Below are 57671 nucleotides of genomic sequence, written 5' to 3' on the forward strand. Positions count from 1 at the left end.
GCGGGATTCAGTTGTTTTATTGCAAGCAATATTCTGTGGGTGATCTGGGGGCTTCATACCCACGCGTATGCGTTGATCGTGTTGCAGTTTTGCCTGTGTGCGATGAATTTGCGGGGGTTCAAGAAGAACACTGAATAAGCGCCTGCTCTTGTGTGGCGAGGGAGCTTGCTCCCGCTCGAGTGCGAAGCGCTCGCGACATGGGGGCCGCTTCGCGACCCAGCGGGAGCAAGCTCCCTCGCCACAGGAGGCTGACTATTTCATCGTCTGCCCAATGATCTGCACTAGGTCAATCTGCTTGAACGGCTTGATCAACCGAGGCAATTGGGTGGCGAAACCTTCCAGGCGTTCGGCATAACCGGTGGCCAGGATGATGGGCAGGTTCGGTTGGCGGTCGCGCAACAGCTTCGCCAACTGCGCACCGTCCATCTGCGGCATGGCCATGTCGGTGATGACCAGGTCGATGTCCGGGTTGCGCTGATACAGCTCCAGTGCCTGGGCGCCCGATGGCGCGCAAAGGACCCGGTGCCCGAGGTCTTCGATCAACAGGCGCGTGCTGGTCAGCACCAGGCTGTCATCATCGACCACCAGCACTTTCAACTCATCGACTGGCTGCGTTGTTTCCTGGATCGACGCTTTGCCCGGTGCCGGGTCGTTTGCCACCGGTAACCACAACTGCGCGGTGGTACCGACACCTTTCTCGCTCCTGAGCGTCAGACGTCCCCCCAGCTGTTCCGCCAGGCCATGAACCATGGACAACCCCAGGCCCGTGCCTTTGCCAACCCCCTTGGTGGTGAAAAATGGGTCCACGGCCGAGGCCAGCGTGGCTTCATCCATGCCCTCGCCTTCATCGGTAATCGCCAGGCAAATGTAGCGCCCGGGGGGCATCGGCTTGTCGTGGGCCGCATCACCCCCTTGCCGCTCATCGGCGGTAATCAGGAGCTTGCCACCATGGGGCATGGCGTCCCGGGCGTTGGTCGCCAGATTGAGAATCGCCAGTTCCAGTTGGTTGACATCGGCCAGCACCGGCGACAGCGCCTCGGCGAAGCGGGTCTGGATGTGTATCGATGGGCCCAGGGAGCTTTGCAGCAGGCCGCTGATACCCTGCACCAGGGCCGCCAGCTCGACCGATTCGTAGGTCAGTTTTTGCCGGCGGGCAAACGCCAGCATGCGCTGGGTCAGCGAAACCCCGCGCAGCGCGCCCTGGGTCGCGTTGTCCAGCAATTGAGTGAGTTTCGGCTCGTCGGGCATGCGCTTGCGCACGATCTCCAGGTTGCCAAGGATAACCGTCAACAGGTTGTTGAAGTCATGGGCGATGCCGCCGGTGAGCTGGCCGACGGCTTGCAGTTTCTGGGATTGGAACAGCGCCTCGCGGGCTTGCTCAAGGGCCTGCTGGGCCTGGGTGGCATCGGTAATGTCACGGGTGATCTTGGCAAATCCCAACAGCGTGCCGGTGTCGCTGCGGATCGCATCGATGACCACGTGGGCCATGAAGCGCGTGCCATCCTTGCGCATGCGCCAGCCTTTCTTCTCGAAGCGCCCTTCGCTGGCGGCAATGCTCAACGCCCGTTGTGGTTCGCCGGTATCGCGATCCTCGGGGGTGTAGAACATCGAGAAATGCCGGCCGATAGCCTCGGCCGGAAGATAACCCTTGATCCGCTGCGCCCCCAGGTTCCAGTTGGTGACCTGGCCTTGCGGGTCGAGCATGTAGATGGCGTAATCGGTGACGCTTTGCACCAGCAGGCGGAACTGCTGCTCGCTTTGCTTGAGGGTTTCCTCGGCCATCTTGCGATCGGTCAGGTCGCGGGTGATCTTGGCGAAACCAAGCAAGGTGCCGCTCTGGCTGTCGATGATCGGATCGATCACCACATGGGACCAGAACAGCGTGCCGTCCTTGCGCACCCGCCAACCCTCGCCCTCAAAGCGCCCCTCCTGCACGGCCGTGTCCAGCGCCCGTTGCGGCAGGCCGGCGGCGCGATCCTGATCGGTGTAGAAACGGGAGAAATGCTGGCCCAGGATCTCGGATTCCTCGTAGCCCTTGACGCGCCTGGCGCCGGAGTTCCAACTGGTGATGAGGCCCGATGGGTCGGTCATGTAGATGGCGTAGTCGACCACCGCGTCGATGAGCAGGCGAAAGCGCTGTTCCTCGTTCATGAGTGGGGACTTGGGGGCGTTCTCAAGCATCTGGCCGGGGCATCCGTGTGGATTCTTTTTTTGCGAAGTATGGAGCAAGTCAGGCGCCAGGAAAAATCCTCGAGCCTTCCACTTTGTGGGCCTCTTGGGTAATTGACCACCAGCGCGGCAACAAGTGCTGCACCCTCGCCTCGCCAAACCGGTCATCGATCAGCATCACCACCCCGCGATCCTGCTGGGTGCGGATAACGCGACCGGCCGCCTGCACGACTTTTTGCAGGCCAGGGTACAGGTACGTGTAGTCGTAGCCATCGCCGAAGATTGCGGCCATGCGTTGTTTCATCTGCTCATTGACCGGGTTGAACTGCGCCAGCCCCAAGGTGGCGATGAATGCGCCGATCAGGCGTGAACCCGGCAAATCGATGCCCTCGCCGAACGCGCCGCCCAGCACCGCAAAGCCAATGCCTTGGCTGTGCTCCATGAAGCGTTCGAGAAACGCCTGCCGGGGGGCTTCGCCCATGCCGCGCGATTGGGTCCAGAGCGCAATTTGCGGGTACCGCTCGGCAAACAGCCCAGCCACTTGCTGTAAGTAATCGAAGCTGCTGAAAAAGGCCAGGTAGTTGCCTGGGCGCTCGTTGAACTGGCGGGCCATCAACGCGGCAATGGGCTCCAGGGACGCCTGGCGATGGGCAAAACGGGTGGAAATGCGGCTGACAACCTGTACGTCCAGTTGTTCGGCCTTGAACGGCGATTCCACGTCGATCCATACCGTGTCGCCCGGCGTCCCCAACAAGTCTGCGTAGTAATGCCGGGGGCTCAGGGTCGCGGAAAACAGCACCGTGCTGCGGGCCGCCGTCAGCCTGGGACGCAGGAATGCGGCCGGCACCACGTTGCGCAGGCACAGCGTAGACAGGCTGCGCTGGCGGCCGAGTTCGCGCTTGTGGATGTCAAACAGAAAGTGCTCATCGAAGGTTTCCGCCACCCTGCCAAACTGCAACGCGTCGAAGTAGAACGCCTGCAATCCGCTGTCCAGGCCTTGGGGATGATCGTTTAGATAATCGCCGATAGCCGTAGTGCAGGTGGCCAGGGCCTGGAGCAATTTGTCCGGCAACTTTTCATAGGCCCGATAGGCCGCCACTTGGGGCGCATGCAAGGCGTTCCACTGGCGATTGACCCTATCGAGGGATTTCTTCAGCGGTTCAGGGGCGGTTTTGCGCACGCTGGTCAGCGTGGCCTGGTCGAGGGTCGCGCTGTACATCTGCCGCCCGCGCTCCACCAGGTTATGGGCTTCATCCACCAAGGTCGCGACAGTCCAGCCGTTGGCCTGGGCCAGGCCGAAGAGCAACGCGCTGAAGTCGAAGTAATAGTTGTAGTCGGCCACCACTACGTCGGCCCAGCGGGCCATTTCCTGGCTGAGGTAATACGGGCAGACCTCATGGGCCAGCGCAATCTCGCGCAACGCCGCCTGGTCGAGCAACGTGACCTGGCTCGCCGCTGCCCGGGCGCCCGGCAAGCGGTCGTAGAAACCACGGGCCAGCGGGCAGGATTCGCCATGGCAGGCCTTGTCCGGGTGTTCGCAAGCCTTGTCCCGGGCGATCATTTCCAGCACGCGCAACGGCATCGACGGCGCGCTGCGGGTGATTACTTGAGCGGCGTCCAACGCCAGCTTGCGTCCCGGGGTTTTGGCGGTGAGAAAGAACACTTTATCCAACCGCTGCGGCGCCAGGGCCTTGAGCATCGGGAACAGCGTGCCGACGGTCTTGCCGATGCCGGTGGGCGCCTGGGCCATCAGGCAACGGCCGGTACTGACCGCCTTGAATACCGACTCAGCCAAGTGCCGCTGTCCTGGCCTGAAGCTGGCGTGAGGAAAAGCCAATGTGTGTGCGCCGAGATTGCGGGCCTGGCGGTGGGCCATTTCCTGTTCGGCCCAGGCGAGGAATAGCGCGCACTGTGCTTCAAAAAACGCCTGGAGTTGCGCCGCCTCGAAGCTTTGCGTAAAGCAGGTTTCCTTTTCGCTGACGATGTCGAAATACACCAAGGCGACGTCGATATGCGGCAACTGTAGCTTCTGGCACATCAGCCAGCCGTAGATTTTCGCCTGGGCCCAATGCAGTTGGCGGTGATTGGCCGGTTGCTTGCTCAGGTCGCCCCGGTAAGTCTTCACTTCTTCGAGGCAGTTGCGGGTCGGGTCGTAGCCGTCGGCCCGGCCTTTGACGGTCAGTGCCTGGTAATGACCTTCCAGGGCCACTTCAGCCTGATAACCCTCGCTGCGCCGCGAGGCCACGGTGCGATGGCCAGCGATGCCTTCCAAGGCCGTGGGCGACGGCGTGAAGCGCAGGTCAAGATCACCCACCTTGGCGGTGAACTCACACAACGCCCGCACGGCGATGCTGTAGCGGGATGCCGGAGTCATGCGGCCCCATCGCTCGCGATAGCCGACTCTGCCCATTGCACATAACAAACGGCAACGGGCATCTGGTGCTCATGGCAGAACTCCAGCCAGCGCAACTGGTTGTCTTGCAGCCGATCACCAGGGCCTTTGACTTCGATCATGCGGTAGGTCTTGTGCTGCGGCCAGAACTGGATCAGATCCGGCATGCCGGCGCGGTTGGCCTTGATGTCCAGCAGCAAACGGTCAAACCAGTGCTTGAGATGCGCGGCCGGCAAGCAATCGAGGGCTTGTTCCAGCAAGGGCTCGGACAGCGCGCCCCAGAATACGAAAGGCGACTGCACGCCCCACTTTTCGGCATAGCGACGGCTGATGGTCTGCCGATAGCGGCCATCGTCCAGCTCTACCAGGCAAGCTGCGAACAGCTCGGCGCGACGGGCATGAAAATCTTCGTTGAGCAGGTCCGCCGGCCCCCGCTGGAACGGGTGGAAAAATGCGCCCGGTAACGGCGCGAAGATCGCCGGCCAGCACAGCAGGCCGAACAGCGAATTGATCAGGCTGTTCTCGACGTAATGCACTGGTGCGGTGTCGTCGTGCAGGTGGGCCTGGACGTGGTACTCCACCGACAAGGTCGGATCGACGCGAGGCAGTTGCAGCTCCAGGCGCTCCACTTCCCGGGCCAGGCCCCGTGGCACCGGCGGGCCGCCCAACTTGCGCCGAAGACGGGGCACGATCCGCAGCAAGGCCTGGGTTTCGGCGGCACTTTGCGGTGCCTGCATCGCCACCTCGCCGAGTTCAAGGGCCAGGCCGTATTCGCCGATGCGCTCCAGTACCCGGACCATCCGCAACCGCGCGCCCGGGTAGGTGCAATCGCGATAGATGCCCAAGGCCAAGGCGAAGTCGCCGATGCGCTCGCCATGCTGGCCAATCTGGAACAACAACTTGCCCCGGCGCCGCTCCAGCCACGGATTGTCCAGGGACAGTTCGTTGACCTGGGCGACGATCTCTTCCGGGGGCTCGCCAGCTTCGAAGCGCTGCTGGCAGTCGTGCAAGAACAGGCAGGCATCGACGTCCTCGCGGCTGCGCAAGCCCCGTGACTCGGCGCTGAACTCGACGGTTTCGTAGGTGAAGATGCCCAGGTCCGCCAGGACGAATTCCGACCAGTCCTGGTAAAGGTTGCCGAAAAACATCAACCGCAGCCGGTCACACAGACTCATGATCGTCAGGCTGTACAGCCGGTCATCCAACTGCGGGCACCAGGCATCGAACGGCTGGGGCTGGTTGAGGTGTTCGTCCAAGGCGTGGAGCCATTCGGTCTTTTTCGCCTTGGGGTGTTCGATCAGATGGCCCAGGCACAGGAGGATTTCCGGCTTGAGCAGCACCTCGAACAGCTCGACGAGCCCGATGGGGGCCTGTTCCTCGACCCAACCCAGCGCCAACAGTGGCGCGACGGCGGCGCTGATGTCGCCAATTTCCGGGTAATGCAGCTTGCTATGGCGAAACCGTAGCCCCTTGCGCATCACCATCCGCACCAGCAAGCCCTGGGCGCCACGCGGCAGCGCTGCGAAGTGCTCGATGAAGCGCTGCTCGTCGGTGCTGAGCACATCGGCATAACGCTGCGTCAACCAAGCGAGCACCTGCTGGAAGTTGTTCAGATAGTAAAACGGATCGTCGAGGGAACGGACTGCCACGGAAAGAACGCCAAGGATATTAAGCACTGGTTATGCATACAGATAACAGCTGTAAACCGGCCAGGCAACAGCAAAAGATGAACGGTCTCCTATATTTAAGGTGAAATCCTTCAGTCAGCGATGAACTTTCCTACGGCAAGCGAGACCAATGGCGGTTGACTAACGTGATGGCGCGGTCGAATCAGCTGCTCCGTGTCCTTTTGATTGAGAGGTTATGGTTATGAACATCAGGTTTCTGGGCCTGCCCATGGTCGCCGTGGCATTTCTGGCTCTGGCTGGCTGCGCGTCGCCAACCGTGGTGACCTTGCAGAACGGTACCCAGTATTTGACCAAGGACACCCCCAACACCCGCACCGCCGACGGTTTCTACGAGTTCGAGGATATTTCCGGCAGGAAAGTCCGGGTCCGCGCCGATGACGTGGCAACCATTCGCAAGGAAGACTGATTTCCAGTGACTCGCCTGGAATGCCGCCATCGCGAGCAAGCTCGCTCCCACAAAGGCTCGGTGGTGAATACAACTACTGCATACACCCGAGATCCACTGTGGTAGCGAGCTTGCTCGCGAGGGCGCTATCAGGCGAACACGATCCCTTCGCCCCCCACCTGACCCAGACCAACGCCCACCAGGGTCACGGAACTGTCGCCGACCTTGAACAGCGTGTCATTGCCCACCTGTGACAGGTACTGGCTGTAGTCATGACCAGCCCCGGCGCCCGGCACGCCGAGGAACACCAGCTTGTCCCCCGCGTCGTAGCCGCTGATCCGGTCCTGGCCGAAAGCGCCGTTGAAGAGGAAGGTGTCACTGCCGGCCCCCGCTTGCATCTGGTCATTGCCCGCACCACCGACGAAGGTGTCGTTACCCGCGCCGCCCACCAGCACATCGTTGCCGTCCTGGCCGAACAGCCAGTCGCCCTTCGCTCCCGCCACCAGGGTGTCATTGGCCACACTGCCCTTGATCGACGAGGCATATGCCGTCAGGTTGGCGCCGGCCACCAGGCCATTGGCGGTGACGCTGTGGCTCACCTCATCCTTGAGCAGCCCCCAGAACAATCCGGACTCCTTGCTGATCAGCGTGCCGATGTCGCGGGTGATGCTGATCGCGCCATGGGCGTCGCGGACATACAGGGTTCCGGCCCCGTCATGGGCGACGCTGAAATCCTGGATCGATTGCTGCAGCTGCAAGCTATTACTGCCCTGCCCGCCCAGGATCACGTTATAGCCACCGCCATCACGAAAAGTGTCATTGCCGGCGCGGCCTTCCAGGTAGTCGTTACCCTGGCCGCCCTGGATCAGGTCGTCGCTGTCGCTGCCGATGATGAACGTGCTGCCGGTATGGGGTTCAGCGTTGCGATTGAGGTCCTGCACCCAGGTATTGGCCCGCGCGGGGTCCGACAGGTTGGCGACGATGATGGTGGAGTCTTTTTCGGTGAGGTCGTAGAACGCCGACCCCATGATCCGGCCCATGCCATCGCCGTAGCCGGTAGGCAGGTGGGAAATCCAGGTGGGGATGTTGAGAATGGAAAACGGCAACACGTTCCACGTCGCCGAAGCGTAGTGGTCGTTGAAGCTGACGATATTGTTGGTGGCCGATTCCTGTTGCCCATCGTGCACACCCACCGAGGCGAGGTTGAACGTCGAGCCGTCCAGGGCGCGAAACACCGGATCGTTCTCGTAACCGATGTTCAAGACCTTGTCGGTACTGCTCTGGGTTGGCGAGGCGTAGGCGATGTAGTTGGCACTGGAGTAGAACCCCGACCATTGGCTGGTGCTCAAGTCCGCCAGGCTGTTGACCGCCAGCCCACCCAGGCTGTGGCCGCTGACCAACACGTCGTTGCCCGTCAGGCCATGGGCCTGGGCAAATTTCGCGACGTCCCCCAGCAGGTTGCCAAAGGCTTCGCCGACGTAGTTTTTTGCATAGTCCTTGGGTCCCAGCGCGGCCATCAGGTCGTTGACCGCGTCACCGATGGAATCGCCAATCAGATTTTCCCGAGGGCCGCTGGTACCGCGAAACGACACGCCGATTTCCTGCAGGTGTCCCGCGCTGTCGTATTTGCCGAGGATCTCTACCTGCGCAGTGGTGTAGCCGGCCTTTTCACCGAAAAACGTCCCGCGGCCATCCACCTTGCCGGCGTAACCCAGTTGCGCGGCGCTGATGGGCGTCCAACCGGCCTTCTGTACCGCCTCCAGGGCCAGTTTTTCCGAATCGGGGTTCCACGGCACGCCGGGAATCACCCCTTGGGAATCGGTGCCCCCCAGCAGCGCGGTCACCAGGGTGGCCGGCAGGCCGGCACCGAAGCCGTTGTGCTGATAACCGGTGGCAAAGCCATTGTCGAGGTTATGGTAGGAATACAGCATGATCGCCATCGCGTCGCTGACCAGAGCCTTGGATTCGGCAGTGCCGAGGTTCTTGTAGTCGTAGATACCCATGGTTGTTGCTCTCTTTTGTTGTTGGAATGCTAGAACCGGGAGGTACAGCTTTTTGTGGCGAGGGAGCTTGCTCCCGCTCGGGGGCATAGCAGTCGCCCTGGGGAGCGCTTCGCACTCCAGCGGGAGCAAGCTCCCTCGCCACGGGGGGATATCCAGCTCTTCTTCTTGGTCAGAACTGCCAATCCAGGGTCAGGCCCACGCCGTGGGTTTTATCCCGGGAGCCGATCAGGCCGTTGTAATCGAGGTTGAGCCGCACATCCTTGGCGACCGCAAGCCCGGCACGGGCACCGATCACGGCGGCGTTGCGGTCCATGGACACACTCTGCACCGCGAAGGTGTTGCTGCTGCCGGCGAAGGCCAGGTCCTGTTCGGACGTGGTGCTGCTCAGGTTGTGCTGCCAGCCGAGGGAGCCGGACAGTTGTAGTTGCTGTCGATCCGACAGGGCCAGGGTATGGTTGGCCCGCACGCCCAGGGTCGAGAGCACGGCATCGCGGCGATCGTCGCCACCGTGCAGGGCCGCGTTATCGCCTTTCTCATGGAAGCTGTCGCTGTCCAGGTGCACATAGGCCAGGTTGGCAAACGGCTCCAGGGCTACCGGTTGCAAGTTGAGGCGATACGCCGCTTCGGTGAAGAGCTGGGTGGTCCGGGCATCGCGCTTGGTTTTCTCCCGGCCACTGACGTCGCCCCATTGCAGGTCCCGCTTGACGTCGACGCGATGCCAACTGTGGGCAGCGCCAACGGTCAGGCGCAGCGCGTCGATTTCATGTCCCAGGTAGGCCCCCAGGTGATAGCTGTCGGCCTTGGCCGATGAATGGGTGCCGTCACCCATGCTCAACGAACTGTCGCTGTAGCCGGTGACGAAGCCCAGTCGCGTCTGGTCGCTGATCAGTCCGTCGACACCGGCCAGCAGCCCGCCGATGGAACTGGTCGTACTGGCGTGATCATTTCCACCATCGTTTTTGCCCCAAGCGCCCAGCACCTTGAACCAGGCATTGCTGCTGGCATCGGTCGGCGTACCGGCGTCGTAAAGGGCGTCCTGGCGCAGACGATCACCCACGGCGTCGCGCAACTGACGACTGTCGTTGATCAACAGTGTGCCAATGGCCGGATGGATTTCACCGGACAGTTGCTGGAATGCCTGTTGCGCCACGGCGGTGCTGGGCGAAAGCAGCAAGGCTTCGTAGAGTCCGTTGCCTGCGCCCAGTCGTTCGGCGGCCGAGGCAACGGAGCGCTGGTTAGGCGTCAGGCCGAGGCTGGCGAATGACGCGTCGTTACGCTCGACCGCCAGTTGAATGCCACTGGTGCTGTACGCCAGGTCGCCCCCCAGAAACGCATAGTTGGGCAAGACGCCAGCGAAGCGCCCGTCAATACCATCGGCGGCCTGCAGGATATTGAACTGCCGGCCCAGCAGGCTTTTCACCTCGCCAGCCGTCAGCAGTGTCGGGCTGTTTTCCAGGGACAACGACACCGTCGCCCCGTCAATGGACGCCTTGCCGTCGGCCACGATCAGGTCGCTGGCGGTGGGCGAGACTTCCACCGAGTAGTTCGAACCGGGTTGAAAGGTCACGTCGCCGGCCACCTGCAAGGTGCCGATGGAGTTGCCCGGCGCCACGCTGCCGCCGCGGCTGGCGGTCAGGCTGGCGATGCGCCCGTTGCCACCGAGGATGCCGCCGTCGTTGACCGTAACGGCCGAGGCCAGCGAGCCATTGATCGCCAGTCGCCCTTGATTGACCAGGGTCGGCCCGCTGTAGGTGTTTGCGCCGGTGAGCACCAGGGTGCCGATGCCCTCCTTGGTCAGGCCGCCGTGGCCGGCGATGTCGTTGCGCCAAACGTCCAGGCCACATTGGATGCCGCTGCACACCCGTTCCGTGGGTTTGCCGGCATCGATGATCGCGCCGATGCCCGGCAGGTCCACCACGAACTGGCCGGAACCATAGGCGCCATCGATGCGAAACTCCGCGGGGATGTCCTGCTCGGTCACCAGCATCGATGGACCGTCGATGGCCTTGCCCAGGTTGATCATGCCCCAGCCGTACAACGAATCGACGCCCGGCGCGCCCATGTCGGTGGCGGTGGTGCGTAGCACGCTGGCGACCTGGGCGCCGGTCATGTACGGAAAACGCTCCATCAACACCGCCACGCTGCCGGCAACATGGGGCGCGGCCATGGAGGTGCCGCTCTTGTTGGCGTAGCCGACAGTCAGGTCGTCGGCACGGGTGCCGCCGATCACGGCGCTGTAGACCCGGGTGCCGGGGGCCGACACGCAGAAACTGGCGGTGTAGCCGCAGCGCGACGAGAAGGTGCTGATGGTGTACGGATCGGCGCTGGCGGTGTCCGGATTGACTTGCAGCGCCGCCACGGTGAGCCAGTTCGGCGCGATGTCCGGCACGAAATACGCCAGGCCCGCGATGGCATCGGGGTTATTGAGGTTGTAGTCGTTGCCGGCGGCGAAGATCGTGACGATACCGCTGCGGGCCGCGGCGATGGCGCCCTCGTAGGCGCCGCCAGGCTTGGTGCCCAGCAGCGGCTTGATCTGATCGAATTGCAGTTGCGCGTCCTGCACCGTGAAGTGCGGGAACGCCGGATCGCGGCCGCCCTGGTCGAAGCGATCGGTGATGCCAATGCCCCAGCTGTTGTTGATGATGCGTGCGCCGCTGGCGATCAACGCGTCCCAACCCGCCTTGTACACTGCGCCATCGTTGCCCAGGATGATGCCGTCTTCGGGGCCCGGGTCGCCGTTGTCGGCGCTGATGATCTGCGCATCGTACGCCACGCCGTGCATCGGGCTGCCATCGCGACTGCCGGCAGCGATCCCGCCGACATGGGTGCCGTGGGAACCCAGCTTGCCATCGGAGCCAACGGTGGGCGAGCCGTCGTAACGGAACGGATCACCGGCTTTCACCGGGATGTAGGGATCGGTGTACTCGCGGATACCACTGGTGACCAAGGTCACCACTTTGCCAGTGCCGGAGAACTCCGGGTGCGCCGCGTAGACCGGCTGGTCGAAGATCCCCAGCTTGACGCCCTTGCCGGTATACCCGGCGGCGTAGGCCTGCTGTGCGTTGATTGCCCCCAACCCCCATTCGGCGTTGAATTCGCTGCTGCGCCAACTGTCTGGATTACCCGCCCTGCCGCTCTCGACATAAGGCGCCGCCTGGGCCGCGCCCAAGGTCGCCAGTGCACAGAGCAGGGCGCGGTTGAGGGCCTTGGGCAGGAACAGGCGCCCTGTCTGTCCGGGCTGTTTTTTGTTATCGATTTTCATCACGAACCATCCTTAGTTGTTGCAAGAATCCTGGGGTTGCGCGGCCTGATGGGACCTGTCCTGGCCTAGTGGCTTGCTTTGCCTTTGCCTTTTCCTTTGCCTTTGCCTTTGTCTTTGCTTTTGTCTTTGCTTTTGTCTTTGCTTTTGTCTTTGTGGCGAGGGAGCTTGCTCCCGCTGGGCTGCGTAGCGGCCCCAAAAAAAGCCTGCGAGCGCTTCGCACTCGAGCGGGAGCAAGCTCCCTCGCCACAGGTCATTGAATGGGCGCCCGGGACACAAACGCCTCGTCCACCTTCGCCAGGTCCTGCGGGCCGAGGGTGCCGGCGTAGTAATGCAGCTTGGTCCAGGCCATGAGGTAGTCGTAACGGGCCTGGGCCAGGTCGCGGCGGGTGCTGTAGAGCTGTTGCTCGGCATTGAGTGCATCGAGGTTGACCCGCTCGCCGCCAAGGATGCTTTGCCGGGTCGAGACCACCAGCGCTTCAGCGGAGCTCAGGGCCTTCTGATAAGCGCGCAGCTTGTTCACCCCGGACACGCAGGCGCTGAACTGGCGACGCAATTCGATCAGCGTCTCGCGGGTCTTGGCATCCAACTCGTATTCGGCCTGCTCCATAGTGCGGCTGGCCTGGCGGGTCGACGCCGAGACCCCGCCACCAGCGTACAGCGGCACGCTGACTTCCAGGCCAATGGTGTTGGTGTCGTAGCGTTGGTTGTAGGTATTGCCACTTTCCGATTCGTTCTGGCGCATCGTCGCGTAGGCGCTGACCTTGGGCAGGTGCCCGGCGCGGTTGCGCTCCACCTCGAAACGCGCCACGTCCACGGCTTGGCGCTGGGACGCCAGGCTGGGGTTGTTGCTCACCGCCAGCTCGTGCCATGTGTCGAAACTGGCCGGTTGCAAGGCAAAGGTCTGGAAGGTGTCATGCAGCGGCGCCAGGTCGCCGATATCCAGGGCCGGGACGCCAATCAGCGAGCCCAGCTCGCGCAAGGCGGCATCCTGCTCATCTCGCGCCTCGATCTCTTCGGCGATTGCCAGTTCATAGCGCGCCTGCGCCTCGAGGATGTCGGTGCGCGTACCTTCGCCCTGGCGAAACAGATGCTCGTTCTGGCGGAATTGCTGCTCGAAGGCCTTTTTCTTGGCCTGGGCAATATCGATCTGGTCCTGGGCGAACAGCGCCTGGGTGTAATGACTCAGCACCCGCACCAACAACTCCTGGCTTTTGCCACGAAAATTTTCGTCAGCGAACAACGCCTGGGCCACGCCCTTGCGGTAGGCCGCGTACGCCTCGTAGTCCAGCAGCGGTTGTTGCAACGTCAGGCTGGAACCGTAGCTGCTGTAGTTGCGATCATCATGCTGGCTGGCGCCGCGATCGTTGAGGTACGTGACCTTGGACTGGTTGCGACCCTTGTTGTAGCTGTAGCCCAGGTGCGGCAGCAGCCCGGCGCGGCCAATGGCGCGATTTTCCAGGCCCGCATCGCGCTCCTTGATCGCGCCCAGGTAGACCGGATCATTGCGCAGGGCCCGCTCGTAGAACTCGAAGGGCCCCATGGCCCAGGCGTTATTGCACACGGAAGCGGCCAGCACGGCTACCCAATAGAAACGCTTCATACCGCCGGACATCCTTATTCTTCGGTCAACGCAGAGCCGGCTCGGTCGAGCAGCGGTTTGAACAGGTAGTTGAGCAATGAGCGCTCGCCGGTGCGCACGAACATCTCGGCCGGCATGCCGGGCTTGATCACCAGGCCGTTGAGCTTGTCCATCGCCACGTCGCTGACGCTGCTGCGCAGGACGTAATACGGCGCGCCAGTCTTCTCATCGAGCATTTGATCGGCAGAAATCAAGCTGACTTCCCCTGGCACCCTTGGCGTGCGGTTCTGGTTGAAGGCGGTAAACAGGATGTCCACCGGCAAATGCGCGCCGACCTTGTCGATCAGATGCACCGGCAGATGCCCTTCCACTTCCAACCGCGTGCCCTGGGGGACGATTTCCAGCAAGGTGTCGCCCTGGCGCACCACGGCGCCCTCGGTGTGCACCCCCAGGTTGACGGCGATGCCATCGGCGGTGGCAAGGATCTCGCTGTGTTGCAGCTCGAAGCCGGCGGATTTCAGTTGCTCTTGCAGGGTTTCGCTCTTGAGCTGGGCGTCGGCCAACTGGCTGCGCACCTCTTTCTGGTATTCCTCGTTGTGCTGCTGCAGCTTCAGCCGCGACTCGACGATCCCCTGCTCCACCCGCCCGCTTTCGCCGCTGTTCTGCGCCAGTTCCTGCTGCACTTGCGACAACTGGCGTTGATAGTCCAGCAAGCGGTTGCGCGGGATATAGCCGTTGTCGGCCAAGGGTTGCAGGTTGCCCAGTTGCAGACGCAGGGATTCGGCCTGGGCGGTCAGGTCGCTGCGGGCCCGACGCATACCCGCCAATTGCGCCGCCGCCCCCTCGATGTTGGCGCGCAACGCCGCCTGCTCCCGGGCGAAGGCTTCGCGGCGGCTGCTGAACAGTTGCCGCTGGCCTTCAAGCACCAGGGCCAGGCGTGGATCGGGATCGCGACTCAGCTCAGCCGGGAAACTTACCTGTAACAGGTTGTCCCGCTCGCTTTGCCAGCGCGCCAGGCTCGCCCAGGTCATCCGGTATTGCGCCTGCAGCGATTGCACATCGGCGGCGGCCTGAGTCTGGTCCAGGCGAAACAGCGGCTGGCCCTGCTTCACCGCTTCGCCTTCGCGCACCAGGATCCGGCTGACCACACCGCTGCTCATCGACTGCACCGCCTTGCGCTTGCCTGAAACCACCACGGTGCCCTGCACGGGGATGCCCTGGTCCAGCGGCGCCAGGCTGGCCCAGGTGAAAAAACTGCCCGCGCCAACGAGCGCCAGTGCCCAGCCCACGCGCGTGAAAAAGTGGGCGTCGCGCTCCGGCCGCTCAACGTCCTGCGTATGTTCGAGATTCATGTCGAGCTCCTTGCTCATGCGCCACCGGGTTTGCTGGCGGCCTGGTACTGGCGACTCATGCTCAGTCCGGTGGGGGCCACCTGGGGACTGTTCGGCGGTGAGCTGCGTGGCGCGTTGTCCTGTGAACTCGACTGGCCGGAAAGCGCGCGCAACACTTGCTGGCTTGGGCCGAAGGCTTGTAGCCGGCCTTCGTCGAGCACCAGCAACTTGTCGGCCTGGGCCAGTGCCGAGGAACGATGAGTGACCAGCACGACACTGGTGCCCTGGGCCTTCATCTGGGCGATGGCACTGGCGAGCGCCGCTTCGCCAACCGTGTCGAGGTTGGAGTTGGGTTCATCGAGCACCACCAGGCTCGGCCGGTCGTACATCGCCCGGGCCAGCGCAACCCGTTGTTTCTGTCCGCCGGACAAACCACCGCCGTCCTCCCCCAGCACCGTGTCATAGCCCTGGGGCAGGCGCAGGATCAGCTCATGGACCCCAGCCTGCTGCGCGGCGGCGACGACCTTTTGCGGATCGGCTTGGCGAAACCGGGCGATGTTCTCGGCGATGCTGCCGCAAAACAGCTCGATGTCTTGTGGCAAATAGCCGATGTGCGGGCCGAGTTGCTCGCGATTCCAACGATGAATATCGGCCCCGTCGAGGCGCACCGTACCCGCCAGGGTCGGCCACACGCCCACCAGCACCCGGGCCAGGGTGGACTTGCCGGAACCGGACGCCCCCAGCACACCCAGCACTTCCCCCGCGGCCAGGCTGAAGCTGACCTGCTGCAGCGTCGCGTTGCGTTGCCCTGGCGGCCCGGCGCTGACGTGTTCGAAACTCACCTGGCCCTCAGGCGCAGGCAGCGTCATGCCGTCGTCCTGGGGCGCAAACGCTTGCAACAGCGCGTCGAGACGCCGGTAAGCCAACTTGGCGCCGCTCCACTGCTTCCACACGGCGATCAACTGGTCGATAGGGCTCAATACCCGGCCCATCAGGATCGAGCCGGCAATCATCATTCCGGCGGTCATGTCGCCCTTGATCACTAGCAGTGCGCCCAAACCCAGCACCAGCGACTGCAGGCACAGGCGCAGGGTCTTGCTCAAGGAGCTGATGACCGCGCCGGTGTCGCTGGCCTGGTTCTGCAGGCCGAGAAACCGTGAGTGCACGGCGAACCAGCGGCTGCGTAGCGCGCCGAGCATGCCCATGGCCTGGATCGTCTCGGCGTTGTGCAAATGGCTGGTGGCCAGTTGACTGGATTGTTGCGAGTAGACGCTGGCCTGCCCCAAGGCCTTTTTGGTCATGGCCTCGTTCAGGCAGGCCAAACCGATCAGCAGCAGCGTGCCGACGGAGGCAAACACGCCGAGCCACACGTTGAACAGGTAGATCACCAGCAAATAGATGGGAAACCACGGTGCGTCGAAGAAAGCGAACAGCGCCGGCCCGGTGAGGAATTGGCGAATATGCGTGAGGTCGCCCAGGGATTGCCCGGCGTTGCCTTCGCCCTGGCGCAGATTGCGCTCGAACGCGGCCTTGTACACCTGGAGATTGAAGCGTCTTTCCAACTGGCTGCCGATGCGGATGACCACGAAGCTGCGGACCATTTCCAGCAGCCCGATGAATACGAAGAAGCCGACGACCATCAATGACAACATCGCCAGCGTGGTCTCGTTCTGTGATGACAACCCGCGGTCATACACTTGGAGCATATAAATCGAAGGTGCGAGCATCAGGACATTGATCAGCGCGGTAAAACATCCAACACTGATCAAAATATTTTTATAATCGCCCAGCGCTTTAAACAGCGGCGCCGCAGCAGCGCTCCTTAGCCTATTCATGATCTTCCTTGTTGTTGGCTTCGCCAGCGAACTGGCCGTTATTCAACTTGCCAATCTTTATTTTTCGATTCGGCCGACATCGAAAAGCACGCCTGTTCAAACAAGCGCACTTCGTTCAAGACTCAACTGTACTCATTCGTTAATGAGCACTCTGGGACTTGTTTCGTTCAAGCCTGAGTATCAAACCGGACTTCAACGTCATTTGATAATAGTCTCCCTGACGCAGGCCCAAGTGTGTCCTGGAGTCTTGTTTGCCAATCAGGGAAAGTCCGTCGGGTTCAGTGAACCAACGAACCGGCTCATCCCCCAGCCATTGGCCCAGGCAATCGGTTTGCCCGCCCAGGGTCTGATCCGCCTTGAGTTCGACGAGGCAACTGTTGGACGGTTTGTCCTGCATCGCCTGGGTTTGCGCGTTGTCCTGCGGGCTCGACAAAACAGCCTGCCACTGACCGGCCAACTGCGAGGGTTCTGCTAACAACAGGCTGCGCGCCATGGCGGCTTCTCCACAAAACATCATCAGCGTAGCGAGCAACCCGGCGGTTGCTCGAACGCTACTGGACATGAATTTTCTACGCATTTTTTTCATCCTGGCCGGGGTCCCGCAGGAGCAGCCGCCCCTACGGGACAGGGACATCAGGCCACGATATCCGAGACCGCAGCCTGGCCAACGGTGCTGACCAGGAAGTCAGCCACGCCGTGCCCGGAGAAGTCCACCGACAGCAGGCTGTTGCCACCCGATGTCGACAACACCGCATCGCCCGCCGCACCGGTGAACGCGCTCACGAAGTGCAGGCCCGCGCCCTTGGTGATACCGGTCAGGTCGATCTTGTCCAGGCCGCTGACGAAATCGAGGATCTGGTCCGTCGCTCCAGGCCGCGAATCGGAACTGGCGGCGAACACGAACGTGTCCGACCCCGAGCCCCCCCAGAGTTTGTCTGCGCCGCCGGCCCCCCAAAGGATATCGTTGCCCGCTCCGCCCTTGAGCTCGTTGGCTACCGTGTTGCCGATCAGCAAGTCGCTGCCCGAGCCGCCGATGGCGTTTTCGATGACGGCACCCTTGGCGATGGAGACGTTGCCTACCATGCCGCCAACATCGGAGAACGAGGCGTCATTGAGGTTGATTTTCTGGTTCTGGGTGAAACCGGAGAAATCCAGGGTATCGCGGCCACCTGCGTCCCATACCGAAAACACCACTTTGTCCGACGACGATGACGCACTGAGAAAATCGCGACCGGTATTGGAGTTGAAACCGTAGGTCGAATCGCCGGTACGGGTCGTGGTGTTGGCACCGTAGAGCTTCTGGATGGCCGCGATGTCATCCATCAGCGGACCGGAGGCGTAGGCTTCGACGCCGCCCTTGCTGAAGTTCTGGTCGGTATTGCTTTCGCTCCAGTAGCTCATGACGCTGTAGCCACGGGTGTCCTGGCCATAAGTGGCGTCATCGTAGGTCGGGCTGCCTTCGCCAGCGTTGTAGTCACCCGGGTGGGCCAGGCCGAGGGTGTGACCGATTTCGTGGGTCAGGGTCTGGCGGCCGTAGTTGTTCAGGTCCGGGTTCTTGTTCTGGGTGTAGCTGCTGTTGATCAGGTACCAGGAGGTCCCGTCATAGCCGGCCCCCGTCCCTGGCAGATAAGCAAACGCCGCCGCGCCATCCTGGCCGCTGCTGTAGTTGCCGAAGGTCATGTGAGCGTCGCCGCCGCTGGCTTTTTCGGTGAAGGTGACATTGGCCACGTCCGCCCAGGATTGCATGGCCAGGGCGGCCTGGCCTTTCTGCTGCGCACTGAACTGGCTGAAGCCGCTGATCCCATGCTTGTTCATGGTGCTGGAAGAGGCGGAAGTCAGGAAAGTGTAGGTCAGCTCGATCTTGCCGCTGCCGTCCCGGTCCTGGTAAGCCGCGCCGTCGCGCAGCAACTGAGTGGCCGCTTCGTCGACAGAGTACGACGGTTTGCCGTTGACGGTCAGGTTACCGCCCCGGTCGTATTGGTGGCTGAAACTATTGATCTGGTTGAACGCATTACTGGCAGCCGCCAATGATTGCGGCGCCCAGAGGAGTTGTTCGGCAGAATCAATAGCGCTGCTTTTGACTTTCGACATAAACACACTTCCTTGTTTGCAAATGGAACAGTTTTAGTCAGACAGACAATCTCTGGCGAGATCGTCCTATCACTCGCCCAATGAGGACGTAAGAAACCTGACACAATTGGAAATCAAACGTCTAGCAATTTTTTTTCGTTCAATTTCACGCCCTGCCCGTAACGCCCATAAACAATAGGGTTCTGCCTCGCTAGTACCCCAACTAAACCACCCGAGTTGCGGATTGTCGGACAAAAAACTATTTAAATATTAAATATCGATAACTAGCAATTTGCGTACGGCGTCGCACTTTCGCCAACTAAGTGCCAGCGAAATGCTATTAACGAATATCTACTAAATCTCTACGGTTTACGTGCACACACTTCCCGCAGACAACTTCGAAGCCAACGATGCACAGGATCGGCGTCCATCCGCGGATGCCAGAGCATGGCGATCGTGAACCCAGGTACGGAAAACGGCAGCGTAAAACTGTGCAGGCCGACCCGCAGGCTCGCGGTGTAGCGTTCGGGCACGCTGGCGATCAGGTCACTGGAGCGGGCCAGTCCCAGCGCCGAGGAAAAGCCTGGCACCGTGGTGACGATTTCGCGGGACAGATTCAGAGCCGCAAGGGCCTGGTCGATGAGGCCATGATCCAGGCCGCGCATCGACACACCGACATGCCCGCCTGCGGCATAACCGGCGGCGCTCACCGTTGCCTGGCTCAGCGGGTGTCCCGCGCGCACAACGCCAATCAAGCGGTCGCTGAACAACGCCTGGGTTCGTAGTTCCGGGCTGGTGTCCTTGTCCACGACGGCGGTCTCCAAGTCCACGGTGCCTTCGCGAAGCGTCGTGCTGTCCCGGTCGGTCTTTTCCACAAAGCGCAGGCGCACGCCGGGCGCTTGCTCGTGGATGCGAGTGATCAGGTCGATGGCAAAGTTTTCCACGAACCCTTCTCGGGTGCGCAACGTGAAGGTTCGGCTCAAGCGCCCAAGATCCGGGGTCGTCACTGGCCGCAGCACCGCCTGGGCCTGCTGCACCAAATGGCTGACCTGTTCGCGCAACTCCAGCGCACGAGGTGTCGGCACCAACCCTCGCCCGGCCCGAACCAACAGCGGGTCACCGGTGGTTTCACGCAACCGTGCCAGTGCCCGGCTCATGGCCGACGGGCTGAGCTGCAAGCGCCGGGCGGCCCGGGCCACGCTGCCTTCCGAGAGCAGCACATCAAGGGTGACGAGCAGATTGAGGTCAGGCGAGGACATGGCGGTATCTCGATTTGAACAGATGGCGTTTGCTGCAGCTATAACGTGCAAATGCTGCGTCTTCCGCCATGTTATGCCCAGGCGTAACGTTCTGACAGCTCCGTTTCGAGCGCCACGGATACAGGTGACACGATGAAACCCGTCAACACGCAACAAAACCGGCCGGCAACCGCGCCCGCACACCGGCTCTTTTCACCTCGCTGGGCCCTGGCCAGCCTTGCGCTCTCGACGCTGCTGGCCTCCCTTGGCGCCAGTGTGGCTGCGGTGGCACTGCCGACGCTGGCCGAGGCGCTCGGGGCCTCTTTCCAGCAGGTCCAATGGGTGGTGCTGGCCTATCTGCTGGCAATCACCACGCTGATTGTCAGTGTCGGCCGCTTGGGAGACCTGATGGGCCGGCGCAAGCTGCTATTGGCCGGTATCGCCCTGTTCACCTTGGCATCAGCGGTATGCGGCCTGGCGCCCTCGCTTTGGCTGCTGGTCGCCGGTCGGGCGCTGCAAGGCCTGGGGGCCGCCATCATGATGGCGCTGACCCTGGCGCTGGTGGGCGAAACGGTCGACCAGGAAAAAACCGGCAGCGCCATGGGGCTACTGGCAACGCTGTCGGCAGTGGGCACAGCCCTCGGACCGTCCTTTGGCGGCATGCTGATCAGCGGGTTCGGTTGGCCGGCCTTGTTCCTGGTCAACATCCCTCTGGGCCTGTTGACGCTAGGGCTGGCGTGGTATTCGCTACCGGTGCGTGAAGTGCCGCCGAAGCCCGAAGGAACCCGCTTCGATGTAACCGGTACCTTGCTGTTGGCAGTGACGCTCGCCACCTATGCCTTGTCCATGACTTCCGGACGCGGGAGCTTTGGCGGATTGAATCTTGCGCTGCTGCTGATCGCCCTCGTGGGCGGCGGGCTATTCATTCGGGCCCAGTCCCGGGCCGTATCGCCGTTGATTCCCTTGAAAGTGTTCCGCGACAGATCATTGGTATCAGGCCTGGTGACGAGCGCCCTGGTTGCGACGGTCATGATGGCGACGCTGCTGGTCGGGCCTTTTTACTTGTCCATCACCCTCGCACTGCCGGCGGCCTTCGTGGGACTGGCCCTGGCCGTAGGCCCATCTGTTGCGGCGCTGGCCGGAGTACCTGCCGGGCGCCTGGTGGATCGCTTCGGCGTGCACCCCATGCGAGTCGCCGGCCTGGCGAACATGGTGCTCGGCTGCCTGATGCTATCACTGGTTCCCCCTACCCTTGGCACCGTCGGCTACCTCGCGGCTATCGTGGTGACGACCCTTGGCTATGCGTTCTTCCAGACGGCCAACAACACGGCAGTCATGGCCGATGTAGCAGCCCAGAGGCGAGGCGTCATCGCCGGGCTGCTCAACTTGTCGCGCAACCTGGGTTTTTTCACCGGAGCCTCCGTGCTCGGCGCGGTGTTTGCAGCCGCGGCGGCGACGAATGACATTACCGGTGCCAGCCCCGCGGCTGTGACGAACGGTCTGCACATGACCTTCGCCGTCGCCCTGGCGATGGTGATCCTGGCCCTGTTCATCGCCTGGAAAAGCCGCGTGCCAGAGCCATTGCCCAAGCCTCGGGACAACCCCAGCCAAGCGTGATGGCATTCTGGGCATTGCCGCTTAAGTCGTGATCCAGATCAAAAAAAGTGAACCAATCGCAAAACGGACTGAAAAAATCCACATGAGCTTCATTTTCAGGTGCTATTTTTAGTTCTCACTGGTAGAGCCATGATGGCTCTTCCTTCCTGACATGAGCAAAAGGAAGCGCTCGATTGAAGAAGGCGGGCAACACATGAATAAAGGATCCTTCAGCAAGGTTACGTTCCCTAATGCTTGCCAGTTAATGCGCTGGCACTTCCATCCCATGGGATTCGAAGCAAGCATGGATGCGCCTGGCAGCATGGTTGCCCGGCTGTTTGACCGTGCCAGCGGCGAGACCATGATCGCCATTGCGGGTATCCCCTGCGCGACGGTGATGAATGCCCCGGATGTTGAACGAATAATCGAGGCCGTGGAGGCCGAGCTGGAAGCCTTTGTACCACCGGTGGGGTTGCGGCGGTTTGCCTCTTAAGTCCACTTCATGTGGCAATACCGTTTACCCAGGCTCCAAAAGCGGCACTTCCCTTTTTCCAAGGGTGGTGCCGTTTTTTTTGAGAGGGGTTCGGGATTTACTTGCCTTGGTGTGTATATCCGTTGCCGCAGAAATGGATATCCCCCCAAAAAAATGCACCTAAAAACGGAAAACCAAAAAAAACGGCGCTTTTCATCTCTGAAAAACGCCGTTGTTTCTAGGTGAACAGCATCACGCCAAAGCGGGCTGGTCACCTCATCATCCATGCAATCAGTCGTCGCGACCCATCAGGCCGAACAGCTGCAACAGGCTGACGAACAGGTTGTAGATCGATACATACAGGCTAATGGTGGCCATGATGTAGTTACGCTCGCCGCCGTGAATGATGGCGCTGGTCTGGTACAGGATGCAGACCGAGGAGAACAGCACGAAGCCGGCGCTGATCGCCAGTTGCAGGCCGCTGATCTGGAAGAAGAAGCTGGCCAGCGTCGCCCCCAGCAACACGAAGAAACCTGCGGTGATAAAGCCACCCAGGAAACTCATGTCCTTGCGGGAAATCAGCACGTAGGCCGACAGGCCACCAAATACCAGTGCGGTCATTGCGAAGGCAGAGCTGACCACTTCGGCGCCGCCCTGCATTTGCAGGTAGCGATTGAGGATCGGGCCGAGCAAAAAGCCCATGAAGCCGGTCAGGGCGAAAGTCGACACCAGGCCCCAGGCCGAATCACGGAGTTTGTTGGTGAGGAAGAAAAGGCCGTAGAAACCGATCAGCACGACGAAGATGTTCGGGTAACCCACCCGCATCTGTTGTGCGACATAAGCCATCACACCGCTGAAAGCGAGCGTGAGTGCCAGCAAGCCATAAGTGTTGCGCAGGACGCGGCTAACCTCTAGCTGCTCAGCCTGCACGCTGTTGTTCACTGCGTAATCCTGTTCGCGCATGGCGACACTCCTCCGGTTTTGAAACATTCAGTGGCAAGGATCATAACAGACGCTCTGTAACAAGCTACGTAGAGAGTTTGACAGTGTGTTTCATTCGGGTATTATGGCGCCCGCAACGCAGTACGGAGGTGTGGCCGAGTGGTTTAAGGCAACGGTCTTGAAAACCGTCGACTGTAACAGGTCCATGAGTTCGAATCCCATCGCCTCCGCCATTTTTTAACGTTAAAGCCCTGATTATTCAGGGCTTTTTCGTGTCTGGCATTCAGAACGCCAATTGCAGCTTCGACATTGGACACAGCTATGGCAAACCCTCCCAAGCCAATCAAGGAAAGAAAAGTGACCAGTAAAACCATCGGCTCCATCGTTGCTGCAATCGCGGGCATCGTCCTGTTGTGCGTGTTCTTTGGCAGTTGGTACACGGTCGACGAAACCGAGCGTGGCGTACTGCTGCGCAACGGGGCGCTGGTCGGGGTGATTGAACCGGGACTGTCCTTCAAGACGCCCTTTATCGAGTCGGTACGCCTGATCAGCGTCCAGAGCCAAGTGACGGCTTATGAAGACCTCCAGGCCTACAGCAAGGACCAACAGTCCGCCCAGCTCAAGGTGTCCGTGTCCTGGCACATCGCGCCTTCCGATGTCGCGAAGGTCTATACGCAGTTCAAGGACCTGGAAGGTATCCGCGACCGGATGATCAGCCGCCAGGTGCCAACCCAGGTGGAAAACGTATTCGGCAAGTTCAACGCCGTGGCTGCCGTGCAGAACCGCGTCCAACTGGTCAACGATATTTCCACGGCCATCAAGGCGACCATTACCGGCCCCGTGATCATCGACAGCGTCCAGGTCGAGAACATCGACTTCAGTGACGCCTACGAAAAAGCCATCGAAGCGCGCATGGCTGCGGAAGTCCAGGTCAAGACCCGCGAACAACAGCTCGCCACCGAGCAGGTGCAAGCACAGATTCGCGTGACTCAGGCCCAGGCGGAGGCCGATTCGCAAGTCGCGCAGGCCAAGGCAGACGCACTGGCGACCGAGTTGCGCGGCAAAGCCGAGGCCGAAGCCATCAAGGCACGGGCCCAGGCCCTGGCCAGCAACCAGAACCTGGTGGAACTGACCAAGGCCGAACGCTGGAATGGTGTCTTGCCAACCACCGTGCTGCCAAACGGCGCCCTGCCCTTCATCGACATCAAGTAATGCCACCGGCGCGGCTATCCGGCCGCGCCTGCTTCACTGCGGCGCGCTGCGCAGCAAACATCGCCCCTCTCGTTAGCGCTACACTCAGCCATGAAACCGACGTTCATCGTTAGCAGGGAGCTCAACGTGTACCCAGGCCAAAGCAAACCGGCACGCCACCCCCGCACGACGTTTACCTTTCCCCCTTCCGGCTCCCCCTCGAGCCTCTCTCCGCCCTCGAGCATTCACCGACTCCTTCGATAAGCGCCCTGAACAGGAGAATAGCGTGACCACTATTATCAAAAAATATAAATGGCCCGCCCTATTGGCCATCGCGCTTGTTGTTTTTTCGGCTCTGATATTCTTTTTGATCAAGTCATACACATACGACTCATCGACCTACTTCGAATCCCGCGACTTCATTCGCCAGCTCAAGCAAGCCGACGCAAACTGGAACGTCAAGATCCTCAGGAAAAAGATCGGCATGAACAACAACCTGTCGTTGACACCGCCACTCGAGGCCGGCAGTCGATGGGAGCAGTTGGAGCAGCTCAATAACGCTGGCCCACTGGCCGTTCTTTGGGCATCCAGACGCAACGGCTACGTGGAGGCGGTCAAGAACAAAACGGTGCTGGTCGATCAATTCCAGCAACACAACGCCAATCTACGCACCGCCCTGGATGCGTTGCCGATGGTCGAGGATGGTATTCAAACCTTGCTCGACGGGATGAGCGCCGAAAGCCCGACGGAACATCTGGCAACAGCTTCCAATGTTCGTGAGCTGACGCTGACGACGCTGGAGTACGCACTTTATGTCACCTCGGACAAAGCCGAGGAAGTGCAGCGCCAATTGAGTGATCTGGAAAAATACCTCGATCAACTGCCTGCAACCAGCCAGCCCCTTTTCATTGCCCTGACCCAGCACGTCAAATCCATTATCCAGGAACAACCGATCGTCAATGACCTGCTGGATCGCATCAGCGTGATTCCGGTGGCCCAGGAACTGGACAGCATCACCGAGCTATTGAACGAGACCCAGCGCAGGACCGCCGCTGCGGACCGTCAATACCATATCTACCTGGGCGCGTGTGCCAGCCTCATGGCGCTGTTGATGATCTACCTGGCGGTGCGGTTGGTTCGCAGTTACGCCGTCATCAACCAGATCAACCAGCAACTGCAAACGTCCAATGAGCGGCTCGAAGAGCGCGTGCAGGAGCGCACCCGAGAACTGATGGAGGCAGAACGCGAACTGGTGGATGCGGCCCGAATGGCGGGCATGGCCGAAATCGCCACGAATGTGTTGCACAACGTCGGGAATGTGCTGAACAGCGTGAATATTTCAGCCGAACTCGTCACCCGCAAGTTGAGGAACAGCAAGACGATCGGGCTCACCAAGGCGGTCAAAATGATGAATGAACATGCCGAAGATCTCGGCCAGTTCATCACCCATGATGAAAAAGGTCGGTTGCTGCCGCGTTATTTCAACGAACTGGTCGACTCCATCGCCGCAGAACAAGCCGTGCTTATCGATGAGCTGGCGCAGTTGACCAAGAGCATCGATCACATCAAGGAAATCGTCACCACTCAACAAACCTACGCAGGGGCAGCCAGGCTGATCGAACCGCTCAATGTCAGCGATCTGTTCGAAGATGCGCTACGCATGAACTCGGGCGCGCTCAGTCGGCATCACGTCACCGTCATCAAGGAGTATCAGGACGTTCCTGCGATCATGGGCGACAAGCATAGGTTGCTGCTGATCCTGATCAACCTGATCAGCAACGCCAAATTCGCGATGTCACACACCAGCGAGCACCCACGGGAGATGACCCTGGGGATCCGCATCCTCGACGAAACGACACTATGCCTCAGCGTCAAGGACCGAGGCGAAGGCATTTCCCCGGAGAACCTGGCCCGCATCTTCAATCACGGTTTCACGACCCGCAAGGACGGCCATGGGTTTGGCTTGCACAGCTGCGCCCTGGCGGCGGTTGAAATGAATGGCCGCCTTTATGTCCATAGCGACGGACCGGGGCAAGGTGCTCTGTTTACCCTGGAAGTCCCGTTGGAATTGGCCCGCGCCTGATCATCGTGACGGGCGCGGGCTGGCCCGCCGGCATCGCGAGCAAGCTGCTCCCACAGGGGATTTTTGGTGAACAGCCGGAAAAACTGTGGGAGCTTGCTCGCGATAGCGGTGTACCTGTCACCGAGAGAGTGGATGTACCGGCCCCCTCTATTTCGTGTTTACAGGCCGGCCACTACGGGCTCTTCGGGTCGGCAACGCGGCGGCGTAGGCCAGCGCTTCCTCACGGGAAGCAAAGGAACCCAACCGGTCAGCCTGGGTGCAGACCCTCCACGGGCCGCTGTTTACGCTAAGCACGTCATAACCGTTGATGTGCATTTTCGTCAGCATTGCAGTACTCATTGGTCACCTCCGACTTTAACCAAGGGTGCACGGCCTACCATACACGCGGATTGCGCTGGGCGGCCAACCGAACGTCGCGACACCCGCCGCATTCGTGGCGCTCTCAGTGGGAATCCGAATCCCACAACCAGTCCCACAGCCCCGGCAAATGCACGGGCCCAGCGCTGTGATCGACCGTCCGAGCCAAGGCCGCTCGCTCCAGCGCCTGGTGGTCATCATAGAACGGCTTGGCGTCGGTCCTCACGCCGGTAGCCTTGGCACTCTCGAGCAGGATTTGCAGGTATTCGCGAGCATGCCGGGCGGTATAACGATTGATGTCGTGAAACGTCACCACCACTGGAATAACCCCATCCACCGCTGGCAGTTGCCCGGCGGCGATGCGCTCGCGCACTTCGGAAAGTTGCCGGGTCAGGTTGATCCGCCGCCGCGGGCTCATCGTGATGCCCCAGACTTTGCCGTCATTAGCACTCAGGTCGGTCAACAGGATGTGCAGGCCATGCTGTCGGTAGGCGGCCGCAGTGCGCTTGTCGAAGCTCCAGAATGGCGGCCTCACCAAAATCGGTGCCGCACCGCTAATGGCAGCGATGTCGCTCCCACCATTGTTGAGCGATTGCTCCAGCTCATCAGGGCTCAGCGACCGGTGATTGGTGTGCCAGTGGGTCGCCGTATGAAAGGCCAGCACATGGCCTTCCTGCTGTTCACGGCGCATGACCGAGCGGCCAATATCACTGCCACCAGCACGTGGTGCGCGAGTCTGCAGGAAAAATACCGCCTTGATGCCGGGCTGTACCGGATTGTCTGCGAGTGCGTCGAGCACCTCCAGGCTAGGGTTCCAGAAAGACGAGGCACTGGGACCATCATCGAATGTCAGCAGGAAACGGATCGGGGGGTGTTCGCGCAAACGTTGCTCGGTTTGCGGCGTCAGTTCGATGGGGGCGCCAATGCAACCCGACAAACCGATGGTGAGGGCTGCGACGAACAGCACCCTGGCGATGTTTTTCATGTCTTGCCTTTTGTTGATGCCGCGCTGCGTCGCCTTTGATCCCTGGCCTACGGTGTTGAAGCTCACCTTGGAGAAGGGTAACCGGGTTTGGTTCCTTGCCGCGAATTCCGACCGCTTTGGTATTGCTCCGTGCTCGAGCCTGGGCGGTATTAATTTGACCGTCTGGAAATTCGATGGAATTTTCCGCATGCCTTTGTATCCATCCGTATAGGACTAATTAGGGAGGATTTATGGGCGGGCCATCGCTTTACATCATCGACTACATGCTCCATGGCGAACCCAAGTCATTCATTATTCGCGCAGAAGCGATGAATAACTCCGAGGCTTGGCATTGGGCCAGTTGCGACGCGGGGGTCGGGCGCATACCGAAATTCGGGAGAGAGAAGGTCAAGCGGGTCTCCAAGCCCCTGGCTGAAAAATACGGTATTACCGACGTGCGCTGGCGGGCGAGCGTCACGCCGTCCTGGGTCAAGGAGTCCAGCTGACATCATTGGCATTGTTTGCGACGCACCGGCTGTCTAGCCGGACGCCGGATTCTTCGACAGACCTGAAATAACTCAACTACGCTTAAACCACGGCACAGCCCGCCCCTGGCGGGTTTTGTGCTGCCTCATCAACCCCTGAATGGAGGTGTGACATGTCCGAAAAAGAGTCCATCACCACCCTGCTCACCTTGCTCGAATCGCGTCAGGCCCGGCTCACGGCAGCCTGCAAGGAAATCGCCGACTGGGTCGACCACCAGGGCGGGCATCCCACCGCAGTGCGCATCCGGGACCGGCTCAACGACATCGACAAAGATGCCCCGTCGATCCAAAGCGCGCTAATGTCGCTCAAGCCTGCTGAACCCCCTCTGCCCAAGTTTCGCTGACGCGCTGCGCCAGACCTGTTTCTCCCTGAGTTCTACCGGTTGGAAAATCGATGGAACGCGGGCTTTTTCTGCACCTCGAAATTGATAGGCACCGGTGCAGAAACCGCAAAGGGAGAAACTCATGAATGCCAGAATCCTGCTATTGATCGTTTGTGCGAGCCCCGCCGCCGTCTTGGCCCAAGGTTGCGATGTCATCACTCGATCCCAGAGCCAGGCCGTTCCAGTGATCGAAAGCCACAGCTGCTATGAATATAAAGGCATGCCCGCGGAAACCCTCGATTGGTCTTGCAGCAATGAAAGCAAAGGAACGCTCACGACCCAAAAGCGTAAAGTCGAGCGTTGTGCCGAAGGATACGTGGCGACATGCCAGGCGAAGCCGACCCAGGAAGCGTTGGCCAACCCGCACTCAACCAGCAAGGACAAGCGCGGTGGGTCGGCCACTCTTCCCGATAATGCAAAATTGACGTGGTACTACTACGGTATCGAGCAGTTGCAGCAGGCCCCGGAAGACTGCGAAACCACCGGCGGCAATTGGATAAACCATTGAGGTGGCTCCCACAGCCCCTTCCTGGCTAGCCCTTGCTGTGCTCCGGCGATGAAGGACCTTCCTTGACCCCGCGAGGCCCGGCTACGCCCCAAATGACCAGGCCTAGCACTGGCAAGATGATCAGCAGCAGGGCCCAGCCAGCCTTGGTGCCGGCCGACTTGTCGCTTCGAAAGACACTGACGATCGCCCACAAATCGACGAGCAGCAAAAGCACCGCAACAGCGATCCAGAAATAACTGGCTAATTCAGACATGGCCTAATCCTCTTGTCGGTTCAAGGATTAGGCAGAGCCGTTGAGGCGCCGTTCAAAGAATTTGCACCCTCAAGATGCGCATTGGCGGCTATCCCCGCTCGTTCAGATAAGCGACCCACTGCTCATAGGCCTCATGTTGACGCTGGACCGCCTCATCCCAAGTCGATCCACTCATTTGATGAACACATATGAGCTTCATCATTTCCGATGTCGCCGTGTCGAGCTCCACCAGGAGCTCATGGGATTTGATCTTGAAGTCTTCAACGGTGGTCATTTCTCGCTTCCTTCCCCTATCGGGGCCGGCCAATGCACCCAACATGGATTCATTTTTTTGAAGCTGATTCATTTGAGGCGATAACCGGTCGAAAACCTAGTGCTAGTGGTCGGAGAGATGGATTGGAGCGATGGCAGGCACGAATAAGCTCAGTCTTCTCCGCTCCGTCGCGGTCGTATTGGATAAGACCTTGAAAAACTCGATATTTGAACGAAGCAGCTAATGCCAGGCGCAAATATTGCAGATATATTTCACTTTAATGACAGTCACAGATCGAGCACGGCCATGAAAATTCGAGCGACCGTCATCTGCGAGGAAAATCGCCATATCCTCCTGGTTCGCAAAGCCAATAGCCGCTGGGCACTACCGGGCGGGACCGTCGAGCGTGGAGAAACCCATGCCGGCGCAGCTATCAGGGAGCTTGAAGAAGAAACCGGGCTCGGGGCCGAGAATCTGCTTTACCTGATGCGTATCAACGATGGCGACACAGAACATCATGTCTTCGAGGCTTCAGTCAGCAACATCGGTGCGGCCAGACCGCAAAATGAAATCAGCGATTGTTTCTGGTGCCCGCTGGATTCCCTTGCACAGGTGCAGATGAAGAAAGGCACACGTGAGATTCTGGAAGCGTTTCGGCGGCGGTTGTAAGGTTCTCCACCAGCAAATCGGCAAACTAAAAGGGTTGCATGAAAAACCTCATGCAACTCCTTGTTTTATATGGTGATCGAGTTCGGAGTCGAACCGACACACCGTTACGAGAAGATAGTCGAATACATCGAGCAAAGTGTCAGACTCAGGAAAGGTTCTGGCGCCAGGCCCGTGACTCTCGGGCGAACTCGTTGGGCGTCTTTCCAGTGTGCTGGTGGAAAGCCCGGCTAAAGGTTGCCTGGGAAGAGAAGCTCAGGATCATCGCCACCTCGGCGATGGAATGAGTGCTGTGGGTGAGCAGGTACTTGGCACGCTCCATACGCCGCTCGTTGACGTAGCGTTGAGGGGTCTTTCCGGTTGCGGACTTGAAAGAACGGGCGAAGTGAAAGCGGCTGAGATACGCCACGGCAGCAAGGTCATCGAGACTGATGTTCGACTCGATATTGTCCTCGATGTAATCCATCACCTGGCGAATGCGCTTGACTCCCGCGTTGGGCACACGCTCCAGTGACGCCAGGCGAGACGGCATGGCACTGGTAAACCGCTGAATGAGCCGAGCAGCGGCGCTGCACGCCAGCGACTCGACTAGCAATTTTCCCGACGGCGTCGAGTTCTTTAACTCCAGGAGAATGGCATTGCTGATGCTGGCGATCAGATCGTCTTCAAAACCGCGCTCAAAGCGCATCGTCAAATACTCGCTACCATCGAAGCACTCACCCAGTGCCTCGGCAGAAAAATGCTCCGCCCCCAGGTGCACGTGCAACAGGTCGGGCATGCACGCAGAAAGCAAGACAAGGTCTTCCTGGATGCCTTTGGGGCAGATCCACGCCATCCCGCGCCGGGTCGGTGTCTGCTCGATGACATCGTAGGCCTTGCGTGTCACCACCGAGCCGCTGTCTCCGCGGGCATCGAATACCAGTTCGGTGGTGGGCTGGCGGGTATTTTTCGCGATCACGCCATCGCTATGGCTGCGCACTTCGGCGACCAGACCATTCCAGTTACGGTCTGCCGACGAGAGCAACAAGCCGGATGAACTGTATTTTTCGAGTTTGTAACGAAGGAGCGGCATCGAGGTTTCTCTGGGCCCGGTCGTTAAAGGGTCTGGCGAAGTCTCACATTCCGAGCGCCTTCCTGACAACTGGCAGGCGAATGGCCGATGCAAAAAAAGGCCAGGCGGTTCGATACGCTTGGCGTTTTCAGTCCTGGGTCTTTGCTATGGCCGGCTGATGATTCCCACCGTAGAGATTCCTGCCCTTTCGGAGGTTCCCAGCAAGCCTTTGGTGATTTGCCAGATCACCGCAAACGCGCCGACCAGGAACACGATGTCGCCGAAGGTGCGGATCCAGCGCAGGGTTTGCAACAGATCCTGTTGCATGAATGCCTCGCTGCGGGCGTACCACAAACCCTGGCTGGCGCTGCCGTAGAATTGCAGGATGCCGACCGGCAACAGGCTGGTAAAAATCATCAACGCAAGGCCGCCGTTGAGCCACCAGAAACCGGTTTTCATTAACCGCTCGCTAAACTGCAGGTTCGGACGCAGGTAACGCAGGATCAACAGGCTGAAACCCAGTGCCAGCGAGCCGTAGACACCGAACAAAGCGGCGTGGGCGTGCAGGGGCGTGGTGTTAAGGCCCTGAATGTAATACAGCGAGATCGGCGGGTTGATCAGGAAACCGAATACGCCGGCGCCGAGCATGTTCCAGAACGCAGTGGCGATGAAGAACTGCAGCGGCCAGCGAATGTTCGTCATCCATGCCGCGCGTTCCTTGAGGTGCCAGTTCTCCCAGGCCTCGTACCCCAGAAGAATCAACGGCACCACTTCCAGGGCACTGAACGTCGCACCCACTGCCATCACTGGCGTGCTGGTGCCAGCGAAGTAGATGTGGTGGAAGGTGCCAGGCACACCGCCGAGCATGAACAGCGAAGCCGAGCCCAGCGTCGCGGTAGTCGCCAGACGCTTGGACACCAGCCCCATGCTAGTGAAGATGAAGGCTAGCGCAGTGGTAGCGAACACTTCGAAGAAGCCTTCGACCCATAGATGCACTACCCACCAGCGCCAGTATTCCATGACCGACAGGTTGGTCCGTTCGCCGTAGAACAAACCCGCGCCGTAGAACAGGCCGATGGCAATCACCGAACAGGCCAACAACACCAGCAGGTTTTTGTCGCCGGGCTGACGCAGTGCCGGCACCATCGCACGCAGCATCAACACCAGCCAGAACACGATGCCGGAAAACTTGGCGATCTGCCACAGGCGACCGAGATCGACGTACTCGTAACCTTGGTGACCCAGCCAGAAACTCCACTCGGCGGGCATCAGTTGGGCGATCGCGAGGAAGTTGCCGGTGTAGGAGCCCGCGACCACCAACACCAGGGCCCAGAACAGCAGGTCAACACCCAACTTCTGGTACTTGGGGTCCTTGCCGCCATTGATGAACGGCGCCAGGAACAACCCGGCAGCGAGAAAGCCGGTGGCGATCCAGAACATAGCGCTCTGCAGATGCCAGGTGCGGGTCAAGGAGTACGGGAACCACTTCGACAGGGGCAAGCCATAGAAATCCTGCCCCTCTACGGTGTAGTGCGCCGTCACCCCGCCCATCATGACCTGAAAGCCGAACAGTGCACCCACCAGCAACAAATACTTGCCCAGGGCCTTTTGCGACGGCGTCAGGGTGATCAGGCTCAACGGATCCTGCGTCGAAGCTGTGGGCGCGCCCTCCTCGTGGCTGCGCAGGAACGCCCAGCCCCAGACCAAAAAGCCGATACCCGCCAGCAACACGACAATGCTGATGACCGACCAGACCATGTTCTCGACCGTGGCATTGTTGTCGATCAGTGGTTCATGCGGCCAGTTGTTGGTATAGGTCGTGTTCAGCCCGTCACGCTCAGTGGCGGCGGCCCAGGCGGTCCAGAAGAAAAAATGAGTGAGTTGCTGACGCCGGGCCGGATCAGGCATCGTCACCTCCTTCATCGCGAAACTCTGGCGGCTGCCACTGAGTGATGGGTCACCCCCGAACAGAGCATCGTAATAATCGCCCGTCTGCCGGATCGCCTGGATGCGGCGTTCACTGAGCACCAGGGTGCCATCGACCAGTCGATTGCCGCGGTATTCACGTTTGAGTTGATAGCGCAGCAAGGCTTGCTGATCGCCATCGATGTCGCCATATGCTTTGCCATAGCCCTGCTGTGCGGCCAGTTCCAGCCAGGCGAGCAGCTCACGGTGCAGCCAGTCGGCGGTCCAATCAGGCGCCTGGTAGCCACCGTGGCCCCAGATCGAGTCCAGTTGCATACCGCCGATACTTTGCCAGGCGGTTTGGCCATCAAGAATATCCACGGACTGAAATAACAATTGCCCGCCGGCACTTTGCACTCGCTCGGGAACAGGCGGAGCCTGGCGATAGATCTCACGCCCGAACCAACCGAGCAGGCAAAAAGTCACGCCTAATATCCCGATCAGGCACCACCACAACTTTCGATACTCACCCATATGTCACCTCAATTTGCCAATACGGTCGAATGCCAAGACATGCATTTACTCTCATGCATCCGTACGGACTGTTGCTTTATTTATATTTATCTTTGGATACCGCTATTTAAGGCGCGCACGAACCCATTACTCGAAACAAACCCGAGTAATCAGGTGAGTCCATTTAGTAAAATCCTCGGTGCAGGGCCTTTTTCAGCGATCACGGCAAAACGATATTCACATTGAAAATACTGCCCATATAGCAATTAACACCCTATCACCAAAACATCGAAAAAATACTTGAAGCCAACAAGCCATCACAACTATTTGCACTCTTTAACAGCGCATTACAACAAACTAAACCATAGTCAGCGGGCAAATTGTTCAGCTTGATCTGGATTAATCAGGAGCATTTCCCATGGCAGACGATTCCTCACTCTCATCTGACGAAGCAATACGTCGAAACTTGTTGTTGGGGGGCTTGGCGACGGCGGTCGTGGCTGCGTTGCCAGTGTCTGCATCCGCCCAGATATCTGAAAAGAGCGTATCGCCCAATGCAAAAGGAACAAAGAACATGACAACCATTGTGACCAAAGAAGGTGTTGAGCTTTATTACAAGGATTGGGGCCCTAAGGATGGTCCTGTCGTTACCTTGAGCCATGGCTGGCCACTGAACGCTGACAGTTGGGATTACCAAGCGTATTTCCTGGCATCCCACGGCTTCCGTGTCATTGCCCACGACCGTCGCGGCCATGGCCGCTCCAGCCAGCCTTGGGACGGTAACGACATGGATCACTACGCCGACGATCTCGCCACGGTTATCAACACCCTGAACCTACGTAATGTGACCGTGATCGGTTTCTCGACCGGAGGCGGTGAAGTCGCCCGCTACATTGGTCGCCATGGCACCTCCCGCGTAGCGAAGATCGGCCTGATTTCAGCCGTACCGCCGCTGATGCTCAAAACCGCGAAGAACCCGGGCGGCCTGCCAATCGACGTCTTCGATGGTATTCGCAATGGCATGCTGGCCGACCGTTCGCAAATCTTCAAAGACATTCCGGCCGGGCCGTTCTACGGCTTCAACCGCCCGGGCTCCAAGACCTCCCAGGGCATGATTGACGCCTGGTGGATGCAGGGCATGACGGGCGGGTTCAAGAACACTTTCGACTCGGTCAAGGCATTCTCGGAAACCGACTTCACCGACGACCTGAAAAAATTCGACAAGCCAACTCTGATCATCCACGGCGATGATGATCAGATCGTGCCAATCGACGCCGCGGGCCGGGCTTCAAAGAAACTAATCCCCGACGCCCTGTTGAAAGTGTATCCGGGTGCCCCGCACGGCTTGACCGAGACCCATAAGGATCAGTGCAACCAAGACCTGCTGGCCTTCCTGCACAGCTGACCTTAACGAACGCATCCTCAGCACGCTTCCTCCTCTTTAGCTGCGGGTAACGCCAGATTCGTTTCGCTTCTGCCGGGTGAACCCGAGGGATTCAGATGGTTCCTGGTGATCACATCAGCCTGCGATCTGTCGTCGTTATCCGTAGCTCTTTTTATTGCATCTTCGAGAGACACGCCATGTCGAATCACAAACTGACAACGGCCAACGGCGCTCCCGTCGTTGACAACTTCAATACCCAGACCGCCGGTCCTCGCGGGCCTGCCTTGCTACAAGACGTCTGGCTGTTGGAAAAACTGGCACACTTCGATCGCGAAGTAATCCCTGAACGGCGCATGCACGCCAAGGGCGCGGGGGCCTTCGGCACGTTTACCGTGACCCATGACATCACCCATTACACTAAGGCCGACCTGTTCAGTTCGGTAGGCAAGCAAACGCCAATGTTCGCTCGATTCTCCACGGTAGCGGGCGAGCGCGGGGCGGCCGATGCCGAAAGGGACATCCGCGGCTTCGCCATGAAGTTCTACACCGAACAAGGCAACTGGGATTTGGTGGGCAACAACACCCCGGTTTTTTTCTTTCGTGATCCGCTGCGTTTCCCCGACCTCAATCACGCGGTCAAACGTGACCCTCGTACCGGTATGCGAAGTGCCCAGAACAATTGGGACTTCTGGTCGTCACTACCCGAAGCGCTGCACCAAGTCACCATCGTCATGAGCCAACGCGGAATCCCCCGCAGTTATCGGCACATGCACGGCTTTGGCAGCCACACCTTCAGCCTGATCAATGCCAACAATGAACGCCATTGGGTCAAGTTCACCTTCAAGACTCAGCAAGGTATTGCCAACCTGAGCGATGAACAAGCCAAACAGCTGGTGGGCGAGGATCGTGAAAGTCATCACCGCGACCTGTTCGACAGCATCGAGGCGAAAGACTTTCCACGCTGGACCCTGTACATCCAGATCATGACGCCCGACCAGGCACAGACCCATCCGGTGAACCCGTTCGACGTGACCAAAGTGTGGCCCCATGGCGACTATCCGCTGATCGAGGTTGGGTTCTTCGAACTCAATCGCAACCCGCAAAACGTCTTTGCCGACGTAGAACAAGTCGCGTTCAGCCCGGCCAATATCGTGCCCGGCATCGGTTTTTCGCCGGACCGCATGCTACAGGCACGCCTGTTCTCCTACGGCGACGCTGCACGCTATCGCCTGGGAGTCAATCACAACCAGATCCCGGTCAATCAACCACAGTGCCCGGTGCACAGCTTCCATCGTGACGGCGCCATGCGTGTCGACGGCAACCATGGCGGCACGCTGTCCTACGTACCCAACGGACAAGGCGAATGGCTGGACCAGCCGGAATGGCGCGAGCCGCCACTGGAGCTGTACGGTGCCGCCGGACATTGGGACCACCGCGTTGGCGACGATCACTATGAACAACCCGGCAATCTGTTCCGCCAGATGAATGACCAGGAGAAACAAGCGCTGTTCGAGAACACTGCACGCTCACTGCAATCGGTGACCCGGGAAGTTCAGCTGCGCCACATAGCCAACTGCAACAAGGCTGATGTCGGTTACGGTACAGGCATCGCGAGCGCATTGGCGGCGCTCGGCTAAGGCGCTGACGACGCCCGTCGCCAAGCCTGGATTGCCTTGCGGTGCGAGCCGGCTCGTGCCACAAGGCATCACTCCCCGGACCGCATGTTTTACAAGGCTGTATTGTCGAAAAGGCTGAACGGTTCCAGCTCCAAATCTGGTTTGACGGCACTGCACCAAGGACCCTGGCCATGACCGGAATGTTCGTAGAGCAGCGTAGCCTCGCGCTTTGAGCCCTCGCGCTTGATGATTTTCTCAAGCGCATAAATCCGAACGGTTTCCAGCAAGCGAAAATCCATGGTGCCACTAGCGTTGGCTTGAGGCACCAACAGTGACTTGCCGACCAGCGCATCGAGCACGCCCACCAGCATGGCGAAATCCGGCAACTCGGTATGATCCATGGCCTGAACATCACTCAAACTGAACACTCCGGCAAAATCCGCCAGGCGCAGGAATAACGCCTGTTCTTGGGCATTGAGGGCATGAAAGCTGTAATCGAGCAGCGCCTCCAGCGTACGGTGCCGGGAGACAGCATTGCGTCGTCCGGTCCAGTGCAGCCGACAGTTGCTGTCGAGCAATGCCAGGGTGCCGGTGAGCCCGAAGGTCGCCACGCGCGAAGCCGCCAGGGTGATTGCCAGTGGATTGGCGTCGAGTCGAGAGCATATCTCGATCATCTGCCCCACCTCCTCGTCAGGCAGCTCGCACAAGTGGCCGTTCGCCAAGCATTTATCCATAAAAAGCTCGACCGCCGAATAGGCCCGCGCCTCGACTACTGACAGTTTCAGTTCCCGGGGTGGCACATCCAGCGGACCGAGGCGATAAGCGAATTCACCATCGACCCGCAAGGCTTCACGGATCGTCACCAGCACATGCAACTCGGTGCAGCTTTCGCTGAGAGCCTCGACCAGGGTCGCGACGTCTTCGAGAGAACCATCGCAATTGTCCAGGATCAGGACAGCACGGTTTCCGACGAATTTTGCCGAGATGGCCGTGACCGGATCGGCACCGTCCTGCTCAAGTCCGAACATCATCAACAGCTCCGACACCACGGGCTGCGCCTGGTCGAGCGAATCAAGATTCAGGTAATGCACAGCGGTAGAGAACTCGGCTTGCAGATGGTTGGCACACGCCGTGGCCAGCATCGATTTGCCCAGGCCGCCTGAGCCGATAACCGATACGCAGCGGTGCAGCTGGATCGCGTTCGCCAGTAAACAAAGGTCGCTGGCTCGCCCGACCATCTGACCTGAACAACGAGGTACGGAGTCGCCCGAGGAACGTTGGTCGGTCTTCAGTTCCAGGCGGGCCATCACATTCAGGCGAGTGACTTTCGCCACAAAGCTGTACCCGCGCCCCGGGACATTGGCGACATACCGGGCTCCATTTTCCCCCTCTCCAAGAATTTTACGCAGCAGCCCGATGTTGACGCGCAAATTGCTTTCATCAACGACAATGTTCTTCCAGGCCTTGGTCATTAGTGTTCTTTTGTTGATGACACTCCCCGCCTCCTTCACCAGGACAACTAGGATATCCAGCGCACGGCTGCCAATGGCAATGGATTCCCCGGAGCGCTCCAGGCGTCTCTCTACTGGATATAAACGGAAGGGTCCGAAACTCAGAACAACATCGAAACCGTCTTCTGCTGCTGCATTCAAGGCGTATACCTCCGTAGTCATGAAGCAAGCTCCCTACGATCCTTCTGCCACTGACGACTTCTGTCTTCGCGACTTACACAACCACGCCATCACCCGTCGGCAGCCAGAAATGCATGCTCAATCAACCACTTAATTGCCCACAGCGCTTCAATATCAACAAATTTTCCGCCCCTGGCTTTGCAAATATTGCTGATTTTTTTGCAAAAATTGCTCAGCCTCACGCCCCACGCCAGTGTCAATAACAACGATTCACAACTCTTAACGAGCGCGCACCGAGCAATACCATGATCATCCAGTGACTTGATGGATGGATATGTACGATGAGCGCAGTGATGAGTAACACGGCCTACAACTACAGGATCGTCCGCCAATTCGTCATCGCGACCGTGTTCTGGGGTGTCGTTGGGATGGCGATGGGCGTGTGGGCCGCCTCCCAACTGGTGTGGCCCGAGATGAACTTCGACCTGCCCTGGACCACCTTCGGGCGTCTGCGGCCGCTCCATACCAGCCTGGTGATTTTCGGTTTCGCCGGCTGTGCCCAGTTCGCTGCCAGCTACTACGCGGTGCAGCGTACCTGCCAGGTCCGGCTGTATTCGGACACCCTCGCTGCCTTCACTTTCTGGGGCTGGCAATCAGTGATCGTGATACTGCTGGTCAGCTTGCCGCTGGGCTACACCACCACCAAGGAATACGCCGAGATCGAGTTCACCGGCGCGGTGTGGATGACGGTGGTCTGGGTCGCCTACGCCATCGTGTTTTTCACCACCGTAGTGCAACGCAAGACCCGGCACATCTACGTTGGCAACTGGTTCTTCGGCGCGTTCATAGTGGTGATCGCCATGCTGCATGTGGTCAATCACCTGTCGATCCCGGTCGGCTGGTTCAAGTCCTACCCGGTGTATTCCGGGGCCACCGACGCCATGGTCCAGTGGTGGTACGGACACAACGCAGTAGGCTTTTTCCTCACCACCGGTTTTCTCGGCATGATGTATTACTTCGTGCCCAAGCAAGTGGGCCGGCCGGTGTACTCCTATCGTTTATCCATCGTGCACTTCTGGGCCCTGATCACCCTGTACATCTGGGCCGGTCCGCACCATCTGCACTACACCGCGCTGCCGGACTGGGCACAATCCCTGGGCATGGTGATGTCGCTGATCCTGCTTGCACCGAGCTGGGGCGGCATGATCAACGGCATGATGACCCTTTCCGGCGCCTGGCATAAGTTGCGCAGCGATCCGATCCTGCGCTTCCTGGTGCTGTCCCTGGCGTTCTACGGCATGTCGACCTTCGAAGGCCCGATGATGGCGATCAAGACCGTCAACGCCCTCTCCCACTACACCGACTGGACCATCGGTCACGTCCACGCCGGCGCCCTGGGCTGGGTGGCAATGATCACTTTCGGCGCAACCTACCACATGGTGCCGAAAGTCTTCGGTCGCGAGCAGATGTACAGCGCGCCGCTGATCAACCTGCACTTCTGGATGGCGACCATCGGTACCGTGCTGTACATCGCCTCGATGTGGGTCAACGGCATCACCCAGGGCCTGATGTGGCGCGCGATCAACGACGACGGCGCGCTCACCTACTCCTTCGTCGAATCGTTGCAGGCCAGTCATCCAGGCTTTGTCGTGCGCTTTACCGGTGGCGTCTTCTTCCTCAGCGGCATGCTACTGATGACCTACAACGTCTGGCGCACCGTGCGGGCGGCGGACGTACGCCTCGCGGACCGTGAAGCGAGGGTTGCCTGATACTAGGGGCTTGAGAAGTCCAAAGGAAACCATCCGCTACGAACCATTGCAGGCAAGATCGGCAGTTTGCCCTAGTTCAGCTTTCAGTCAGCGCTAACACACTACGGAAACTCATATATGAAACAAAAAATTCTGATCATAGGTGCCGGCTTCAGCGGGATGTGGAGCGCGCTCAGCACCATGCGCCTGCTCGATCAACAGAAACGCCAGAACATCAGTGTGACCCTGCTTGCCCCCCAAGCGGAACTGCGCGTACGCCCACGCTTTTATGAAGCGGACCTGGCCAGCACTGTCGCTCCGCTCAGTCCGTTGTTCGATGCCGTAGGCGTGCACTTTGTGCAGGGTAGCGCCACGCGGATTGATACCGACGGCCAGCGCGTCAGCTATCGCGACGCCTCAGGTAGCGACGCCGAGCTGTACTTCGATCGTCTGATCCTGGCCTCTGGCAGCCAAGTGGCCCGTCCTCCTTTGGAGGGTATCGAGCGCTTCACCTTCGATGTCGATAGCCTGGAGTCGGCGCAGCGATTGCAAGCGCATCTGCAACAACTGGTTCTGCAGCCGGAGAGTGCTGCCCGCAATACAGTGGTCGTCGTCGGCGGTGGCTTTACCGGTATTGAAACCGCCACCGAGATGCCGGCACGTCTACGCGCCATCCTTGGCGAGCAGGCCGATATCCGTGTGGTCGTGGTGGATATGGCCGAGCAAATTGGCGCAGCCATGGGGGAAGCGATCGCCAAGGTCGTCGCTGACGCAAGTACCAGTCTGGGCGTCACCTGGCGCCTGGGCAGCCCAGTTGCCAAGGTCGATGAGTACGGTGTGTATCTCGCCAACGGCGAACGAATCGCCTCAAATACGGTGATCTTTGCCGTCGGCGTAAAAGCGTCATCTCTGACCCGGCAAATACCTGGCGAACGCGACGCGCATGGACGGCTGCACGTTGACCGTAACCTCAAGGTGCTCGGCCAGGACGCCATCTACGCCACGGGCGATACCGCATATGCGGCCGTGGACGACCAGGGCAACCACGCCCTGATGACCTGCCAGCACGCCATCGCCTTGGGCCGCTCCGCCGGCAACAACGCAGCGGCGGATCTGCTTGGCATCGAGCCGATTGCCTATAGCCAGCCCAAGTACGTCACTTGCCTGGATCTGGGGGGCTGGGGTGCGGTTTACACCGAGGGCTGGGAGCGCAAGGTGGTATTGACCGGCCAGGAAGGCAAAGAGCTGAAAGTCCAAATCAACACCCAGTGGATCTACCCACCGGCAACGGATCGGGAAATCGCTCTCCAGGCGGCCGATCCGTTGATTCCCGTCGTGGCTTGAACCCCAGCCGCAACACGCAAGCAGACAGGTCAAGCTGCCCAATTGAGAAGTAGAACGGGACTGGCGTAAAGGCGTCAATCCCGTTTGCCCTCGGCAGGGAGACGCCGCGCGGCGATTACGCTGACCAGAATGTATGTCTTGTCATGAACTAGCACTGACACCATTTAGCTTGCAACAGGGTAACCGGTTCGATCATGGCTCACCGGGAGTCAGGCATGATCTCTCGAACCAGATCAATAAATGCCCGCAGACCGGCCGGCATATGGCGGTTGCTCGGGTAAAAAACACATAGTCCGGGATACGCCGGCGTCCAGTCCTCTAACGTACGAACCAGGCGTCCAGCATTCAAATGCTCGGCAATTGAAGATTCATTTACACAAATGATACCGATCCCCTGAAGTGCCGCATCGACAATCAAGTGCGGACTGTCGAGGGTCAAGGTCCCTTCAACGTCGATAACCTGCTGCTGGCCTCGCTTCGTAAATTCCCAGCGGTAGAGTGTCCCACTGGCAAAACGAGTGCGAATGCAGTTGTGCCTGGCTAGGTCGCCCGGAGTTTTCGGCATTGGGCGCCGGGTAAAATAGACGGGTGAACCAACTACAGCAAATCGTAATGGTGGGCTGCAAGGTACTGCGATCATGTCCAATGGCACGCTTTCGGCCATTCGGATCCCGGCATCAAAGCCCTCGGCGACGATGTCCACCAACGCCGTACTGGTGACGATCTCCAGACGCATGTCGGGGTAGCGCCGAAGGAACTCTACGATCACCGGTGTCATGATCATTTGAATTGCGCCTTCGGAAGCATTGATACGCAAATTGCCGCTTGGGGTATCACGAAACTGATTGGCCGACTCCATAGCGCTGGAGATGTCTGCCAACGCCGGCCGGACTCGCGCCAAAAATTGCTCCCCGGCTTCGGACAATGAAACGCTGCGAGTCGTGCGATTGAACAAACGCACGCCCATTCGATGTTCCAGCATTGCAATCGCGTGGCTCATTGCCGATGGGGACAGGCCGAGCTCGGCGGCAGCCCGACGAAAATTCCGGTGGTGGGCCAAGGCGACTACAGCGTTGAGTTCAAGCAATCCGGTCTTTTGCATTGTGCTGTTTCTTGCATTAGTTCATGCCATATTAGCCTGATTGTTTGAACGATTGCCGAGGATTATGGTGTATCCGAAACCCATGCGCGATGTACGTCAGCGTGGGGCGAACATCAAACCAATCGGGAATCAAATTATGACTTCAACCGTGCTCATCACCGGCGCCTCTACCGGATTCGGTCGTTCCACCGCACAGCACTTTGCGGCTCAAGGCTGGAATGTCATTGCCAGCATGCGCAACGTAGCTGCCGGCGCTGAACTTGCGGGGCCCGCGAATGTGCTGGTCACGCGACTTGATGTGCAGGACCCCGCCAGTATCGAGGCCGCGATCAATACCGGTATCGATCGCTTTGGCCAGATCGACGTCTTGGTCAATAACGCCGGATTCGGTCTGTTCGGCGTATTCGAAGGCACCTCGAATGAAAAAATTCGAGAACAATTTGACGTTAATCTGTTCGGCGCCATGGATGTCATCCGGCACGTACTGCCATCTATGCGCGAGCGTCAGTCCGGTGTGATCATCAACGTCACGTCCGGCGCCGGGGTGTTCGGACTGCCCATGCTTTCGATCTATACCGCCAGCAAATTTGCCCTGGAAGGTTTTTCAGAGTCGTTGTCGTATGAGCTGGCATCCCAAGGCATCGTGGTGAAAATCGTTGAGCCGGGTGGGGTGATCAGCACTGGGTTCGGTGTTCGTTCGGCGAGCGAGCTGGCGCAAGTATCACCTCCCACGGATTACGACGTTTTTATCAGCCACACGGCCAAACTATTCGAGAGCTTGCGTGAACAAAGGCTGTCAACCTCCGATGACGTAGCACGGGTGATTTTCGATGCGGCGAGCGATGGCACCGACCGTCTGCGCTATTTAGCGACGCAGGACATCGAATCAATGGTGCAGGCGCGCCGTGGCACCACAGAAGAGTCGTACATGGCCCTTATGCGCGAGCGATTTGGGATAAGGGGTTCGGCTGACAAGGCGGTTTCCCCCACCGTTCGCCACAAGTCTAAATAACAACGATTCACAACTCTTAACGAGCGCGCGTCGGTCAATACCGTGACTATCCAATGACTTGATTGATGTTCACGATGAGCACAGTAACCAATAACCCGGCCTACAACTTAAGCGCAGATTGCCTTGTATGAGGGGGCTTGAGATGTTCGAGATTTTGCTCGTCGTAAGCGTATGGATGACGGTTCAGTGCTGCCTGAAACGGCAGACTAAGCAGAGCGTTCAGGAGGCCAGTCTGATTCCCTTCGCCGATGATCCGGAAGTGGCACGGCGAGTGGAGCTGGCCACCGGCAAGGTCGTGAATGCGGTGGCACCAGAAGAGGCAAAACCGGGTTGGATCAACCTCGATATGTAGCCCAACACTGCCGCCTCAGGGGAGCTCGGCAGTGTTTGAGGGTCCATGTATCAAGCACCGGATCGGCCAGGCCGGGTAACTTTTTTTAATTCACAGCAGCTGAAAATTGGAGAAGACCATGTCCGACAAGTTACGCCCCGTAAGTCGACGCGCCTTCGTGGCCGGAGCCATGGCTGCTACCGCAGCCACTGCGCTGCCTGTCGTCGCCGCCGACAAGCCTGTCGCCTCAGCTCGGGAAAAGTATGCAGACCCCAAAGACCCGGCGCTGCCCAAGTCGTCGATGAAGCTCGATACTACCCGCGCGGCGCTGGTGGTCATCGATCCGCAAATCGACTTCATGAGCGACAAGGGCAAGGCCTGGGGCGTCGTCGGTGAAAGCGTCACCGAACAAAACCTTGTGCCGAACCTGCTGCGGTTGTTCAAGGCGGCGAAGACGGCGGATATCACCGTGGCCATCTCTCCGCATTATTACTACCCACATGATCACAAGTGGAAGGTCCAGGGCCCTGCCGAGCAATTCCAGCACGACATCAAGATCTTCAATCGCCCCAGTGCCTTGAGCCTGGAAGGATTCGTCGGTTCAGGCAGTGACTTCATGCCCGAATTCAAACCTTACATCGAAGACAACAAGACCATTGTTTGCTCACCACACAAACTGTATGGACCGCAGGTCAACGACCTGACCTTGCAGTTGCGTAAACAGCTCGTTTCCCAAGTGATCCTGGTCGGCATGCTGGCCAACCTGTGTGTCGAATCACATCTGCGCGATCTGCTGGAGCAAGGCTTCGAAGTCGCCATAGTCAGAGATGCCGTGGCGGGGCCGAAACTCCCGGAAGGCGATGGTTACGCGTCGGCGCTGGTCAACTACCGTTTCATGGCAAATGCGTTGTGGACGACCGAAGAGACCGTGGCCATGCTGGGCGGAAAAGCCTGAGCAAGACAGGATCATGACTCGATGCATGCACCGAAGGCTTGAAATTTCTGGCTGTACGGAGCACTCGAAGGAGCACTGTGAGATCCTGGAAGCATTTCCGCGGCGGTTGTAACTCTTCATTCGCAAACAAGCAAAACAAGCAAAACAAGCAAAACAAGCAAAACAAGCAAAACAAAAAGGGTTGCATGAGAAACTTCATACAACCCTTTGTTTTATATGGTGCCGAAGCCGGGGTCGAACATACCACCTAAAGAACGCTAAATTACTGGACGTATGCATTATTAAGATCGACATGTATACCTAAACGTATACCTAAAACAGGAAGTACCCTTATCTTCTCCGCCTCCAGTCGGTCGCCTATGCCGACGCCCTCCCCCGTTTTGCCGTCGCCGGGTAGCGCTTGTGATCATCATTGTCTCCCCGTTTAGGGATGGTGGTTAGGAATGCACGTTTTGAAGAGATGGAAAAATAGTTTGGCCGCAGGAGCCGATTCTGCGAATCGCTAATCCTTTTGACGCAGCACCTCCCAACATTCCCCCAAATTCGCCCAAGACGGCGATTTCGTAAAAAACTACGAATTAATGATTGAAACAGGCGGGGATCGGTCCTTCGGGCGAAGACTCCAGACTTTTGACCTCCCCCTACCCAATGTCAATATCGAGCAGCACCAACTGCCCTAATTGCGTTGCCCGATGGCGAATTACGGATAAACAACCAATCAAGCACGCGCCGTCGTATGCGACCCTGCGCCGGGTCTCGAATTACCCGCTAGGAGCGATTACGATTCGTGATCGGAGTCCGCTTTGATTATTGACCGAGAACGGCCAGAAACGGACGTCGGCAGAAGCCCCCCCCAACCCACGGGGGCGTGATACAGACCGCACCTGTTTACTAGCATTAGTATCAGCTGCTTGAAGCGACCTGCTCTAGTGCTCATGAAGAAGATTTGCCTTGTGTTCACGGCAAATTCAATGTGTAGTTTTACACCAAGAAAATCGACATGGTATACAAAGCATAACTCATGAACTCGCTACCACAAGGAAGTGAACAATGTTGAATGCCGTCATTTCTGGCAAGAAACGAGGCACTGGGCTTGAAGGTGCCCGGTTGATACTCGGCCAAGCAGAGGGCTCGGAAGATGTGATCACGGCGAGTGTCTTCGAACGTCTTTCTTACTTGCCAGACGATTTATTCAGTTCCACGTTAACCACGTTGTTGGGCGTAGCCTTTGGTGCAATTGAAGAGATCGACTTTTGGCCATCGTGGTACCTGCCTGACGGTCGTCGCGTCGAACCCGATGTAGTGATAAGCGATGGGCAACAGTCGCTATTGGTGGAGGCCAAGCGTCATGACTATTCTCGGCAACAATATGCAGGGCAGCTGGCGGCAGAGCTGCAAGCCGGTTGGGCTGAGGGCAAGCTTGCCGAAAACTGTATATTGCTGACTCTCGGCGGCTTGACCGATATAAGCCACAGCACACATAAGGAGCTGTATCAAAACATCATCACAGCCCTACCTGTTGGCAATGACGCCCGATTCAAACTGGTCTGCTGTAGCTGGCAGCGGCTGTTCTGCATATTGGAAGACGAGCTGAAGAAAGACTCTGAGCCAGGACTGCAACGGATGCTTTCCGACGTCTCCGACTGCTATTCCTGGCATGGTTTGCACACTCATCGCATGTTATGGCTAAGCGCACTAAAGCCAATCCATTTAACTACAAACCCAAGTATCTTCGACAAGTGGAATCTAAAATGAATCAAGATCTTAACGCGGCCTTGCTCGATGTCCGCCGCGCTTATCGTTTACTGGCCAACTACCAGAAACGTCAATTTGATCTGCTTTCTTACGTCCGCAACAAACTGGAGGCCGTATCTTACTATCAAGATTATGCATTTTCTCGCCAAGGCGACCTGCGCGGATTGGAAAACCAAGCCAGTGCCGGGTTGCGTTTCCTGCCCTTCCTGGACATATCTGCGATCTGGCTGCGTCACCAAAACCAGGATGAGTTTTGGGACAATCACCTACCCGGCGATTTGATGTTTGGTGCGTGGGTTCGCAGTGATACCGGATTCGATAAATATCAAGGTATCTACACTAAAGAAACAGCCGAGGTATCTAAAAGCATCCTCGTTCTATCTGTTGTAATTTGTGACAAACCAAACGACAACCCAGGAAACTGGTATAACAAAGTCTGGAATCCACTGCCTTATCCTGAGGATGGCGAAGTGGGTACCACCGAATCCGTTCCAGGGTATCGCGTGTATTCCAATAGTATCGACTTGGCTGAGTTGGCCGACCAGCTTTCGGTGGATGCAGCCATCGAAAAATGGCGCAAAGATGCTGCAACTGCTCTAAGCGTCTCACTGATATGACGGTTTCAAAATATTGAATATCCTTGGCGGAACAGCTGACGCTGTTACAGTTGCGACTCCTTTTGCCCCACTATTATTTTCAGAAACGGTTAAAAAATGTTCGGTGCCTGCTGAGTTATTTGTTTTTTCAATGCAGCTCCCTGGAATCAATCAAGGCCTTTAGCATCAAGGCCTTCAAGGCATCACGACTCGCCACGATAAATGTCGAACAGCTCGCAAAAAAAACGGTTGTAGGCCGCAGATCGCGGGTCCCGCCGCACCACCGCTCGAAGATAGAGCGAATGCACAGATGGCCTCCGTCGCGAACCTTGCCGGATGGATTCACCCCAGACTTCGCCCGTGACCGTTACCCGAGGCGCCTGTCGTGCCACAGGAATGTGCGAATAACACCAAAGCTGCGCCCAAACGTTGGGCCAAAGATTGGATGGTAGGGACTGCCGGGATAGCTTGATTTCCACCACTAGCACATGCCCGGTTTTTGCATTGCGAAAGACCAAGTCCGGCGATGCTCGCAGCGGTTGGCCGCGCACGAGCAGTTCATCCAACTCGACGAACGGGACGGTATCGCTATTTAGGTGCAGGCCCTGATGCATCAGGCGCCAACCGTCGCCTCGCCTCGCCAGCATGTTGGCATTGGCGATAGTCCACACCTCTCTCGCGCCTATGTACTCACGGTTGCCAAGCTCGAAGATCAACTTTTCCGCCTCCAGGCCGCGCTTCAACGCATCTTCATCATTGCCTGGTCGGCCATAGAGGCTATACACCCAACTCCCGAAGGCCGATGCCGTAGCTTCTGGACATTCGGGTCGCATGGCACGCGCTTTGGCCAAAAAAGCTGAAGGTTGTAACTCGAATGGGCCTAGGGATGGAGGGCGATGTTGCTCCCAATACATCCCGCCTCCGAACATATTCTCTCGATATACCTGTCTTGAGACTTCGTAGCCGTCATATACCTCAACATCATCAAATAATGCGCACATGCGTTCGTTTACCAGCCGTTCACGCGCTCGGGGACGCGCCTCATCGCCGGCGTAGTAAATGAGATCTATTGTCTTAGCACCTTCAAACGAAGGTTCATGGTCAGAGTCCATTGCGGTGTCCACTCGAAACAAAAGGCCCAATTCGGAGATGAAACCTCACTCAACCAAACGGTGATTAAGCAGGCTACACCGTAATCATCCACTTTCCTCCTAACCGTTGGGACTGGAAGCTGTGTTGGCTGGACGCTTACTCTCAATCATCACTGCTACGCTGATTTCTTACGGAGAATTCACGATACCAAACTCTGACCTGCTCCCTTCCCTGCTATTCAAGATCATCGAAAACCAACTCGCCCTTAAGGCCGCCATCCTGGAGCTTTCAAATTGGGTCAAGCAGCGCAGATCGGCCGACGACGCACGACAACGTGCGCGGCGCCTTGGAAGCCATCGATAAGTATGAGGAGTTCATCAAGATGACGCTCGCGGTGATGATGACGCCGGAGTGAAAGCAAACCGACAGCTTTCGGCCCAGAGTGTGTAAAAACACTTCGCCAAAAATTGAAGTGTGAACATCTACGTTACATCTGAAATTTATCGGGACGTCAGCAAATGTGGATTTCGCGTAAAAACGCGATTTCCAGTCCGATTTTGAGTACCTATCGCGCTCAAAAACGTTTTTACACAGTTTCGGCCAAAAGCAGTCAATCGTATTAAATCGATGGGGCTGGGATTGTGAGCGGCTCTCTCCGAGGTTAGTCTTGTGCTAACCCGAACACCACCAGCTAAGGGAACCGCAGGAATGGTGTATTCAATCCATGCTTCTACCTCGTCCTGTCTATCCCAGAGCGGTCTGCTGGTCTCATCTCGTCATGTTATCTACCACATGGTTCGTTTATACGCACAATATTACCCAATAAGGTTTTGCCATACATGAAGTATGAGGAATTAGAAACTCTTGAAGCCTACTTAGGCCTTGTTGAAGCAGAGCTTCTGAAAGAAGAAAGGCAGCAACCTGTTGCGTACCCCAAAGAAGACACTTCACCATGGAATAGTTCGGAGCTTGAATCAAAGAATAGCGAACTGCTTGATCTAGTGTCCGGCTCGGCAAATATCTACGCAATATTCACAGCTCCCAAAGGTTCAAATGAATACTCTTTACGCTATATAGGAAAGAGCACTAGAAAATTAGCCCGACAGCGGGTCAGAAATCATCTTTTCAAAAAGCATGAAGCAACCGGATCAAAGCTCTCCAGCGTAATACAGCACGTGGAGTCTGGCGGCAGCATAAAAATATCGTGGCTCACAATAAAACCCGAATCCTTGCGAAATTACTTAGAAGAAGAATTAATCCAAAAAAATAAATCCGCCAACTGGAACCGTGAAAATGCAAAAAAAACGGTTTAAGGTCGTTCGTTTCGCACACTCTAGACATTAGGCGATCAGCAATGGACGAGGACGACCACGTACGTGACGTGTGGGCCTTCTATGGACTAGCCATGTACTGGGCACAGTGCGTGGAGTAGTCCATGTTCACTCATCTTACGTTTTTGGACTTCTTCCCCAAGAACGTGAAGAACTTTAAGGACTCAGAGAAGTGGGCTTCAGACTTTGATGCCTATGAAGAGAAAGAACTTGGTAAAACAATGGGGCGGTTGCTTCAAAGGATGAAGGATGAAGGGCAACCTACAATCGGAGTCTCCACACTACTGTCCACGACTTTAGAGAAGCGCAACTGGCTAGCGCACAGCTACTTTTCCCATCACGCCGTCTAGCTCACGCACGAAGCAGGTCGAGCGGGAATGATCGAAGAGCTACAAGGCATAACCGATCTATTCCGTGAGGTCACCGCCAAACTCGATACCATAACAATGCCAATTGCTCGTCGTTATGGCTACACCGAAAAAATGGAAGCGAAAGCCAGAGAGGAATTGTTCGTTGAACTGAGCACGCAACACAAGCCATGAACGCGCCTAGAAAATCGCCTAACTGGTCGGTCAAGCGGACGCTTGCCCTGGACGTTAGGTACTCAAAGATAGCGACAAGGAAACGCTCCGTGCACAAGCGAGGGAAAAAATGAAGCTGTACTACTTAACTTCAGAGAAGTGGGCGAAAGTCATTCTGCATGAGCGGCGCCTCAAGCTATCGACCATAGCAGAGCTAAATGATCCTTTTGAGTTACTCGGTGCATCAATAGGAGAACCTGCTGCACGCAAAGTTCTTAGGTACGTCCAAGGGCGTGTCGCCGATACGTTCGGCTTGGTGTGCATGAGCACGACTTGGCAGAGTCCGGTGATGTGGGCGCACTACGGCGACAAACACAAGGGCGTATGCCTAGGCTTTGAGGTGATCGAACACGGGCTCCGCGAAGTCACCTATGAACCCAAAAGACTTAACAAACTTCTTGGGGAAAATCCCCGCTTGGGCAATGTGACTGCCGAAGTACTGAACACGCTACTCACAACCAAATCGGCGGAGTGGTCCTATGAGAAAGAACATCGCTTGATCGTTCGCTTCGACAATGCAGTGTCAGGCCCCAATGGAATGCACTTCCTGCCGTTCAACAATGAACTCCTTACGTTAAAAGAAGTAATTCTAGGCAGTCGTTGCGATTGGACTCTGCAAGCAGTTAAGCGTGCGGTTGGCAAAGTACCGCATCAGGTCTCGCTCAAACGAGTGCGCCCGTCGTTCCAAGATTTCAAAATGGTTCAACAACGCAAGGAGCCTATTGTCTATGTCAAACCGAAAACCTAGCTTTGTCACGTAGCGCCTGACTACGTAGTTAGTGTCCGCTATGGGTCTAGGATGAATGAAAACGTTTTGGAGCAGGTTTTACAGTCAGGACTGGAATGAAAATCGCGCTCCTACGCAAATTTCCGATCTGGCTGATGAACCAAACGCTGGCAGATTTTACGTAGCAACGCAGACTTCAAAACGGCGCATGCGTTTTCACACAGCCTCGGTCGGTTGTAGCCCTTTGAGCCGGGCAGAAATCGGCCAGAAGCAGTCAGTCGGTGGCCAGAGGCTGCTCAGTCCCTTAATACGGCCATTCGCTAGAACGGTAATGAACACCATCAACAAGATGAATGACCATACGCCCCAACAACCCTGCGAATTATTCAGAAAAACTTAAAGAACTACGTAAAATTTAGACTGCTTTTAGGACGAAACTTTAAAAATAATGCCGTGTGGTGAAGAACTCCCACAGAGTTCACCCGTCGATATCCGACGCGTCACCCTATGGATACGACTTGGACCACCCAGGTTGTTCATCCACGATGTCGTTGCTGAGCATGGATTATTTTGACTAGACTAAAAGTTTGGTGCGCATTCTTGCTGAGCCAAATCCTAAAGATCAGTGATCTAGAGCCGTGATTCACCGAGGAGGTTGCATCACGATGCGAACCTCCTCTGAACAAAGCGTGATCCATGAAAGTCAAACCAAAAAAACATGTATCATGTAACAGTCCTATCCAACACGGGAGAAACTGTACACATTTTTTACCCGGTGCGCTAAATAACCTCCCACGGAAGATGCGGTTATCAACTCCTGGTAGACATGTTCAGGCACATCGTAATATTCGTATACCGCCCCATTCAAGAACTCCACTTCGAGAATTTGCGATGACTCGTCATGTCCAACCGAGGCGATATTTGAAGAGCTAACAGATACACGTTCCATGATTTCTCCTATTGCGCACTATCTTGGTTTCTCCATGCCCGAACAAGCTTGGAGTAATCTTCATCACCGCGTGCAGCGTTCCACTTTTCGCCAATTTTTGGGTCTCCGCTGTTAGGGTATTTATCATCTGGTAAAACATTGAATCTGCACCGGGTAGGGAGCTGTGCTGCTTCTCCTACTATAATAGCCTCCCCTGTTCTAAGGATGGGTAGTGAGTCAACAATCCCGGCCAAGCCATCGGACATAGCTGCTTTGACTATCCCACGATCCGTCGAGTTATTTATACGCAGCGATATAATTGTTCCACACTGAGATAAAATAGTTTCATCTATCTCGGATGGACGTTGACTAACAATCATGGCGCCGACTCCAAACTTGCGACCTTCTTTAGCAATCCGCTGCACCATTTCTTTTGCGTGCCCACTCTCTGACTTCCCAAGATAACGGTGGGCTTCCTCAAGGACGATAAGAAGGGGACGCTCACGCATCCCCTCATTGACATTTCTCCCCCAAATAGCTGACTCAAAAATAATATCGAGAACTGCCCCCCAAAAGAAGCGTCAACCGTGCCGAGGGCATGCCGGACAAATCAAATATCGTTATAGGTTTATCATGCCCAAGCCAATTCTCCAGAAGCCCATCTAAATCTTTCTTGATCTTGCCCTCTTTGTCTGGATTCCAATCGCCTGGCTCCAGCAAGAACGAGTATTGCGTATCAAGCAGCCTTGATTTCATCAAATCAAGCTGCCTCTTCATTGCCCCAGTTCCGCCCTTCTTCGGTAGTGATGCACCAGCCCCAGGAGGGAGAAATTTAGGGGCGATCAAATCATCAAAAGCCCCCCTCCCCACCAGGAGAGTATGCTGGCGTAGTCATGGCGGCATCACTGTAATTAACACCGTCTTCATGGCAAAGCTCATACCATATCTTCTTTAATCTATAAGGAAGCGGCGTGTTACTTGTTATTTTATCAACATCAATGTTTGGTATATCATTCTCAATGGTGCCAAACCTCTTTTCATCAACGGTTTTATCCATAAAAAGTGATCGCTGAGAATCGTTTGGATTATTGCAAAGAAATTCAATAAGCTTTTCTGGCGAGATACACCAAAACGGTATGTACAACTGATTTTCGCCCGAAGGCATGATTGAAAAGGTCTTGGCGACATCGCTAAGTGCTGGACCATATTCACCATGAATATCTATCAGCAAAACCCTCGCAGATGGTAAGGGGGATTCATCAGGCTTGATCACCATCGATCGAAGAATGCTTGCCGTGCTGGTTGACTTCCCAGATCCGGTAGACCCCAAAATTGCGGAATGGCGAGCGACAAGCTTATCCAGATCCAAGCTTATTTCAATTCCTTCCGAACTAGATAGGCGGCCAACTTGGAAGTGACTATTCAAGTGCTTTCTGAAAATTAATTTCAGGTCGCTCTCGACGACAAAATGGACATGATCGCCGATGCTTGGGTATTCGCTTATGCCGCGATCAAAATTTCCACCGATGGATTCTCCCACTAGCTCCACTTTGATCCATTTTCTCTCCGAAGACATTTTGGAATCGGCGTCGACAGTTGAGGTTTCACTAGATTCGGAAATAACTCCGTATAGGTGGTTATACCCCAAAGGAATTTTCACGAAGCTTCCGACTTGCCCGATTCGATAATTGCGTCCTTCCAAAACAACAATTCCAGACTCCACTGAGGCCGCGAGTTCAACGGCCACCGAAGAGCTTGAAACGGCGCTTACAAGGCCCAGAAACGTTGGCTGGATGATTGTCATATTATCTCCTCTTGCACTTCCTGTGGTACCGGAGGAACTGCATCTTGAGATATATCGCTACCAGCAGTTGCCAGAAAACGAGCTAGCCGTAGAAAATCTCCAAGCAGAAATTTATTGTCTTTATAGTATTCTGCTCGAATTTCATGCCAACTTTTGGTTGGAGGGGTTCCGATTTTCCACTTTGCTTCTACTCCATTAATCACAGCGCCATCGCTACAAAAAACACTTATTCCCGGGCACTTTAGCGCCAATTCCTTGGCGGCCTTTTCATCTGCCAGACCATTGAACTGAAAGGCAAATAACGCGGCGGTGGGGTTCGCCATTAGGCACTCAAGCAGCCTTGATGAAATGTGGGCATCCGCAAAAGAAAACCCGGTGCTTAAAATTAATGTATCTGGTTCAAGGATGAAGTTCTTCAAACGATCAAAAAGAGAAGAAAATGGGGCTGCTTGCGTTTGATCGTACTTTATGTGCGATGGATAAACCATATTGGCGCTTTTAGCATTCGGTACGCGTACAACCTCTCCATTAGCATTTGATTCCCAGCCAATGGAGCCATGAAGTTTCCAAAGCCTTACCCAACGCGGGGGGAAGATCATTTTTTGAAATGCTTGAAGGATCAAAAAAAGCGCTCTTGGAACCGCTGAACCCATCAAAATAGGGTGTTCGAGCCCGCTCCAAGGCATTTTCAATTAAAAGATCATAATTTGTTGTAAAGATTTCAATCGCATACTTTCTATTAATACCGTTAATCCACGATACAAGTTCAGAGTATGGATTTGCGCCCAATGGCAAGTCCTGCGCAACCACTTCCCGAATCGAATTGCATATTGCCTCGGATAAACCGGAGAAATCTTTTTCCGTATAATCAAAGAGCTTACCATCGCCTACAACCTCTGCAAGCATTCTGACACGCGATAGCACCTTCTCTAAGTTTGAGTCCGAAAATGAGGATTTTATTTGATTGTAAACTCCCCGCTGACTTTCCGAAAGTTTATCTAACACAATTTTCTCAAGGCCGGCGATATTTGGTATCAACGGCTTCCAAGTGCCTGCCTCACCTATGTTTATGCTAACGGGGGGCCCCTGCACCTAGCAGTATTCCTATTCTCTTTCTTCCGTTTGTAGCAAGCTGGCGAAATCCAAACATGTGCTGATCGGGGTTGTGCGAGGTATTTTCCATTTTTTACCTAATATATTAATTCAACGACCCTGATTGATTGAATAGATACTATTTTCCTGGATTTGCGACATTGCTATTAAGATCGGAAAATTTCGCAGCCATAGTTGGGTTGCCGCGGGTAAGTTTTTTTATCGTAACATCCTGCGCCTTGTCATTCGCTAGACGAAGGTTTCGGTCGGTACCTAGCAATGCCTCCTTCGTCTTTTGGAGATGGTCGATTGACTTATCAATTTCACTAATCGCCGTTTGAAATCGCTTTGAGGCCAGGTCAAAGTTTTTTCCGAATGCTGACTTAAACCCCTCAAGCTCAGTTTCAAAATTTGTGATGTCGATGTTTTGCGCCTTCATAAGCGCAAGCTCAGACTTGTACTTCAGGGAGTTCATAGCCGCGTTTCGCAGCAGCGTTATGATTGGAATGAAGAACTGAGGCCTAACGATATACATTTTTGGAGATCGGTGAAAAACATCAACGATTCCCGTGTTGTACAGTTTGCTCTCAGGCTCCAGAAGGGATACCAATACAGCGTACTCGCACCCTTTCTCAATGCGATCTTTATCAAGCTCTTTTAAGAAATCTTCATTCTTATTTTTAGTTGCAGTTCGGTCATTTTCATTTTTCATTTCGAACATAATGGAAACGATTTCTGTTCCTGCCTCGTCCGAATCGCGAAATATATAGTCCCCTTTACTTCCGGTTCGTGCATCATTGTCTTTTTCGAAGTATGCTCTTGGAAAGGCTGTGGCTCGAATACGGTTGAACTCTGTTTCGCAGTGCTGCTCGAGGGTCTCACCAACCATCTTTGTCGATAAGCGTGCTTTCATATCTCTGAGACGCTCGATAGCGTCATCACGATCTTTGATCTGCGTTTCGTATTTATCCTTGAGCGATTTTTCTGCAAGCTGCTTTTCTAGTTCTGCTTTTTCGAGAGCACTGTGCAGCTTATCTCGCTCTTTCTCGACAGAGCTAATGGCCTCAGTAATCGCAAGCCTTTTGCCGATCTCTATAGACTCGAGCTTAGATTTTAACTCCTGAATTTCAGAGTCTTTGGTCGCTGCGCTCTTCTGCAATTCATTTAGAAGCTTCGCTTCAGCCAACTTTGAGGCAGATTCTTGTTCGCGGCGTGTCTGCTCAAGCTCGTAAGCAAGCGTGTCACGCTCTCTCTCTACAACGCTTAACGCCTCACTGACGGCGAGTTTTCGCGCGACCTCTTCAGTATCAATCCTGGACCGCAGTTCTTGAATTTCTGCATCCTTGGTCGTCGCTGACCTCTGCATTTCGGTAGCGGCCTTGGCGATCGCTAGCTCAACGGCATTCCGCTTATCTTGCTCAGCCAGTTCAAGTCGCTCATGCAGCTGCTTCTCGAAATCGGTATCTCGAACCTGTTTCAGGATATCTGCGTATCCAGCCTCATCAATTTTGAACGCCTTTGCACAATGCGGACAGATAATCTCGTGCATGTTTTCGCCTCCGTGCAGTTTCCTGAGCTTTCCTGGCGCCTACGGCCCGACTTCCAGCTTCAGGCCTGCGCGCTTCGCTTGCGTGCGTATCGGCATACCAGAACGGTCGTTGCCGGGTCCCCTGACTCCATCACCTTACTCGCGACTGTAGCACATGGCCGCGTGCCATCAAGTCGTGCCACGCCATTTCCCCGCTGCGCCTGTGAGTCCAGATCAGTGTTTCCCACCACCCAGGCTAGGAACGCACCAAGGTTCTGTTCCGCTATCTGCCGACCATGAGCCATCAGGTGTTCTTCTCTGACGAGTCGCCTTTCACCCATGCGTGCTCAGTGCAATTCAAACAGTCTCGATGCTTTTGGCAGGGCAGCATCGAATAACCATCTGGGTCGATTGCTGCATGTGGCGAAGGGCGGCAATTAGCCGATTCTGTTGAAAAAGTCGGCCATGGTTTGCTCTGCAGAAAAGTGCGCGTCTGAGATTGAAATCTTTACTTTATGCAGAGGCATCCGGACTCGGATTTCACTTAGCAGCGTGCAAAAAAGGCGTTTCACCAGTCAATGATCAGGCAGTTTGGGCGGACCGACTTTCTCAACAGAATCCGCCGATTTCTGTCTGTTGCCACCTTCAGCTTTGGGCCGGGTGATCGGCTCCCGATAGACGCGTTCCAGAGCAGCCAAGGCCACCTTGGTGATCAGAACAAATGGGGACCTGTTTGGAGCGGGTGCCAGCCACCTTTGCTCAGCCGCTTCTCCACTAGAGCCTTGTACTCCTGCGGCTCAGGCGCGTCCTTGCGCTTATGACGGCGCTGATTGCACCACTGGCAGGCGGCAGCAATATTGGACTGGGTATCTCTTCCGCCATCCTGCCTGGCGACTAGATGCTCGGCTGTGCACTGGAAGTGCCTAGCCTGCCGAAGGGAAAGGCCGTGGCGGCGGGCGAAGGCCTCCGGAGTATCCCGCCACATCTGGAAGCCGCAGTAATAGCAGCGGCCACCTTGGCGATCGAACGCAGCGAAACGATGTTTGATAACAGATTTATGGGCCATGGCGGCCTCCTGTATGTAAATGGAGGTCCGCTGCGCCTAATAAGGCAAGAAACGGTACCAGTCGAGTCACTCGAACCGGCCCAACATCGCCCCCTTAAGGGAACGACAAGAGCAAATCTATGCCAAAACAAAAGCAGTGATCAAGTAGTCTGGAGGCAACCCGAACTGGTCAAGTATTCCCGGACACCCATGCAGGCGAAATCATCACCAATCAACTGCGTAAAAGAATAAAGCCCGGTAGTTGTCCGGGCTCAGCACTACATGACCTGCGCGCCAGGCCACAGCATTCGGGCTTCAACCAAGGCTTCGGCATGAGTCATTGGCTCACCGATCATTGTGAAGGGACCGTACCCTGTCACGGACACTGTCCAGTGACTGCGTCGGGCTTCACCATCGTTGGCCGCCACTTCGACC

53 protein-coding genes, 1 tRNA gene and 1 pseudogene (2 of these 55 cut by a window edge) are annotated in these 57671 nt (G+C 57.2%); 25 read left to right on the top strand and 30 right to left on the bottom strand.

Features of this window, described 5'->3' with window-relative positions:
• Positions 1-138: the 3' portion of a hypothetical protein gene (locus tag TK06_RS06160; RefSeq protein WP_063321299.1), read on the top strand. 93 nt of this gene lie to the left of the window's left edge; the window shows 138 of its 231 coding nt (coding positions 94-231); its start codon lies off the left edge, out of view; it ends in the stop codon at positions 136-138.
• 114 nt (positions 139-252) lie between these two features.
• On the opposite strand, the gene TK06_RS06165 is transcribed toward TK06_RS06160, so the two are convergent.
• The 3 genes from TK06_RS06165 to TK06_RS06175 are packed head-to-tail and all read right to left on the bottom strand — an operon-like array spanning position 253 to position 6210.
• On the bottom strand, positions 253-2181 hold the full coding sequence (locus TK06_RS06165; protein WP_063321300.1) for a hybrid sensor histidine kinase/response regulator: 1929 nt from the start codon (positions 2179-2181) through the stop codon (positions 253-255).
• A 49-nt stretch (positions 2182-2230) separates the two neighbouring features.
• A complete protein-coding gene (locus tag TK06_RS06170) occupies positions 2231-4543 on the bottom strand; it encodes an ATP-dependent DNA helicase (protein ID WP_063325084.1) in 2313 nt (770 codons plus the stop codon).
• Positions 4540-6210, bottom strand: a complete 1671-nt coding sequence (locus tag TK06_RS06175) for a VRR-NUC domain-containing protein (protein ID WP_063321301.1) — start codon at positions 6208-6210, stop codon at positions 4540-4542. Before TK06_RS06175 ends, TK06_RS06170 begins: the two co-directional genes overlap by 4 nt.
• Positions 6211-6430: 220 nt before the next feature.
• On the opposite strand from TK06_RS06175, the gene TK06_RS06180 reads away from it, so the two are divergent.
• Positions 6431-6655, top strand: coding sequence for a YgdI/YgdR family lipoprotein (locus TK06_RS06180; protein ID WP_003201785.1), 225 nt, complete (start codon positions 6431-6433; stop codon positions 6653-6655).
• A 128-nt stretch (positions 6656-6783) separates the two neighbouring features.
• Here TK06_RS06180 and TK06_RS06185 read toward each other — a convergent pair whose 3' ends face one another.
• The 8 genes from TK06_RS06185 to TK06_RS06225 all read right to left on the bottom strand — a co-directional run bounded on the left by TK06_RS06185 (position 6784) and on the right by TK06_RS06225 (position 19973).
• Entirely contained in the window at positions 6784-8637 is a 1854-nt protein-coding gene (locus tag TK06_RS06185; RefSeq protein ID WP_063321302.1) for a polyurethane esterase, read from the bottom strand.
• A gap of 169 nt (positions 8638-8806) precedes the next feature.
• Positions 8807-11899: an autotransporter serine protease gene (locus TK06_RS06190; protein WP_086936584.1), complete on the bottom strand. Its 3093-nt coding sequence runs from the start codon at positions 11897-11899 to the stop codon at positions 8807-8809.
• 250 nt (positions 11900-12149) lie between these two features.
• Positions 12150-13499, bottom strand: a complete 1350-nt coding sequence (locus TK06_RS06200; protein WP_063321304.1) for a TolC family outer membrane protein — start codon at positions 13497-13499, stop codon at positions 12150-12152.
• 14 nt (positions 13500-13513) lie between these two features.
• Positions 13514-14848, bottom strand: coding sequence for an HlyD family type I secretion periplasmic adaptor subunit (locus TK06_RS06205; RefSeq protein ID WP_063321305.1), 1335 nt, complete (start codon positions 14846-14848; stop codon positions 13514-13516).
• The gene (locus TK06_RS06210) at positions 14845-16644 is read right to left on the bottom strand and encodes a type I secretion system permease/ATPase (RefSeq protein ID WP_063321306.1); all 1800 of its coding nucleotides are present in this window, start codon (positions 16642-16644) and stop codon (positions 14845-14847) included. The genes TK06_RS06205 and TK06_RS06210 overlap by 4 nt, the downstream gene beginning before the upstream one ends.
• A gap of 139 nt (positions 16645-16783) precedes the next feature.
• Positions 16784-17206, bottom strand: a complete 423-nt coding sequence (locus TK06_RS06215; protein ID WP_063325086.1) for an AprI/Inh family metalloprotease inhibitor — start codon at positions 17204-17206, stop codon at positions 16784-16786.
• Between the two features lie 71 nt (positions 17207-17277).
• A complete protein-coding gene (locus tag TK06_RS06220; protein WP_063321307.1) occupies positions 17278-18735 on the bottom strand; it encodes a serralysin family metalloprotease in 1458 nt (485 codons plus the stop codon).
• A 341-nt stretch (positions 18736-19076) separates the two neighbouring features.
• On the bottom strand, positions 19077-19973 hold the full coding sequence (locus TK06_RS06225; protein WP_063321308.1) for a LysR family transcriptional regulator: 897 nt from the start codon (positions 19971-19973) through the stop codon (positions 19077-19079).
• A 132-nt stretch (positions 19974-20105) separates the two neighbouring features.
• Here TK06_RS06225 and TK06_RS06230 point away from each other — a divergent pair, with 132 nt between their 5' ends.
• Both TK06_RS06230 and TK06_RS06235 read left to right on the top strand, forming a co-directional pair.
• Positions 20106-21569 (top strand): MFS transporter, encoded by a 1464-nt coding sequence (locus TK06_RS06230; RefSeq protein WP_063321309.1) that lies wholly within the window; start codon positions 20106-20108, stop codon positions 21567-21569.
• 193 nt (positions 21570-21762) lie between these two features.
• A complete protein-coding gene (locus tag TK06_RS06235) occupies positions 21763-22041 on the top strand; it encodes a DUF1652 domain-containing protein (RefSeq protein WP_003201764.1) in 279 nt (92 codons plus the stop codon).
• A gap of 270 nt (positions 22042-22311) precedes the next feature.
• Here the strand turns inward: TK06_RS06235 and TK06_RS06240 are convergent, their stop codons facing one another.
• Positions 22312-22983 carry a Bax inhibitor-1/YccA family protein gene (locus tag TK06_RS06240; protein ID WP_063321310.1) on the bottom strand — a complete coding sequence of 224 codons (672 nt, stop codon included), beginning with the start codon at positions 22981-22983 and terminating at the stop codon, positions 22312-22314.
• Positions 22984-23107: 124 nt separating this feature from the next.
• Between TK06_RS06240 and TK06_RS06245 the strand changes: the two genes are divergently transcribed.
• The 3 genes from TK06_RS06245 (at position 23108) to TK06_RS06260 (ending at position 26236) form a co-directional block, all read left to right on the top strand.
• Positions 23108-23195: transfer RNA gene (locus TK06_RS06245), tRNA-Ser, on the top strand.
• Between the two features lie 124 nt (positions 23196-23319).
• A complete protein-coding gene (locus tag TK06_RS06250; RefSeq protein ID WP_083569183.1) occupies positions 23320-24174 on the top strand; it encodes a prohibitin family protein in 855 nt (284 codons plus the stop codon).
• Between the two features lie 265 nt (positions 24175-24439).
• The gene (locus tag TK06_RS06260; RefSeq protein WP_063321313.1) at positions 24440-26236 is read left to right on the top strand and encodes a DAHL domain-containing protein; all 1797 of its coding nucleotides are present in this window, start codon (positions 24440-24442) and stop codon (positions 26234-26236) included.
• Between the two features lie 147 nt (positions 26237-26383).
• Here TK06_RS06260 and TK06_RS32930 read toward each other — a convergent pair whose 3' ends face one another.
• Together TK06_RS32930 and TK06_RS06270 are read right to left on the bottom strand one after the other, a co-directional pair.
• A complete protein-coding gene (locus TK06_RS32930; RefSeq protein WP_013693334.1) occupies positions 26384-26575 on the bottom strand; it encodes a hypothetical protein in 192 nt (63 codons plus the stop codon).
• 103 nt (positions 26576-26678) lie between these two features.
• Positions 26679-27578, bottom strand: a complete 900-nt coding sequence (locus TK06_RS06270; RefSeq protein ID WP_063325087.1) for a polysaccharide deacetylase family protein — start codon at positions 27576-27578, stop codon at positions 26679-26681.
• Positions 27579-27808: 230 nt separating this feature from the next.
• On the opposite strand from TK06_RS06270, the gene TK06_RS06275 reads away from it, so the two are divergent.
• The 3 genes from TK06_RS06275 to TK06_RS06285 all read left to right on the top strand — a co-directional run bounded on the left by TK06_RS06275 (position 27809) and on the right by TK06_RS06285 (position 28993).
• Positions 27809-28063, top strand: a complete 255-nt coding sequence (locus TK06_RS06275) for a DUF6555 family protein (protein ID WP_063321314.1) — start codon at positions 27809-27811, stop codon at positions 28061-28063.
• A gap of 152 nt (positions 28064-28215) precedes the next feature.
• Positions 28216-28446 (top strand): hypothetical protein, encoded by a 231-nt coding sequence (locus tag TK06_RS06280; RefSeq protein WP_063321315.1) that lies wholly within the window; start codon positions 28216-28218, stop codon positions 28444-28446.
• 121 nt (positions 28447-28567) lie between these two features.
• Positions 28568-28993: a hypothetical protein gene (locus tag TK06_RS06285; RefSeq protein WP_063321316.1), complete on the top strand. Its 426-nt coding sequence runs from the start codon at positions 28568-28570 to the stop codon at positions 28991-28993.
• A gap of 25 nt (positions 28994-29018) precedes the next feature.
• Here the strand turns inward: TK06_RS06285 and TK06_RS06290 are convergent, their stop codons facing one another.
• Both TK06_RS06290 and TK06_RS06295 read right to left on the bottom strand, forming a co-directional pair.
• Positions 29019-29246: a PLD nuclease N-terminal domain-containing protein gene (locus tag TK06_RS06290; RefSeq protein ID WP_014338117.1), complete on the bottom strand. Its 228-nt coding sequence runs from the start codon at positions 29244-29246 to the stop codon at positions 29019-29021.
• Between the two features lie 88 nt (positions 29247-29334).
• A complete protein-coding gene (locus TK06_RS06295) occupies positions 29335-29520 on the bottom strand; it encodes a hypothetical protein (RefSeq protein ID WP_003201747.1) in 186 nt (61 codons plus the stop codon).
• A 285-nt stretch (positions 29521-29805) separates the two neighbouring features.
• On the opposite strand from TK06_RS06295, the gene TK06_RS06300 reads away from it, so the two are divergent.
• Positions 29806-30168 carry an NUDIX hydrolase gene (locus tag TK06_RS06300; RefSeq protein ID WP_063321317.1) on the top strand — a complete coding sequence of 121 codons (363 nt, stop codon included), beginning with the start codon at positions 29806-29808 and terminating at the stop codon, positions 30166-30168.
• Between the two features lie 145 nt (positions 30169-30313).
• Here TK06_RS06300 and TK06_RS06305 read toward each other — a convergent pair whose 3' ends face one another.
• Entirely contained in the window at positions 30314-31237 is a 924-nt protein-coding gene (locus TK06_RS06305; RefSeq protein WP_063321318.1) for a helix-turn-helix domain-containing protein, read from the bottom strand.
• Between the two features lie 144 nt (positions 31238-31381).
• Positions 31382-33607, bottom strand: a complete 2226-nt coding sequence (locus tag TK06_RS06310; RefSeq protein WP_310650555.1) for a nitric-oxide reductase large subunit — start codon at positions 33605-33607, stop codon at positions 31382-31384.
• 601 nt (positions 33608-34208) lie between these two features.
• Here TK06_RS06310 and TK06_RS06315 point away from each other — a divergent pair.
• Entirely contained in the window at positions 34209-35039 is an 831-nt protein-coding gene (locus TK06_RS06315; RefSeq protein WP_203417427.1) for an alpha/beta fold hydrolase, read from the top strand.
• Positions 35040-35215: 176 nt separating this feature from the next.
• On the top strand, positions 35216-36655 hold the full coding sequence (locus TK06_RS06320; RefSeq protein ID WP_063321321.1) for a catalase: 1440 nt from the start codon (positions 35216-35218) through the stop codon (positions 36653-36655).
• An 89-nt stretch (positions 36656-36744) separates the two neighbouring features.
• Here the strand turns inward: TK06_RS06320 and TK06_RS06325 are convergent, their stop codons facing one another.
• The gene (locus TK06_RS06325) at positions 36745-38307 is read right to left on the bottom strand and encodes an ATP-binding protein (protein WP_086936585.1); all 1563 of its coding nucleotides are present in this window, start codon (positions 38305-38307) and stop codon (positions 36745-36747) included.
• Positions 38308-38606: 299 nt separating this feature from the next.
• Between TK06_RS06325 and ccoN the strand changes: the two genes are divergently transcribed.
• Together ccoN and TK06_RS06335 are read left to right on the top strand one after the other, a co-directional pair.
• Positions 38607-40034 carry a cytochrome-c oxidase, cbb3-type subunit I gene (gene ccoN, locus TK06_RS06330; protein ID WP_063321323.1) on the top strand — a complete coding sequence of 476 codons (1428 nt, stop codon included), beginning with the start codon at positions 38607-38609 and terminating at the stop codon, positions 40032-40034.
• 117 nt (positions 40035-40151) lie between these two features.
• Positions 40152-41357, top strand: a complete 1206-nt coding sequence (locus TK06_RS06335; RefSeq protein ID WP_063321324.1) for an NAD(P)/FAD-dependent oxidoreductase — start codon at positions 40152-40154, stop codon at positions 41355-41357.
• 199 nt (positions 41358-41556) lie between these two features.
• Here TK06_RS06335 and TK06_RS06340 read toward each other — a convergent pair whose 3' ends face one another.
• Entirely contained in the window at positions 41557-42459 is a 903-nt protein-coding gene (locus tag TK06_RS06340; RefSeq protein ID WP_063321325.1) for a LysR family transcriptional regulator, read from the bottom strand.
• A gap of 82 nt (positions 42460-42541) precedes the next feature.
• Between TK06_RS06340 and TK06_RS06345 the strand changes: the two genes are divergently transcribed.
• The 5 genes from TK06_RS06345 to TK06_RS06365 all read left to right on the top strand — a co-directional run bounded on the left by TK06_RS06345 (position 42542) and on the right by TK06_RS06365 (position 47129).
• A complete protein-coding gene (locus TK06_RS06345) occupies positions 42542-43471 on the top strand; it encodes an SDR family oxidoreductase (RefSeq protein WP_063321326.1) in 930 nt (309 codons plus the stop codon).
• 142 nt (positions 43472-43613) lie between these two features.
• Positions 43614-43823 (top strand): hypothetical protein, encoded by a 210-nt coding sequence (locus TK06_RS06350; protein ID WP_063321327.1) that lies wholly within the window; start codon positions 43614-43616, stop codon positions 43821-43823.
• A gap of 280 nt (positions 43824-44103) precedes the next feature.
• Positions 44104-44757, top strand: a complete 654-nt coding sequence (locus TK06_RS06355; RefSeq protein ID WP_238992649.1) for a cysteine hydrolase — start codon at positions 44104-44106, stop codon at positions 44755-44757.
• Between the two features lie 1050 nt (positions 44758-45807).
• Complete coding sequence (locus TK06_RS06360; RefSeq protein ID WP_063321329.1) at positions 45808-46512, top strand: hypothetical protein; 705 nt, start codon at positions 45808-45810, stop codon at positions 46510-46512.
• Positions 46509-47129, top strand: a complete 621-nt coding sequence (locus tag TK06_RS06365) for a hypothetical protein (protein ID WP_063321330.1) — start codon at positions 46509-46511, stop codon at positions 47127-47129. The genes TK06_RS06360 and TK06_RS06365 overlap by 4 nt, the downstream gene beginning before the upstream one ends.
• A 182-nt stretch (positions 47130-47311) precedes the next feature.
• Here the strand turns inward: TK06_RS06365 and TK06_RS06370 are convergent, their stop codons facing one another.
• Complete coding sequence (locus TK06_RS06370; RefSeq protein ID WP_063321331.1) at positions 47312-48220, bottom strand: hypothetical protein; 909 nt, start codon at positions 48218-48220, stop codon at positions 47312-47314.
• 184 nt (positions 48221-48404) lie between these two features.
• On the opposite strand from TK06_RS06370, the pseudogene TK06_RS32935 reads away from it, so the two are divergent.
• From TK06_RS32935 to TK06_RS06385, 5 genes and pseudogenes are all read left to right on the top strand, one after another.
• Positions 48405-48615, top strand: a pseudogene (locus tag TK06_RS32935) (hypothetical protein).
• A 424-nt stretch (positions 48616-49039) separates the two neighbouring features.
• Positions 49040-49513 (top strand): hypothetical protein, encoded by a 474-nt coding sequence (locus TK06_RS30630; RefSeq protein ID WP_086936587.1) that lies wholly within the window; start codon positions 49040-49042, stop codon positions 49511-49513.
• 122 nt (positions 49514-49635) lie between these two features.
• On the top strand, positions 49636-49881 hold the full coding sequence (locus TK06_RS06380; RefSeq protein ID WP_063321332.1) for a hypothetical protein: 246 nt from the start codon (positions 49636-49638) through the stop codon (positions 49879-49881).
• Between the two features lie 27 nt (positions 49882-49908).
• Positions 49909-50073: a hypothetical protein gene (locus TK06_RS32555; protein ID WP_161951731.1), complete on the top strand. Its 165-nt coding sequence runs from the start codon at positions 49909-49911 to the stop codon at positions 50071-50073.
• 109 nt (positions 50074-50182) lie between these two features.
• Positions 50183-50860, top strand: a complete 678-nt coding sequence (locus TK06_RS06385) for a DUF2971 domain-containing protein (protein ID WP_063321333.1) — start codon at positions 50183-50185, stop codon at positions 50858-50860.
• 715 nt (positions 50861-51575) lie between these two features.
• Here TK06_RS06385 and TK06_RS30635 read toward each other — a convergent pair.
• From TK06_RS30635 to TK06_RS06405, 9 genes are all read right to left on the bottom strand, one after another.
• The gene (locus tag TK06_RS30635) at positions 51576-51788 is read right to left on the bottom strand and encodes a KTSC domain-containing protein (protein ID WP_086936588.1); all 213 of its coding nucleotides are present in this window, start codon (positions 51786-51788) and stop codon (positions 51576-51578) included.
• A gap of 8 nt (positions 51789-51796) precedes the next feature.
• Positions 51797-52276: an ATP-binding protein gene (locus tag TK06_RS32690; protein ID WP_203417406.1), complete on the bottom strand. Its 480-nt coding sequence runs from the start codon at positions 52274-52276 to the stop codon at positions 51797-51799.
• Between the two features lie 34 nt (positions 52277-52310).
• Positions 52311-52544 carry a DUF87 domain-containing protein gene (locus TK06_RS32695; RefSeq protein ID WP_203417407.1) on the bottom strand — a complete coding sequence of 78 codons (234 nt, stop codon included), beginning with the start codon at positions 52542-52544 and terminating at the stop codon, positions 52311-52313.
• A 73-nt stretch (positions 52545-52617) separates the two neighbouring features.
• Positions 52618-53571 (bottom strand): ATP-binding protein, encoded by a 954-nt coding sequence (locus tag TK06_RS32700; RefSeq protein WP_203417408.1) that lies wholly within the window; start codon positions 53569-53571, stop codon positions 52618-52620.
• The gene (locus TK06_RS32705) at positions 53568-54194 is read right to left on the bottom strand and encodes an SIR2 family protein (RefSeq protein WP_203417409.1); all 627 of its coding nucleotides are present in this window, start codon (positions 54192-54194) and stop codon (positions 53568-53570) included. Before TK06_RS32705 ends, TK06_RS32700 begins: the two co-directional genes overlap by 4 nt.
• Entirely contained in the window at positions 54100-54663 is a 564-nt protein-coding gene (locus tag TK06_RS32710; protein ID WP_203417410.1) for an SIR2 family protein, read from the bottom strand. The genes TK06_RS32705 and TK06_RS32710 overlap by 95 nt, the downstream gene beginning before the upstream one ends.
• Positions 54664-54802: 139 nt before the next feature.
• Complete coding sequence (locus TK06_RS06395; protein ID WP_063321334.1) at positions 54803-56212, bottom strand: DUF2130 domain-containing protein; 1410 nt, start codon at positions 56210-56212, stop codon at positions 54803-54805.
• Between the two features lie 691 nt (positions 56213-56903).
• Complete coding sequence (locus TK06_RS06400; RefSeq protein WP_063321335.1) at positions 56904-57257, bottom strand: HNH endonuclease; 354 nt, start codon at positions 57255-57257, stop codon at positions 56904-56906.
• A gap of 257 nt (positions 57258-57514) precedes the next feature.
• Positions 57515-57671, bottom strand: the 3' portion of a protein-coding gene (locus TK06_RS06405; RefSeq protein ID WP_063321336.1) for a hypothetical protein. 134 nt of this gene lie beyond the right edge of the window; only the last 157 of its 291 coding nucleotides appear in the window; the start codon falls outside the window, past its right edge; its stop codon occupies positions 57515-57517.

The sequence above is a fragment of the Pseudomonas fluorescens genome (genome assembly GCF_001623525.1).
Lineage (GTDB): Bacteria > Pseudomonadota > Gammaproteobacteria > Pseudomonadales > Pseudomonadaceae > Aquipseudomonas > Aquipseudomonas fluorescens_Q.

Excerpts from the sequence above, each read along its gene's own strand:
- TK06_RS06210 (WP_063321306.1), bottom strand. The coding sequence starts at position 16,644 with ATGAATAGGCTAAGGAGCGCTGCTGCGGCGCCGCTGTTTAAAGCGCTG.
- TK06_RS06335 (WP_063321324.1), top strand. The coding sequence starts at position 40,152 with ATGAAACAAAAAATTCTGATCATAGGTGCCGGCTTCAGCGGGATGTGG.
- ccoN (WP_063321323.1), top strand. The coding sequence starts at position 38,607 with ATGAGCGCAGTGATGAGTAACACGGCCTACAACTACAGGATCGTCCGC.
- TK06_RS06230 (WP_063321309.1), top strand. The coding sequence starts at position 20,106 with ATGAAACCCGTCAACACGCAACAAAACCGGCCGGCAACCGCGCCCGCA.
- TK06_RS06170 (WP_063325084.1), bottom strand. The coding sequence starts at position 4,543 with ATGACTCCGGCATCCCGCTACAGCATCGCCGTGCGGGCGTTGTGTGAG.
- TK06_RS32555 (WP_161951731.1), top strand. The coding sequence starts at position 49,909 with ATGATCGAAGAGCTACAAGGCATAACCGATCTATTCCGTGAGGTCACC.
- TK06_RS06285 (WP_063321316.1), top strand. The coding sequence starts at position 28,568 with ATGAATGCCAGAATCCTGCTATTGATCGTTTGTGCGAGCCCCGCCGCC.
- TK06_RS06365 (WP_063321330.1), top strand. The coding sequence starts at position 46,509 with ATGAATCAAGATCTTAACGCGGCCTTGCTCGATGTCCGCCGCGCTTAT.
- TK06_RS06370 (WP_063321331.1), bottom strand. The coding sequence starts at position 48,220 with ATGGACTCTGACCATGAACCTTCGTTTGAAGGTGCTAAGACAATAGAT.
- TK06_RS06220 (WP_063321307.1), bottom strand. The coding sequence starts at position 18,735 with ATGTCGAAAGTCAAAAGCAGCGCTATTGATTCTGCCGAACAACTCCTC.
- TK06_RS06315 (WP_203417427.1), top strand. The coding sequence starts at position 34,209 with ATGACAACCATTGTGACCAAAGAAGGTGTTGAGCTTTATTACAAGGAT.
- TK06_RS06235 (WP_003201764.1), top strand. The coding sequence starts at position 21,763 with ATGAATAAAGGATCCTTCAGCAAGGTTACGTTCCCTAATGCTTGCCAG.
- TK06_RS06185 (WP_063321302.1), bottom strand. The coding sequence starts at position 8,637 with ATGGGTATCTACGACTACAAGAACCTCGGCACTGCCGAATCCAAGGCT.
- TK06_RS32695 (WP_203417407.1), bottom strand. The coding sequence starts at position 52,544 with ATGAAGAGGCAGCTTGATTTGATGAAATCAAGGCTGCTTGATACGCAA.
- TK06_RS06225 (WP_063321308.1), bottom strand. The coding sequence starts at position 19,973 with ATGTCCTCGCCTGACCTCAATCTGCTCGTCACCCTTGATGTGCTGCTC.
- TK06_RS06165 (WP_063321300.1), bottom strand. The coding sequence starts at position 2,181 with ATGCTTGAGAACGCCCCCAAGTCCCCACTCATGAACGAGGAACAGCGC.
- TK06_RS06385 (WP_063321333.1), top strand. The coding sequence starts at position 50,183 with ATGAAGCTGTACTACTTAACTTCAGAGAAGTGGGCGAAAGTCATTCTG.
- TK06_RS32930 (WP_013693334.1), bottom strand. The coding sequence starts at position 26,575 with ATGAGTACTGCAATGCTGACGAAAATGCACATCAACGGTTATGACGTG.
- TK06_RS06215 (WP_063325086.1), bottom strand. The coding sequence starts at position 17,206 with ATGTCCAGTAGCGTTCGAGCAACCGCCGGGTTGCTCGCTACGCTGATG.
- TK06_RS06290 (WP_014338117.1), bottom strand. The coding sequence starts at position 29,246 with ATGTCTGAATTAGCCAGTTATTTCTGGATCGCTGTTGCGGTGCTTTTG.
- TK06_RS06190 (WP_086936584.1), bottom strand. The coding sequence starts at position 11,899 with ATGAAAATCGATAACAAAAAACAGCCCGGACAGACAGGGCGCCTGTTC.
- TK06_RS32690 (WP_203417406.1), bottom strand. The coding sequence starts at position 52,276 with ATGCGTGAGCGTCCCCTTCTTATCGTCCTTGAGGAAGCCCACCGTTAT.
- TK06_RS06270 (WP_063325087.1), bottom strand. The coding sequence starts at position 27,578 with ATGAAAAACATCGCCAGGGTGCTGTTCGTCGCAGCCCTCACCATCGGT.
- TK06_RS06295 (WP_003201747.1), bottom strand. The coding sequence starts at position 29,520 with ATGACCACCGTTGAAGACTTCAAGATCAAATCCCATGAGCTCCTGGTG.
- TK06_RS06325 (WP_086936585.1), bottom strand. The coding sequence starts at position 38,307 with ATGACTACGGAGGTATACGCCTTGAATGCAGCAGCAGAAGACGGTTTC.
- TK06_RS06350 (WP_063321327.1), top strand. The coding sequence starts at position 43,614 with ATGTTCGAGATTTTGCTCGTCGTAAGCGTATGGATGACGGTTCAGTGC.
- TK06_RS06280 (WP_063321315.1), top strand. The coding sequence starts at position 28,216 with ATGTCCGAAAAAGAGTCCATCACCACCCTGCTCACCTTGCTCGAATCG.
- TK06_RS06340 (WP_063321325.1), bottom strand. The coding sequence starts at position 42,459 with ATGCAAAAGACCGGATTGCTTGAACTCAACGCTGTAGTCGCCTTGGCC.
- TK06_RS06305 (WP_063321318.1), bottom strand. The coding sequence starts at position 31,237 with ATGCCGCTCCTTCGTTACAAACTCGAAAAATACAGTTCATCCGGCTTG.
- TK06_RS06205 (WP_063321305.1), bottom strand. The coding sequence starts at position 14,848 with ATGAGCAAGGAGCTCGACATGAATCTCGAACATACGCAGGACGTTGAG.
- TK06_RS06400 (WP_063321335.1), bottom strand. The coding sequence starts at position 57,257 with ATGGCCCATAAATCTGTTATCAAACATCGTTTCGCTGCGTTCGATCGC.
- TK06_RS30635 (WP_086936588.1), bottom strand. The coding sequence starts at position 51,788 with ATGGAACGTGTATCTGTTAGCTCTTCAAATATCGCCTCGGTTGGACAT.
- TK06_RS30630 (WP_086936587.1), top strand. The coding sequence starts at position 49,040 with ATGAAGTATGAGGAATTAGAAACTCTTGAAGCCTACTTAGGCCTTGTT.
- TK06_RS06200 (WP_063321304.1), bottom strand. The coding sequence starts at position 13,499 with ATGAAGCGTTTCTATTGGGTAGCCGTGCTGGCCGCTTCCGTGTGCAAT.
- TK06_RS06180 (WP_003201785.1), top strand. The coding sequence starts at position 6,431 with ATGAACATCAGGTTTCTGGGCCTGCCCATGGTCGCCGTGGCATTTCTG.
- TK06_RS06275 (WP_063321314.1), top strand. The coding sequence starts at position 27,809 with ATGGGCGGGCCATCGCTTTACATCATCGACTACATGCTCCATGGCGAA.
- TK06_RS06345 (WP_063321326.1), top strand. The coding sequence starts at position 42,542 with ATGCGCGATGTACGTCAGCGTGGGGCGAACATCAAACCAATCGGGAAT.
- TK06_RS06395 (WP_063321334.1), bottom strand. The coding sequence starts at position 56,212 with ATGCACGAGATTATCTGTCCGCATTGTGCAAAGGCGTTCAAAATTGAT.
- TK06_RS06380 (WP_063321332.1), top strand. The coding sequence starts at position 49,636 with ATGTTCACTCATCTTACGTTTTTGGACTTCTTCCCCAAGAACGTGAAG.
- TK06_RS06240 (WP_063321310.1), bottom strand. The coding sequence starts at position 22,983 with ATGCGCGAACAGGATTACGCAGTGAACAACAGCGTGCAGGCTGAGCAG.
- TK06_RS32700 (WP_203417408.1), bottom strand. The coding sequence starts at position 53,571 with ATGACAATCATCCAGCCAACGTTTCTGGGCCTTGTAAGCGCCGTTTCA.
- TK06_RS06300 (WP_063321317.1), top strand. The coding sequence starts at position 29,806 with ATGAAAATTCGAGCGACCGTCATCTGCGAGGAAAATCGCCATATCCTC.
- TK06_RS06360 (WP_063321329.1), top strand. The coding sequence starts at position 45,808 with ATGTTGAATGCCGTCATTTCTGGCAAGAAACGAGGCACTGGGCTTGAA.
- TK06_RS06355 (WP_238992649.1), top strand. The coding sequence starts at position 44,104 with ATGAAGCTCGATACTACCCGCGCGGCGCTGGTGGTCATCGATCCGCAA.
- TK06_RS06320 (WP_063321321.1), top strand. The coding sequence starts at position 35,216 with ATGTCGAATCACAAACTGACAACGGCCAACGGCGCTCCCGTCGTTGAC.